Here is a 57671-nt window from a genome sequence, read left to right on the forward strand (position 1 = left end):
TTCCTGAAAAACTCGATCACCTGGGACCAGGGCAGCGAAATGGCGGACCACGCGAAGTTCACCGTCACCACCGGGATACCCGTCTACTTCTGCGACCCACATTCGCCCTGGCAGCGCGGAACCAACGAGAACACCAACGGACTCCTGCGCCAATACTTCCCCAAAGGCACCGACCTGTCGGTCCACTCCCAAGCCCACCTCGACCACGTCGCCCGCCAACTCAACGGACGACCCCGCATGACCCTCGACTGGGCATCGCCCACCGAGAAGATGAACGAACTACTGATCAACCACGGTGGCGCACCCATCACCTGAAACCAAGGCCCCGCACAAAACAAGTTCGCCCCATCGAGCAAAGCTCGAAACTCGCGCCCGGGCCAATGCCGAAGGCGAGGCGTTTAACGTCGACGGCGAATCCGAGCACGAGAGCCGCATCTCAAGATCAAACCCGCCAGAGCACCCCCCGATATACAGCTTACCGAGCAGCACCGACAAACCGCGCCGAACGAGCAGCGCCCCTGTGGACAACCCCCTCACCGCACCACATCACCACCCCCTCCCCGTCCCCGCATACACAGTCGCCACCTCCCCCACCCGCCCAGCCGACAACTCGAACACCTCATGCAACGCCCGCACAGCCCGATCCAACTCCCCTTCCCCGCACAGCACCGAGATTCTCAACTCCGACGTAGTCAACAACCGAATCCGCGCAGGCAATGCCGCGAACGTCTCGCACACCGTCGCAGTCACGTCAGCGCACAACCCCGCCCCCACCACAGACACCGTCCCAACATGGTGGTCACTCGTGACAGCAGCGAACCCGATCTCCTCAGCAGCAGCATGCAACGCGCCAACAGCCGTAGACGCCGCCCCGCGCGCGACCGCGAAAGACAGATCCACCCGCCCTCGCGAAGACTTGTGCACAGGCATGTCCACCTCCACCCCCGCGTCGGCCAACACGCGGAACACCCGCGCGGAACGAGCCGGGTCCTCGTCGGGGACGCCGGTGACCGACACCAGGGCCACAGACCGGTCGTGGGCTATCGCGGTGACGGCGGGTTTCTCCATCTCGGGCTCCTGGGTGGTGACGAGCGTGCCCGGCCGGTCGGTGAAGGAGGAGCGGACGTGGATTGTCACGTCTTGGCGGCGGGCGTACTCGACTGAGCGGGGCATGAGGACTTTGGCGCCGTGGGCGGCTAGTTCGAGCATCTGGGCGTAAGAGACGCGGTCTAGCAACCGGGCCGTGGGGACTACCCGGGGGTCGGCGGTGCAGACGCCGTCTACGTCGGTGTAGATCTCGCAGACGTCGGCGTGGAGGGCGCCTGCTAGGGCTACCGCGGTGGTGTCGGAGCCGCCGCGGCCGAGGGTGGTTACGTCGTCTGTGTCCTTGCACAGGCCCTGGAAGCCCGCGACCAGAACGACCTGGCCGCGGTCCAACTCCTGGCGGACCCGGGTCGGGAGCACGTCGACGATGCGGGCGTGGCCGTGTTCCGGCGTGGTGAAGACCCCCGCCTGCGGCCCGGACAACGAGCACGCCGGGTGCCCGAGGTCGGTCAGCGCGATGGCCAGCAGGGCGTTGGAGATCCGCTCCCCCGAGGTGAGCAGCATGTCCAGCTCGCGAGCCGGGCCGGGCCCGCGGGAGACGCGGTTGGCCATGTCGAGCAGCTCGTCGGTCGTGTCCCCCATGGCGGACGCGACGACGACCACGTCGTGCCCGGCTGCGCGGGTGGCCACGACCCGCTCGGCGACGCGCCGGATCCGCTCCGGCGACCCTATCGAGGAGCCCCCGTACTTCTGGACCACGAGTGCCATCTCAACCCCGCTCCCGGTGGGGCAGCCCGGTGATGGCCGCGATGAGGATGTCGCACGCGGTGTCGAGGACCTCCGCGGTGACGTTGAGCGGCGGCAGCAACCGGACCACGGTGTCGTCGCGGCCGCCGAGTTCGAGGATCAGGCCGTGGTTGAGCACCTCGGTGCGCACCGAGGCGGCCAGGGCGGAGGCGGGCGTGCCGTCCGGGGCGTCGAGCAGCTCGATGCCCCACATCAGGCCGACGCCGCGCACCTCGCGGACCAGCGGGTGCGCGGTGAGCGCGGCGAGCCGGTCGGCGACCTGCTCGCCGCGGGCCACGACGTTGCCCAGCACGTTGTCGCGGCGCACGATCCGCACGGCCTCGGTGCCCGCGGCGAAGGCGAGCTGGTTGCCGCGGAAGGTGCCGGTGTGCGCGCCGGGGCTCCACACGTCGAGCCGCTCGTCGTAGAAGATCACCGCGACCGGCGACCCGACCCCGCTGAGCGCCTTGGAGGCGACCACCACGTCCGGGGTGATGCCGTACTGCTCGAAGGCGAACCAGGTGCCGGTGCGGCCGCAGCCGGTCTGCACCTCGTCGACGATGAGCGGGATGTCCAGCTCGGCGGTGACCGCGCGGACCCGGCGGACGAACTCCGGCCGCGCGGGCACCACACCGCCCTCGCCCTGCACCAGCTCCATGATCACCGCGGCCGGCTTGGGCAGGCCGCCGTTCGGGTCGCGCAGCGCGTTCTCGAAGTAGGTGGCGCAGTTGGTCTCGCAGGTGTCGGGCCGCAGGCCGAGCGGGCAGCGCGCGCACGAGGAGTACGGCAGGAAGTGCACGCCGGGCATGCCGTTGGCGACGGGCTGCTTCTGCGACACGAGACCGGTGACGGCCATCGCGGCGTGGCTGGCGCCGTGGAAGCCGCCCTGGAAGGACACGATGTCGCCGCGGCCGGTGGCGGTCTTGCACAGCTTGATGGCGGCGTCGACCGCGTTGGCCCCGGTCGGCCCGCAGAAGTGGATCCTGGTGCGGGAGCGCATGGCGGGCGGCAGCATCGAGAGCTGGGCCTCGACGAAGGCGTCCTTGGCCGGGGTCGGGAAGTCCAGCGCGTGGGTCAGCGACCCGAGCTGCTCGACCATGGCGCGCACCAGTTCCGGGTGGTTGTGCCCCAGCGACAGCACCCCGGCACCGGCCAGGAAGTCGATGAACACGTTGCCGTCGACGTCGCGCACGAAGCTGCCCTGGCCGCGTTCGATGGCGATCGGCAGGCCGCGCGGGTAGCTGCGGGCGTTGGACTCGGTGCGGGCCTGGCGGGCCAGGTAGGCCGCCGATCCCGGTCCGGGTAGGGCGCCGTCGACGCGCGGCTGGGTCATCTCGGCGATCAGGTCGGTCATCGGCTCACTCCCGTGTTCTTGGCAGCGTGGTGGGTTCCGGTCGGCACGACCGAGTCAGCAGCAGTCGGCACGACCGAGTCAGCAGCAGTCGGCATGACCGGTTCGGGTCCGGTGGGCGCGTGCCTGGTCAGTTCGGTGGCGGGGTTGCCGCGCCAGCGGGACCCGGTGTCGGTCTCGCTGCCCTTCATCAGGAAGGAGTCGGCGTCGACGGTGGTGCGGTCGGCCACCCGCACCCCGTAGTGGGCGAACGCGGCGACACCGAGGGTGGTGCGGGCGCCGAGGACGATGTGGTCGGACTTGAAGGTGGCGTCTTCGAGCGAGTGCCCCTGCACGACGCTGCCGACGTTGAGCGCGGAGTCGGCGCCGATGGTCACCAGGGTCTTCTCGGGGACCGCGCAGCCGTCGTCGAACACGCGCCGCCCCATCCGGACGCCGAGCAGCCGCCACAGCAGCACCTTGACCGGGGTCCCGTTGACCAGGGCGAGGTAGCGGCCCGCGCTGAGCTTCCAGAACCGCTCGTGGCGCCAGAACGCCGGGTCGTAGATCGAGCAGAACCGGGGCTTCAAGCGGCGGAACCCGAGGGTGGCGCGTTCGACGAGTACACCGGAGAGCACCACGACCAGGTACGTCGCGAGCATGCCGAGCGCGGTGGCGACGGTGCCGAACCGGGGGTAGAGGCCCGCGGCGATCACGTTGATCACCACCACCGCCCACAGGTCGACGCAGCGGACCAGCAGGAACAGCCCGATGGTGGCGAGGTTGTGCCGGTTCTTGGCGGCGAGGCGGCGCCGGAACGTGTCGCCGGACTTGAGGTGGTCGAACGAGGTGTCGCGCCGGACCGTGCGCGGGATCTCGAAGGCGGGCGAGCCGAGCAGGCCGGTGTCGCCGCGCGGGGGTCCGTCGACCGGGACCATGACCTTGGTGGCGAGCAGGACGTTCTCGCCGGTGCGGGCGTCGGGCGGGTAGACGATGTTGTTGCCGAGGAAGTTGCGCGGGCCGATGTCGGCGCGGCGTACCCGGAACGCGGTCCCGGAGTAGTCGGCGTTGACCATGGACAGGCCGTCGGAGACCATCGTGCCGGAGCCGACGCCGCTGAGCAGCGGCGAGTCGTGCTTGAGTTCCACGCCGAAGTTCGAGCCGGTCTGCTCGACGCGGCCGAGGTCGTACCCGAGCAGCTTCAGGTAGTGGACGATGTAAGAGCTGTCGCCGAACAGGTAGAGGTTCGTGCGCGAGTTGGTGAGCCGGGTGATGGTGCGCTGCAACGTGTACTTGAGCCCGTAGAGGGGATACACCGTGCCCGGGGTAAGAGCTCGGCTGAGCAACCGCGGCAAGGTCGTCACCACGAGCAGGCCGAGGACGATGGCGCTTACGTAGAACGTGGCGGCGGCGGCCAACTGGATCGCGTAGAAGGCGATGCTGGCGGGGTTCGCCGGGACGAGGCCCGCGAACGCCTCGGCGAGCAGGTCACCGACGAGCATCACGACCGGCAAGGACCACACGATCGTGGTGAACAGTTGCAGGAAGCTGAAGCCGAACCGCCGCCATCGGGTGACGTTCGCGCTGATGTCCGACCGGAAGTCCACTGTGGTCGGTCGGGCAGGCGACCCGTGCCGGCTCTCCCCCGCCGGGACCGACGCACCCGCCGGGAGGCAGGACGCGTGCGCCAACTGGGCGCCGTCGCCGAGCGTGGTGTCGATGTCGAGCACTCCCGCCTCGCCGATGTAGGCGCCCGCGCCGATGGTGACCCGCCCCGTCGTGATCATCCCAGCCTCGGCCCGGTAGCCGACCAGCCAGGTGTCCTTGCGCACGACCGCGCCCGCGCCGATGGTCAGCAGGTCCGTGCACACCGGGATGTTCCTGGTCAGGATGATCGCGCCCGCGCCGACCCGCGCGCCCATCGCCCGCAGGTACAGCGCCAGCAGCGGGGACCCGGTGAACAACCGGATCGGGTTGAACCGGATCAGCGAGCGCACCACCCAGAACCGGAAGTAGGCCAGTCCCCAGATCCGGAACGACCGCGCCTTCCACCGGCCGACCAGCAGCCACTTGAGCGCGATCGGGACGGTGCAGGCGATCAGGAAGCCGGTGCCGCTGAAGGTCACGGCGCGCACGTACATGTCGAGCAGGCCGGCGCCCGCGAGGACCCAGCTGACGCCGACATCCAGGACGAGCGCGGCGAAGTAGACATAACCGAGCAGGAAGGCCAGTTGCGCGGCGCCGCAGAGCAGGTAGCGCCAACCCTTGATCGGGTCAGGCGTGTCCGCGGCGGCCACTGCGGCCTCTACGGGAACGGTGACGGGTAGGACTGCCGCGAGATCGTGGATGGTGGGGTGTTGGTAGACCTGTTGCATCGTCACGGTCGGGACGTCGGCGCGTTGGCGGACCTTGGCGCAGAACCGGGACATCAGCAGGGAGTCGACGGCGAGGTCGGTGAAGAAGTGGCCGCGCGCGGAGACTTGCTCGACGCCCAGTACTGCCGCCAGTTCTTCGGCCAACGCGATCTCTAGCGGTGTCTCCGGGTCGACGTGGTCCTTGGTGCTGATACGGCGGGGACCACTGGGCGCGGGAAGGCTCTTGCGGTCGGCCTTGTTGCTCGGTGTCATCGGGATCGCGTCGAGCCGTTGCAGGTAGGCCGGGACCATGTAAGAGGGCAGGTGTTCGCGTAGGTGGGCGCGCAGTTCGTCTTGGTCTAACTCGCCGCGGGAGGTGTAGTAGCCAGCCAGTTCGACCGCGCCCTCGGCGGGTTGATGAGTGTCCACAACGGCCGCGACGACACCGGGGGCGTTGAGCAGCACGGACTCGATCTCGGTCAGCTCGATGCGGTACCCGCGGACCTTGACCTGGGTGTCGATGCGGCCCAGGTACTCGATGTGCCCGTCGGCGTCGACCCGGCCCAGGTCGCCGGTGCGGTAGATGCGCCCCGACGGGTTGTTGTCGATGCCGAGGAAGTCCTCGATGAACGCCTTGCCGGTGAGGTCGTCGCGGTTGAGGTAGCCGCGCGCCAGGCCGATGCCCGCGATGCCGATCTCGCCGGTGGCCCCGCGCGGGAGGGCGGTCGTGCGGTCTGGGTCGAGGATGACCACCGAGTAGGTGGGCAGCGGCACGCCGATGGTGACCGGGCGGTCCGGGTCGACCGTGGTCCAGGTGGCGGTGACGGTGGCCTCGGTGGGGCCGTAGACGTTGAGGAAGCGGCGGTCGGGGCGGTGCCAGCGGGCGATGAGGTCGCGCGGGCAGGCCTCGCCGGAGACCAGCAGGAAGCGCAGGCCGGGCAGGTCGTCGTCCAGGGTGGCCAGCAGGGTCGGCACGCAGCACAGCGCGGTGACGGCGCGGTCGGTGAGAAACTCGGCGAGGTCGTGGCCGACCAGCGCGGCACCGCCGGGGCGGGGCACCAGCGTCGCGCCGACCACCCACGGCACCCAGATCTCCTCGACGGAGAAGTCGAAGGCGATGGTCATGCCCTGGTAGACCCGGTCGTCGGGGCGCAGCCCGTACACCTCGCCCGCGACCCGGACGAAGTTGCAGATGCTGGCGTGCTCGACCGCGACGCCCTTGGGTCGGCCGGTGGAGCCCGAGGTGTAGATGATGTAGCAGAGGTCGTCGACCGGGCCGCCGTGCTCGTCGTCGGCGAGCGGCGCGGTGTCGAGGGCGTCGATGGCGTCGGTGGCGGTGTCCACACCGAGCACGGCTGTCTCCCCGCGACCGAGCAGGGGCACCAGGTGCTGCTGGGTGAGCACGAGCGCGACGTCGGCGTCGCCCAGGATGTAGCCGATGCGGTCGGCGGGGAACCCGGGATCGAGCGGGACGTAGGCGGCGTGCACCTTGAGCACCGCCAGCATCGCGACGTAGCCGCGCCACGCCTGGTCGAACAGCAGCCCGACCCGGTCCCCCGCGCCGACGCCGCGGCTGAGCAGGTACCTGGCCAGCTGGTTGGCCCGGTCGTCGAGCTCGGCGTAGGTCAGCACCACCTCACCGCTGTCGACAGCGGCCCGGTCGGATCGCCGGAGCAGGTCCTGTAACCGCTCCCCGCTGCGCCACCGCGCCCCGTGCGCGACGCCGGTCCCGACCAGGACCCCGGCGTCGTCGACGACGGCGACGGACTCCGGTGCGCTCATAATCGAATTCCTTTCACCTCGCGCTGGCCGCGCGGATTCCACCGACCAGCGACCGGCATTCACACCAATTCACAGTTGTCGCAGATGTGGGCGACACGCAAAACGTAGCTGTTGCTAAGCAACCACATGTAGCGCCTACCGGGTGCAGGAATTCACATAGCGCTACCCGAAAGGAGCAGCATTCACACAGCTTCCCATTCTGGGAATGTGCCGCTTCTCAAGTCTTGAAGCGCGAACGACGCTATCCATAACACTTCCACATAGCGTCAACAGCGGTGCCCAATGCGGTGCCCGCCCGAGGTCCGAGCTGGTCCGAACGTCGCAGCGATATGATCCAGTCGTGGCACCCGGCCGCCCGAATGATAAGCAGAGGCGATAACTGCGCCTTCTCCCACCGCTTCCGAAATGCGACCCACATCAGCGTGTGGCAAGATGCCGCGCCCACTCATCCAACAATAGTCCGCGAGCCCATGACACGGATTCGCAGACCGGACATTCGCACCACCGGCCCCCAGTCCGGTACCTGCGAACACAAAAAACCCCACCGGCATGGGCCGATGGGGTGGAGTACTCGCCGCGAGCGGGACCTAGTAGTTGTCGCCGCCGAAGAACATCTCCTCGATCTGGTCCGCGGTGCCCGCGAGGAGTTCGAGCGGGTCGGTGAACTCGTGGATGTCGAGGTCCTTGAGCGGCAGGGAGTGCCGCAGCACGACGTGCTCGCCCATGATCGCGGCGCCGCAGGCGATGGACGAGTGGCCGATCTCGGTGAGCACCGCCTTGAGGTCCACCTTGTCGGCGAGGCCGACCGGGGAGGCGATCTGGACCCACTCGTGCTTGGCGTCGAGGACCTCCCTGGCGATGATGACGACCTGGGTGCGCTCGTCGTCCTCGTTGAAGGCCTCGAAGTTGAACAGGATGCGGACCTCGTCACCCTCGCTGGAGATGACCTCGTACTCCTCGGACACGTACTGCACCAGATCGCGCCACGTCGACATGCGCCCAGCGTAGCGGACCGGTCGCGGCGGGTCCTGGAGCATCGCGGGGTGGCCGCAACCCGCGACCACCCCGCGAAACACCCCTAGTCGAACCGGCTCTCGTCGAAAGCAGCCCTGGTCGAAAGCAGCCCTGGTCGAAGGCAGCCCTAGTCGAAAGCAGCCCTAGTCGAACGCGATCGTCGGCAGGTCCACCGCGCTCGACCCGGCGTCGGCGGTCACCACGGCGCCGCTGACGATCGCGGCGTCGCTCGAACCGAGGAAGGTGATCACCGCGGCGACCTCCTCCGAGGTGGCCGGGCGGCCCAGCGGCACGTTCTCGGTGGCGATGCCGTAGGCGCCGTCGCGGTCGGTCCCCTTGATCGCGGCGAGCTCGTCCATCTGCAGGTCGGCCATCGGCGTGCGCACCCAGCCGGGGCACACCGCGTTGGCGCGCACGCCGTGCTTGCCGTAGTCGCGGGCGATGGACCGGGTCAGGCCGATCAGCGCGTGCTTGGTGGTGACGTACCCGGCGACCGCGGGACCGGCGAACAGCCCGGCCAGCGACGACACCAGCACGATGGAGCCGCCGCGCACCGACAGCGCGGGCAGCGCCTCGCGGATGGTGACGAACGCCGTGGTCAGGTTGACCTCGATGGCCTGCGCCCAGCTGGCGTCGTCGGTGTCGAGCGCGGAGCCGAGCCCGTGCCCGCCCGCGTTGGCCACCACCACGTCCAGCCGTCCGAACCGCTCCAGGGTCGCCGCGACGACGCCCTTCATGGCCGCGCTGTCGGCGGCGTTGGCGGGCAGGACCAGCGCCGCGTCGCCCAGCGGGTCGGCCACCTCGCGCAGCGGGGCCTCGCGCCGCCCGGTCAGCACGACCTTGCCGCCCTCGGCGACCACCCGGCGGGCCGTGGCCGCACCGATCCCCGTACCAGCACCGGTGATCAGGACCACCGTGTCCGCGAACCTCATCCGCTCGTCCCTCTCGTCGTGATCGTCTGTCCACTGCGCCGCTCGCCGCCGGGCCCGAGCAGGTCGAGCACGGCGGCGGCGATGTCGTCGGGCACCAGGAAGTCCGCGCAGTCGGGGGCGACGCCGCCGACCACGATGCCCAGCGGGGCGACGTCCTTGGCGACCGCGGCGGTGAAGCCGCGCATCGCGCCGTCGACCGCGCTGTGGTGCGCCAGGTGCCCGCACCGCGCGGCGACGGTGACGATGGCCCCGCTGCCCTGGCCCTTCATCGCCCGCACCGCGGCCCTGGTGGCGTAGAAGGCGCCGTCGAGGCCCGCGGCGAGCGCGGTGTGCCACTGCTCGTCCGTTATGTCCATTGTGGAGCCGGGGCCGACCGGGGCGCACTCCCGGCCGACCGCGTTGTTCACCAGCACGTCCAGCCTGCCGAAGTGGTCGAGCACCGCGCGCACCGCGCCGTCGACCTGGACCGGGTCGGCCACGTCGGCGCGCACCACCATGCCCCGGCGCAGCACCCGCGATGCCAGCTCGGCCGCGGTGGAGTCACCGTCGAGCACGGCCACCACGGCGCCCTCGGCGTCGAGCAGCCGCGCGATCGCGGCGCCCACCCCGGAACCGGCCCCGGTGACCAGTGCCACCTTCCCGCCCATGCTGCCCATGGCGGGCACGCTAATTCCCGCCGGAGTGGTTTCCGCCACCACCAAGACCACTAGTGCGCCGCCGGACAACGAATGTTCGCCCCCGGCCAACCTCGCGGCCCAGCCCGTGGGACCGGGCCGCGAGGTTGTCGGACTAGCCTTGCTTGCCGAACTGGGCCTGCTTGCCGAACTAGCCTTGCTTGCCGACCTAGCCTTGCTTGCCGAACTGTGGGGTGTGCAGGTCGCCCACGGCCACGTGGATGGCGCGCACGTCGCTGTAGAAGTCGATGCTGTGCACACCGCCCTCCTGGCCGACGCCGCTGGCCTTGATGCCGCCGAACGGGGTCCGCAGGTCGCGCACGTTGTGCGAGTTGATCCAGACCATGCCCGACTGCACGGCGCGCGCGACGCGGTGCCCGCGCTGCAGGTCCTTGGTCCAGACGTACCCGGCGAGGCCGTACTTGGTGGCGTTGGCCAGCTCGATGGCCTCTTCCTCGGTGTCGAACGGGGTCACGCCGACGACCGGGCCGAAGATCTCCTCCTGGAAGATCCTGGCGTCCGGGCGCACGTCGGCGAACACGGTCGGCTGCAGGAAGTTGCCCGAGGTCAGGTGCGCCGGGCGGTCGCCACCGGCGACCAGGCGGGCCTCGCGCTTGCCGATCTCGACGTACTCCAGCACCCGGGCGTAGTGCTCGGGGTGGATGAGCGCGCCGACCTCGGTGGCGGCGTCGGCGGGCATGCCGACCTTGACCGCGGCGGCGCGGGCGGCCAGCGCCTCGACGAACCGGTCGTAGATCTCGCGCTGGACCAGGACCCGGGAGCTGGCGGTGCAGCGCTCGCCGTTGAGGGAGAACACGCCGAACACCGCGGCGTCGACGGCCCGGTCGAAGTCGGCGTCGGCGAAGACCACGCACGGGGACTTGCCGCCGAGCTCCATCGACACCTCCTTCAGGTTCTCCGCCGAGGTGCGCATGATGATCTGGCCGGTGCCGCTCTCGCCGGTGAAGGAGATGCGCGGGACGTCCGGGTGCGCGACGAGCGCGGCGCCCGCCTGCTCGCCGATGCCGTGCACCAGGTTGAACACGCCGTCCGGCACGCCCGCCTCGGCCATGATCTCGGGCAGCAGGCTCGCCGACAGCGGCGACCACTCGGCGGGCTTGAGCACCACGGTGCAACCGGAGGCGAGGCTGGGGGCCAGCTTCCAGGTCTCCAGCATGAACGGGGTGTTCCACGGCGTGATCAGGCCCGCGACGCCCGCCGGCTGGCGGATCGCGTAGTTGACCTGCTTGTCGCCGACGATGTACGCCTCTTCGTGCAGCGCGACGATGACGTCGGCGAAGTAGCGGAAGTTCTCGGCGGCGCGGTGCGCCTGGCCACGGGCCTGGGTGATCGGCAGGCCGGTGTCGAAGGTCTCCAGCTCGGCGAGGCGCTCGGCGCGGACCTCGATGCCGTCGGCGATCTTGTTGAGGATCTTGGCGCGCTCGCGGGCGGTGAGCCGCGGCCACGGGCCATCGGTGAACGCGCGCTTGGCGGCGGCGACGGCGAGGTCGATGTCGGCGGCGTCACCGGCGGCGACGCGGCCGTAGACCTCGTTGGTCACCGGGTCGGCGACCGGGAAGGTCGCGCCGTCCACACTGGACGCGGGCTTGCCGTCGATGAAGTGCCGCAGGTCGCTGGGCAGGTCGACGGGACGGGGAACAGCCTGCTCGGCCATGGTTGCTCCTAGGGGGGTCGGCTCGGGGCGCTTGCTAGAGGGAGGGGCGGACCAGCAGGTGCTCGGCCTGGGCGCGCAGTGCGTTGATGCGCTCGAGGCCCTTGGGGGTCGGCTCGATCAGCGGGGCGCGGACGAAGCCGCTCTCGATCAGGCCCAGGTCCTTGAGGATGTGCTTGGCGGGCGCCGGGTTCGTCTCCACGAACAGCAGCTCCACCAGCGGCGCCAGCTGGTAGTGCAGGTCGATGGCGCCGTCGTGGTCGCCGGCGACGTAGAGCTCGTACATCTTGGCCACCGCGGCCGGGGCGATGTTGGCCAGCGCGCTGACGAAGCCGATGCCGCCGATGGCCAGCAGCGGCAGGCACAGCAGCTCGATGCCCGACCACATCAGGAAGTCGCGGCCGCACTTGTGCAGCACGTGCGAGAAGTGCTCGAAGTCCTTTGTGGTCTCCTTGATGCCCACGATGTTGTCGTGGGCGCGGCGCAGGGTCGCCACGGTCTCCGGCGCGATGTCCACGGCGGTGCGGGAGGGCACGTTGTAGATCACGATCGGCTGGTCGGGGAACTCCCGCGCCACGGTGCCGTACCAGGCGATGAGGCCGTCCTGGGTGGGGCGGCTGTAGTACGGGGTGATGACCAGCGCGAGGTCGGCGCCGAGCTTGTGCGCGGCCTCGGTGATCTCCAGGGTCTCCTCGAGCTTGGTGGAGCCGGTGCCGGGCAGGAACGGCACCCGGTCGTCGATCTCCTCGGCGACGGCCCGCATCGCCGCGATCCGCTCGGCCACGCTCTGCGCGCTCGGCTCACCGGTGGACCCACCGATGGAGATGCCGTGCGAGCCGGACTCGAGCTGCCAGCGCACGAGCCTGCGCAGGCCCTCGGTGTCCACCGCGCCATCGGCGGTGAACGGGGTGACGACCGGGGCGATCGAGCCCTTGATCAGCGACGGGGTGGCGCGGAACTTCATTGCGTCTCCAACTGTAGACATTTGCAGCCGTGCGGGTGGACCATCGTCGTCGACCTCGCAAGTGCTACTTGGCGGATACGACAGCGCTGACGGTGTTGAGCTTGTGCTGGCGGGCGAAGGCCTCGACCTCGGCCGCGGGGGCGCCGGTGCGCAGCAGGCGCAGGAGCTCGTCGTGCTCCTCCACCGACTCGCGGGCCCTGCCAGGTACCAGGGCGAAAGTCGACCGGCGTAGAACGTCGAGCAGGTTCCACTCCCTGGTGACCAGGTCCCGCAGGTGCGGGTTCGGGCAGCCGCCGCACAGCAGCAGGTGGAACTCGCGGTTGAGGCGGGTGAAGCCGAGCGGGTCGAACGCGGCCAGGGTGGCGCGCATCCGCTCGTTGAGGGTCGCCGCCCTGCTCAGCGCCGCGGGGGTGAGCCGCGCGGTGGCCATGGCGTGGCCCTCCAGCAGGGCCAGGGTGTGCATGGCGTGCCGGTACTGGTCCGGGTCGACGCCCGCGACCTGGGCGCCGACGTTGCGCTCGAACACCACCCAGCCCTCGGCCTCCAGCCGCCGCACCGCCTCGCGCACCGGGACGGCGCTGACGCCGAGGTCGCGGGCGATGCGGTCGAACACCAGGCGGGTGCCGGGGCCGTACCAGCCGTCGACGATGCGCTGCTTGAGGGTCTCGTACGCGTACTGCGTCTTGGAGCGGCCCTCCAGCGCCGGTGTTGTCGGGGTGGCGGGGCTGCTCACTGGCCGTCCCAGTTGTCGTAGGCCTCGCGCCACCTCGGACCGAGCGGGTAGAGGCCGTCGACGGACTCGCCCTCGTCGACCCTGGCCAGGATGAACTTCTCCTGCCGCTCCATCTCCAGCGCGTCGGCGGCGACCTCGTCGACGATGGCGGGCGGGATGAGGATGACGCCCTCGCCGTCGCCGACCAGCACGTCGCCGGGGCGCACCAGCACACCGGCGCAGGCGACGTCGACGCCGATCTCCCACGGCACGTGCTTGCGGCCGAGCACCGCGGCGTGCGCGCCCGCGGAGTAGGTGGGGATCTCCAGCTCGCGGAACGACGGGCTGTCGCGCAGGCAACCGTCGGTGACGATGCCGACCGCGCCGCGGCGGGCCGCGCGCAGGGCGAGGATGTCGCCGATGGTGCCCGCGCCGTGCTCGTCGCGGCAGTCGATGACCAGGACCTGACCGCCGCCGATGGCCTCGACGGCGCGCTTCTGGGCGTTCATGCCGCCGCCGCGCTGGTCGAACATGTCTTCCCGCAGCGGCAGGTAGCGCAGCGTGTGCGCGGTGCCGACCATGCGCAGGTCGGGGCGGGCCGGGGCGAGTCCGTTGAGGAACGTGTGGTTCAGACCGCGCTTGCGCAGCTGGCTGGACAGGGTCGCGGTGGACACCTGCCTGAGCGCGGCCTCGGTCTCGGGCTTGATGGCGGGAACGTCGTTGCCGTACGCGATCGACCGGTCCGTCGGAGTCACCTGCGGCCGCGCGCCCGGCTTGGGGAGCTCGTTCTCGGCCTCCACGACGGTGTTGACCAGTCGCTCGGTGTCACCGACCGCGACCTCGACGACGTCACCCGGCTCGACGACGGTCGCGCCGGTGGGGGTGCCGCAGAGGATGATGTCGTCGGGCTCCAGGGTGATGGTGCGCGACAGGTCGGCGATCAGGTAGGCGAAGTCGAACAGCAGGTCGTCGACCTTGGCCTCCTGCACCAGCACGCCGTTGACCCAGGTGCGCAGGGTCAGGTCGGCGGTGCGGGGGTCGAGCAGGACCGGGCCGACCGGGGTGTAGCCGTCCGCGCCCTTGCTGCGCAGGTTGGAGCCGCGGTCGGCGTAGCGCAGGTCGTGCACGCCGAAGTCGTTGGCCGCGGCGACGCCCTTGACGTGGTCCAGCGCCTGCGCGCGGCTGACGTTCTTGGCCCGCTTGCCGATCACGACGGCGATCTCGCCCTCGAACGCGGACAGGACGGTGCCCTTGGGTCGGACCAGGTCGGCGCCGGTGTGCGACAGCGACGACGGCGGCTTGACGAAGTAGGACGGCTCCTCGGGGAAGCGGCCCCGCTCGGCGGCGCGGCTGCGGTAGTTCAGGTGCACCGCGATGATCTTCGACGGCTGGAGACCCAGCGGGTGCGCGCTCACGCCGGGACCGGGAAGTCGACGATGACCTGGCCGGTGCCGCTGCTCGGGAAGTAGTCGCAGAGCTGCTCGCCTCTACCGCTGTAGTCCTTCCAGCCGAGCAGGCCGAACATCATGGCGGTGTCGGCCATCGCGGCCTCGCCGGTGCAGCGCTCGTTGTAGGTCGGCAGCGTCTCCAGGAAGTCCGCGATGCGGCCCTCGCGCCACTGGTCGAGCACGACCCGGTCGGCCTGCTCGTTGAACGGGTTGGAGATCTTGTTCAGGTACTGCGAGGAGATCTCGTTGGTGGGGAACTGGTGCGAGAGGCTGCCGCTGGCCAGGAAGGCGACCTTGCGGTCGGAGCGCTTGATGGCGCGCAGCATGGCCTCGCCGACGCGGCGGTTCTCGTCGATGGTGGAGTAGATGTTGCAGCCGATCGGCAGCACCTTGAGCGGCTGGGCGCCGCCGGTGTTCTCCGGGCGGTTCATGAAGTGCATCGGCACCAGGGTCGCGTACTCCAGGCCCAGGTCCTTGACGTCGTGGACCATGGCTTTCTGTCCACCGGCGTTGATCTCCTCGCCGATGAGCCGCGCCAGGTCGGGTGCGCCGTCGTAGTCGTACTCCAGGTCGGCGATGAAGTGCGGCAGCTCGTGCGACGCGTAGCTGCCCGAGTGCCTGGCCTTCCCGTTGACGTGGAAGGACATGCTGTTCATCCAGTGCGAGTCGGCCACCAGGAAGGTGTCGGCACCGCGCTCACGGGCACGGCGACCGACCTCGGCCAGCCCCTCTTCCGCGGGTTTGCGGATGCCGTGGTTCTTGCCGGGCTGGATGGACAGCCAGATAGACGGAACGTGCGTGATCTTGGCTGCCAGGACCAGCTCACCCATGGTGACCTCCTCCATCGGACTTCGTCGTCGAAATCATGTAGCGGATCGCATATGATTCCCACTCCGGCGGCGGCGCGTGCCGCCGATGGGAACAGGTCTACCCACTTCCGGCGTTGTGCGGTTGGCAAGGGGTGCACAGCGGTTGTCCGCCAGCGCATCGCGGTCGGTCCGTGTTGCGGGTCGGACTCGGTGCGCGGCGGCCCCTTGACGGGACCGGGGCGCGGGGCAGAGTGTTCCCAGTCACGCAGTGTCACTTGCGGCAAGGAGGTCAGCGTTGACGTACTCGGTGACGACGGCGGGCGCGCCAGCGGCGCAGCAGTTCGACCTGTGGGAGTCCGCGGTCTCGCAGACGTTCGTCCCACTGGAGGCGGCGCCCGGTGAGCGGGCGGCCTTCCGGGGGCGGCTGCGCGGGCAGAACCTGGGCAGCGTCGCCGTCTACGAGGCCACCGCCGACGCCCACACCGTCCGCCGCACCCAGCGCGCCATCGCCAGGGCGAACCCGGAGATGTACAAGCTGGGCCTGCAGCTGCACGGCACCGCCCGGTTGTCGCAGGACGGCCGCCAGGCGGCGCTGGACCCGGGCGACTTCGCCATCTACGACACGACCCGGCCCTACACGCTGGCCTTCGACGACGTGTCGTCCACTTTGGTCCTGATGTTCCCGCGCGACATGCTGTGCCTGCCATCGGGGCACGTGGAGCAGCTGACCGCGACCCGCTTCTCCGGCGGCTCGGGCGTGTCCGGCATCGTGTCGTCGATCCTCGTGCAACTGGCCAGAAACCTCGACGACCCGCAGGTCTACGGCAGCGTCCGCCTGGCCCGCAACGTCGTCGACCTCCTCGGCACGGCCCTGGCCGACCGCGTCGACTACTCCAACGTCCCGGCGGAATCCACCCGCGGCGCGCTGCTGGTCAAAATCAAGTCCTATGTGGAGACCCACCTCAACGACCCGGCGCTGTCCCCCACCGAGATCGCCGCCGCCCACCACATCTCCACCCGCTACCTGCACAAGCTCTTCAGCGACGCAGGCGTGACCGTCTCCGGCTGGATCCGCCAACGCCGCCTCGAACGCTGCGGCCAAGACCTGGCCGACCCCGCCAAGCAGCAACTAGCCATCGGCACCATCGGCGCCCGCTGGGGCCTGGTAGACGCCTCCTACCTCAGCCGAGCCTTCAAAACCGAGTACGGCCTCTCCCCCAGCGAATACCGCCAACGCAGCGCCACCCACCGCGCCGACTGACGTTCTCCAGTTGTAGCCGAAACCCGCCGACTCGGTTCTCGTTGTCGTGACCTCGGTCACTATCACCTATTGTGACCATCTTCCCCCGTTCCGCAGTTGCCCTGACGGCACCGTTGCTATCGTCCCGCTGGACAGGAGCACGCAGGGGAGCGCACGTGGCAACGACCGACGACATCGGCAGCATCGGCGCGGCCGTGGGCGAGTTCGCCGCCCTGGCAGCCCGCGGCGGCTTCGCCGTCAACGACCACGGCGGGCAATCGCTGCTCACGGCGATCCGCAACATGGTGGCATGGGTCGATGACAACATGATGGACCTGCGCCAGCTCGACCAAACGGCCAAACTCGGCACCTCCACCAACGCCGAGGTCATGAAGCCCTACCTCCGCCAAGTCGCCAGTGACAGCGCAGGCTTCCTCACCCAGCTGGACCAACTGCGGGTATCGCTGCTGGACGCGGAGGCAGCGATCAGACAGGCGATGGCAAACTATCAGTCTGTGGACCAGCAGGTGGCGGGGCAGCTCAGCTGAGGGGGACGAAGGTCTGTGAGGCGTTCGACAAGACTGGCCTGCGTCGCGAGCGTGGTGGTCGCGCTGGCCGGGTGCACGACACAGGAGCCCGGTACCCCCAGTGCTGGAGCCGAGAGCACCAGCACGACCACCTCGACACCGGGCACGACCTCACCCGCGCCCGAAGCAGACCCGTGCGAGTGGTTGCCCAGCTCCATGATCAAGGAGTTGGGCATCAGCACCTCCGCAAGACCCAAGAAGTCCAAGGGGTACACGGCTTGCCGGTGGCGCGCGGAGAAGCCCGTCATCGCCGACAGCTTCTCGCTCGACATCACCTACTACCAGCAAGACGGCATCAAGGATCTTCAGGGCAGTCAGCCGCGCACTCCCGTCAAGGTCGGTTCGCGTGACGCCGTGCAGACCCTGGACGAGACCGCCAATGGCTGCGTGGTCGCCATCAACGTCACAGACAGAAGCCGCGTCGATGTCTACGTCCTCGGCGGGCCAGCACCAGAGCGCTGCAAGATCGCGAACGCCGTCGCTGGCCGGATCGAACCCGAACTGCCCTGACCTGGCACACCAGCCAAGCACGCGGAAGCCACCTCCGGGCGCGGCTGGTCAATTGGTATGCGCTGGTAGGCAATCACCGGGAGGGGTGCTGGGCTGAGACTTGGTGTCGCGTTGGTCCAGTGGCGGCAAGGAAGGGGAGCCGATGCGCACCGAGGGGCTTTTCATCGATGGGGAGTGGGTGCGTCCGGCCGGGGCGGGCGAGTTCGCCAGTGTTGATCCGGCCAGTGGGGAGCAGATCGCGACCCTGGTGGATGCCGGGGTGGCCGAGGTGGACGCGGCGGTGGCGGCGGCTCGGGCGGCGTTGCCGGGGTGGGGGCGGGTCCCCGCGACGGAGCGGGCGCGGATCCTGTGGCGGATCGCGGACCTGATCGAGGCGCACGGCGAGGAGATCGCGGCGCTGGAGACCGCGGACCAGGGGCAGCCGCTCGGGGTCGCGAAGGCGGTCAGCGTGGCCGGGGCGGTGGAGCACTTCCGCTACTTCGCCGGGTTCACCACCAAGATCGACGGGGCGGTGCGGCAGGTCTCGTTCCCGGACACCCTCCAGTTCGACCAGCGGGTCCCGGTGGGCGTGTGCGCGCTGATCGCCCCGTGGAACTTCCCGCTGATGATCATGACGTGGAAGCTGGCACCGGCGCTGGCCTGCGGGAACACCGTGGTGCTCAAGCCCGCCGAGCAGACCTCGCTCACCGCGGCCTTCCTGACCAGGCTGTGCGCCGAGGCCGGGGTGCCCGCTGGCGTGGTCAACCTGATCACCGGCGGCCCCGCCGCGGGCAAGGCCCTGGTCCGCCACCCCGGCGTCGACAAGGTCTCGTTCACCGGGTCCACCGAGGTCGGCAAGGACATCGTCGCCGCCTCCGCGCACGACCTGAAGCGGATCACCCTGGAGCTGGGCGGCAAGACCCCGACCGTCATCGCGCGCGACGCCGACATCGACGCCGCCGTCGCGGGTGCCGTCGCGGGCGGCCTGCTCAACAGCGGCCAGGTGTGCGCCGCGTTCGCCCGCCTGTACGTGGACTCGAAGCGGGTCGACGAGTTCGCCACCAAGCTCGGCAAGGCCGTGGACGGCCTCAAGCTCGGACCGGGCAACGCCGCCGACACCCAACTCGGCCCTCTTGTCACCGCCGAGCACCTCGCCAAGGTCGACTCCTACGTGCGAGGTGGCGTTACCGCGGGCGCCCAGCTAGTCGCCGGTGGCGCGCGCGCCGAGGGTGACTTGGCCAAGGGCAACTTCTACCGCCCGACCGTGTTCGCCGGTGTCTCCGACGACATGGCGATCGTGCGCGAGGAGATCTTCGGCCCGGTGCTGACCGTCCTCGATTACGACGACGAGGACCAACTGCTGCACCGCGTCAACGACTCCCCTTACGGCCTCGCCGCGTCAGTGTGGACCGACGACGTTCGCACTGCCCACCGCCTCGCCGCCGGTATCCGCGCGGGCGCCGTGTTCGTGAACATGCCCTGCATCCCTGACGCTGCCGCGCCGTGGGGCGGTTTCAAGTCCAGCGGCTGGGGCCGCGAGATGGGCCCCTACGCGATCGACGCCTACACCGAGATCAAGGGCGTCTGGATGCACTACGGACAGGCAGGCCAGTGAGCCAGCCAGTCCCCTACTGGGTCGCGGGCAAGCCCCGCACCTCCGACTCCCCGGTGACCGTGCGCAGCCCGTATGACGCCGCGGTCACCGGGGTCACCAGCAACGCCACCGCCGCCGACATCGAGGAGGCGGTGGCCGCCGCGGCCGCCGTCCGCGACGAGGTCGCCGCGCTGCCCGCGCACGTCCGGGCCGACGCGCTCGACCACGTGTCGCGGCGGCTGGACGAGCGGCTCGACGAGGTCGCGGCGCTGATCACCGCCGAGTCGGGCAAGCCGATCACCTGGGCGCGCACCGAGGTCACCCGCGCGGTGGCCACGTTCCGGTGGGGCGCGGAGGAGGCCCGCCGGTTCTCCGGCACCGTGCAGCGGCTGGACACCGACCCCGGCTCCGAGGGCCGCGTCGCGCTGGTCCGGCAGGTGCCGCGCGGGCCGGTGCTGGGCATCACCCCGTTCAACTTCCCGGTGAACCTGGTCGCGCACAAGCTGGCCCCGGCCATCGCCGCGGGCTGCCCGGTGATCATCAAGCCCGCGCCCGCGACGCCGCTGTCGGCGCTGCTGCTCGGCGAACTGCTGGCCGAGACCGACCTGCCCGCGGGCGCGTGGTCGGTGCTGCCGATGACCAACGAGCAGATCGCGGACCTGGTGGGCGACCCCAGGCTGCCGGTCATCTCGTTCACCGGCTCCGACGCGGTGGGCTGGCGGATCAACGACTCGCACCCGCGCAAGCACGTGCTGCTGGAACTGGGCGGCAACGCGCCGGTCATCGTCGCCCCCGACTGGGCCGACCTCGACGGCGCCGCGGCCAGGGTCGCGGCGTTCGGCACGCACCAGGCGGGCCAGTCGTGCGTGTCGGTGCAGCGGGTCTACGCGCACACCGACGTGTACGACGAGTTCGTGCCCGCGCTGGTCAAGTACGTGCGGGGCCTGCCGACCGGCGACCCGGCGCACCCGGCCACGCACGTCGGCCCGCTGATCAACGCCGACGCCGCCCGCCGGGTCTCCGACTGGGTGGCCGACGCGGTGACCAGGGGCGCGACGCTGCTCACCGGCGGCAGGACCAACGGCAACGCCATCGACCCGGTGGTCTTGGCCGACGTGCCCGCGGGGTGCGCGGTGGTCACCGAGGAGGTGTTCGGCCCGGTGATCGTGGTCGAGCGGGTGGCCTCGGTGGACGAGGCGATCGCGACGGCCAACCGGTCCCGGTACGGGTTGCAGGCCGGGGTGTTCACCCACGACCTGCGGGTCGCGGCGTACGCGACGGCGAAGCTGCAGGTCGGCGGCGTGGTGATCGGCGACGTGCCGACCTACCGCGCCGACCAGATGCCCTACGGCGGGGTCAAGGACTCCGGGGTGGGCCGCGAGGGCGTGCAGTCGGCGATGCTGGACTTCACCGAGCCGAAGGTCATGGTGCTGACCGAGTTCGTGGCCTGATGCCCGTCGACCGCGGCGGGGTCGGTGGGCCCCGCTACGGTTGACGGCATGAGGTCGATCTCGGTGCACGTGCACGGCGCGGACGAGGCGGAGGCCGACGGCCTGACCCGCCAACTGCGCTCCGAACTGCTGGAACTCGAGGTCGACTCGGTCGACTTCGACGACAAGCGCACCCCACCGGAGCACAGCAAGGGCCTGGACCCCGGCGCCGTGACCACCCTGGTGGTCGCCGTCAGCTCCTCCCCCGTGCTCGTCGAACTCGCCAGGGCGCTGCGCGACTGGATCACCCGCGCCACCGACCGCAGGATCACCCTCACCGCGCCGGACGGCCGGACCCTGGAGATCACCGGCGCCCGGACCCGCGCGGACCACCGGGTGATCGAGACCTTCCTCGACCAGCCCGAGGACCCGGACGACACCGAAGATCGACCGTAGGCGGTACGGTCTGGGGTCATGGCCAGGCACGCGCTGATCGTCGCCAACCGCGACTACCGCGACCCCGGGCTGCGCGCGCTGCGGGCACCCGAGGCCGACGCGCGGGAACTGGCCGCGGTGCTCGGCGACCCGGCGATCGGCGAGTTCGCGGTCAGCACCGAACTCGACCTGCCCGCCTCGGCCACCTCGGAGGCCGTCGAGGGCTTCTTCGCCGACCGCGACGGCGACGACCTGCTCCTGCTGTACTTCTCCGGCCACGGCGTCAAGGACCCGGCCGGTGACCTGCACTTCGCGACCGCGACGACCAGGCTGGACCGGCTGGGGTCGACGGCGGTGTCGGCCGAGTTCGTCAGCAGGCAGATGGACCGGACCAGGGCGCGGCAGGTCGTGCTGCTGCTGGACTGCTGCTACGCCGGGGCGTTCCACCGCGGCATGGTCGCCAGGGCGGGCGAGCAGGTCGGCGTCGAGGAGCGGTTCCGCGGCAGGGGCCGCGCGGTGATCACGGCGTCGAGCGCGATGGAGTACGCGTTCGAGGGCAGCGAGCTGACCGACTCGGCGGCGACCGCGCCGTCGGTGTTCACCGCCGCCCTGGTCGAGGGCCTGCGGACCGGGGACGCCGACCGCGACCAGGACGGTGTCGTCGGGCTGGACGAGCTCTACGACCACGTCTACGACCGGGTCCGCGCCGCGACCCCGAACCAGACGCCGGGCAAGTGGGTGTTCGACCTGCGCGGCGACCTGCGGGTGGCGCGCCGGGCCAGACCGGTGACGGTGCCCTCCGAACTGCCGGAACAGGTGCGCGACGCGGTCGGGCACCTGCTGGTCTCGGTGCGCGAGGGCGTCGTCAAGGACCTGGCGCGGCTGCTGACCTCGGGCCACGAGGGCAAGGCACTCGCCGCCCGACTCGCCCTGGTCGACCTCGCCGACGACGACAGCCGCCGAGTAGCCGCGGCGGCAGCGGCCGTGCTCGCGGCCCAGTCCCCCCAGCGGGAGCCAACGGACACGCTCGACAAGACGCCGGGGCAAGCAGCGGTCGGGCGAGCCGCGGTGGGTTCCGCGCGCACCGAGCATGGTGACTCCGAGCCCGACGACAACGCGCCGCAGGACGAGTTCGAACCAGCAGACCCCAGTGAGGTCCTGCCCAGCGGCATCAACCCCTTCGACGTGGTCCGGCCGCGGCTCGTGTCCGGCCCTGTCACGGTCTTGCCAGGCGCTGTCCGCCCGCTGGCCACCCCGGGGGTGGTGCCGCGGCGGCCGGCGACCGTGGTCGTCCTGGCCGTGGCGGCGGTGGTGGTGCTGGTCGCGACAGCGCCGATCCGACTCGTGGTGATCTTCGACGAGGCCGCGGCGCAGGTGACCGCCACGCCGTTCGCCGCGATCGCCACGCCCGCGGCGCAGTGGTTGCTGGTCGCCACCTTGGTCGCGGTGGTCGCGGCGCCCAGGGCTCTCCTACCCGCCGTCGGCCTACCGCTGGCAACGGCGGGAATCGCTTACTCCACGAAGGCGAGTGCGCTGGTCGCGGAGGGGCGAGCCGTCCAGTACACGATGTTCACCCCGTTCCTGGTCGGTGCCGTACTCGCGGTGGGCTGCCTTGTCCTCGAAGGCTCGGCGTCGTCTCGCCCCGGGCAGGCAGTCCGAGCGCACCTGGTGGCGTCAGCGGTGTGCGGCGCGCTGGCGGTGAGCTTGTTCGTGCCGAACGCATACGGCCACCAGCCGAAGTGGCTGATCCCGATCGGCGCCGCAGTACTGCTGCTGTCGGCGTTCGCCGTGGACGACATCATGGCCCGCCGCAAGGCAGGTAGGCCTGCCTTGGTCGATTCGCTGTTCCCACTACTTCTTGTGGGCAACCTCGGTTATGCCAGCCTGTGGGACTCCGCCATTCCCACCACGTCGATGTATATCGCCGGTGTGGTTATCGGGTTGGCGGCACAGGTAAGCCTGACGGGGAGGTCGCTGCTGATCGCTCGTCTCGGCGTTGTCACCGTCTTGCTCATCCACATCCCACCGGTGGTCAACGGGCCTCTTACCGCGACGTACGTGCACACGGCCTTCGGGCTGACCGCCGTGGCGTTGATCCTCTGGGGCCTGCGCGCGGCCGACACGGAATCAGGTGCGCGGTCGATGTAAGGGTTCGGAGAGGTGGGGTGCGATGCGGCGCGCGTTGATCGTGGCCAGTGATGCGTACGGGGATCTGGGGTTGCGGGAGCTGCGGGCGCCGAAGCACGACGCCGCGCAGTTGGCGGCGGTGTTGGGGGATCCGGAGATCGGCGGGTTCTCCGTGCGGACGCTGCACAACGCGGCGGTGGCGGAGACCAACGAGGCGATCGAGGACTTCTTCGCCGATCGGGCGCCGGACGAGCTGCTGCTGCTGTACTTCTCCGGGCACGGGGTGAAGGACGAGACCGGGGACCTGTACTTCGCGACCGCGGGGACCAAGTTGAACCGGCTCGCGGCGACCGCGGTGGCAGCGGACTTCGTGCGGCAGCGGATGAACCGGACGCGGGCGCGGCGGGTCGTGTTGTTGTTGGACTGCTGCTACGCGGGGGCGTTCGGGCGGGGCATGGTCGCGCGGGCGGGGACCGCGGTGGCGTTGGAGGAGCAGTTCCAGGGGCGCGGGCGGGCTGTGATCACGGCGTCGAGTGCGGTGGAGTACGCGTTCGAGGGCCAAGAGGTGACCGATAGCGCTACCGGTGGGCCGTCGGTGTTCACGTCCGCGCTCGTCGAGGGGTTGCGCAGCGGGGACGCGGACCGCGACCAGGACGGGCTGGTAGGGCTGGATGAGCTCTATGAGTACGTGTACGACCGGGTGCGCGCGTCTACGTCCAACCAGACACCGGGCAAGTGGGTCTTCGACCTCCAGGGTGACCTCTACATCGCGCGGCGCGGGCGGCCGGTGACCGTGCCGTCAGAGCTACCGCTGGAGTTACGGGAGGCGATCAGCCACCCGAACCGGTTGGTGCGGGTGGGCGCGGTCGACGACCTCACCCGTCTGCTGACCGGCGGCCACGAGGGCCTGGCCCTGGCCGCCCGGCTGGCCCTGGAGGCCCTGTCCGACGACGACAGCCGCTCCGTGGCCGCCGCCGCGACGAGCACCCTGGCGGCGAACCGACCGCCACTGCCGCCACCAGTGCGGCCGGAGCCCGCGCGACCGGACCCGGTGGCCTCCGTGCCATCGCCCGCCGCCCAGTCAGAACCCGATCACCCACAACCCACCCGGCCAGGCGCCCACCCGCAGTCCACCAAACCGGAACCCGCCCAGCCGCGATCCACCCAGCCAGAACCTGATCACCCACAATCCACCCGACCTGGATACGCCCGGCCACAGTCCACCCAATCTGGACTCACCCAGCCGCAATCCGCCCAATCCGGATTCGCCCGACCACAGTCCGGCCAGCCGGATGCCGCGCCACCGCCCGCGACCCAGCCGAGCGCCGCCCAGTCGAAGTCCACGCAACCGGAGTCCACCCAACTGGAGTCCGCCCAGCCGCAGCCGGCCCGGTCCGAGCTCGGCACACCCGCCCAGCCTGAGCCCGACCGACCAGGCCCGGCCCGGTCGAAGCAAGGTCGGCAACGACGCGGCTTGGCGGAGATCGTCCGGCTGAAGCTGGCCCCGCCGGAGCACGCGAGCGACACGCCGTCCCCCATCACCCAATCGCGCGAGACACCGCGGACGCTGCTGGTGTGGCGAGCCGTGAGCGCGGTCCTCGCGATCGCGGCCGCGGTGACCCTGGCGGCGACGCCCGGCGATGTCGCGCTGCAGACCACGTACGGCAGCTTCGTGAGGGGCCCGGTCCTGGTGCCTGCCTCGACTTCCGTGCTCGTGCCCCTCGTCGGGTGGCTGCTGATCGCCGCCTTGGTGGGCCTGGTCGTCGTGCACCGCGGTCGGCGGGCGATCGCCCTCGGCGCGGCGTTCGGCGCGATCGCGATCATGGCGGCGTTCGCGACCAGGCTGGCGGCCATCGGTGTGATGGGCACGCCCGTCCGCTTCTACTGCCTCGGGCTGCTCGGGGCGTTCCTCGCGGTCGTGATCGCCAACGCGGTGCGGCGGCGCGGCTGGCTGTGGGAGGTCATCACCGGTGCGGGGGCGTTGACCGTCGCCACGGTCGCGCTGGCGTTCCCCCGTTACCGGGACGACACGGGGACGGTGGTGCTGATCGGGTTGGCGGTCCTGGTCGGCGCCGCGGTCACCCACCTGGTGCGGACCGCGCGAGCGGGCAGACCGGTCGCGCGGGACATCACCTTCCACGCCCTCGTGATCGCCATCGCGTGCGTCGGACTCGCCCTGGACGACGTCGACATGACGATCCGGTTGACGGTGGCCGCCCTCTCGCTGGCCGCCCAGCCGCTGTTCACCGACCGCGGGAGCCTGCTCCCGGCCAGGGCGGGCCTGGTCGCCACCCTGGTGGTGATGGTCCCGCCCGACGTGGAAGACATCACCCAGACCCTCGTGCTGACCTCGGCGGCTGTCATCGCCGCGGTCGTCGCGATGTGGCCGGAGCCCGGGAAGACCCGGGCGCGCGCGGTCTGACGCTCAGGCGACGCCGATGTCGATGACCGGGTGGGCGGCCGGGTCGAGCCAGGTGAGGATGGTGTCCAGGGTGGGGGCGGCGACGCTGACGCAGCCCGCGGTGGGCTTGTTGGTGCTGACGTGCAGGAAGAACGCCGAGCCCGCGCCGGGGACGGCCGGGGCGCGGTTGTAGTCCAGGACGACGGCGCGGTCGTAGGCGTAGCCGACCTTGCCCAGGTTCTCGCCCGCGCCCTCGTTGAACGGGCAGGTGCCGGGGGCGCAGCGGCGCGGGGTGTTGTAGTAGGCGGAGTTCACGTCCGACACCCACCAGTCCCACGTGTCGACCTGCTTGTACGGCAGCCGGGTGCCGTTGGTGGGCTTGTGGCCGAAGGACTCGGTGAGGGTCCACACGCCCGCGGGGGTCTTGGTGGTGCTCTCGCTGGCCTGGCCGACGCCCGCCTTGCCGACGAAGGCGGTGACCGGGCCGATCTGGGCGGCCCAGCCGGTGGCGGTGCGGCGCCAGGCGGTCAGGGTGGCGGTGGTGGCCGTCGGCGAGGCCGCGACCACGGTGATCACCTGGTCGGCGGTGCCGGTGTAGGGCAGCGGCAGGCCCTGGACCTGCGCGGCGGCCAGCCCCGGTGTCAGCAGCAACAGAAGTCCGGCGAGCAGCACACCCAGTCGTCCGCGCATGAGCATCTCCCCTTGGTCGACCCGCTCGGCACCGATCCACTATGGACCGGGCGGGGTCACCCCCGCGCGCCGAGCCGCCGCCACCCCCAGTCGGTGACGATCACCGCGCCCAGGTTAGCGACATCCGATCATCCCGGCACTGCGCCGTTCGGGGGCTGTCGGCGGCGCGGGGCCGGTGTGATCATGGCGCACGTGCCCCGTGTGACCCATGTCGGTGGTCCGACGACGCTGGTGGAGGTCGACGGCTGGCGGTTGCTCACCGACCCCACGTTCGACCCGCCCGGTGCGCGCTACCGGTTCGGCTGGGGGATCTCGTCGGTGAAGCTGGCAGGCCCCGCGGTCGCCGCGGCGGACTTGCCGCCTATAGACGCGGTACTGCTCACCCACGACCACCACGGCGACAACCTTGACGCGGCCGGGCGCGCGCTACTGGCCGAGGTACCTACCGTGCTGACGACTGTGGCCGGTGCTCGCAGGCTCGGTAGCGCTACCGGGCTGGCACCGTGGTCGGAGGTCGTCTTAGAGGCAGACGGCAAACCACCTCTTCGGGTCACCGCCACCCCTTGCCGCCATGGACCGCCGCTGAGCCGTCCGGTCGTAGGCGAGGTCACCGGCTTCGCGCTGCACGCGACCACCGGCGTCACCTGGATCACCGGCGACACGGTGCTGTACCCGGCACTCCGCGAGGTCGCCACCCGCCTGACCATCGACACCACCGTCCTGCACTTGGGCGCCGTCCAATTCCCCCTGACCGGCCCGCTGCGCTACACCATGACCGGCGCCGACGCCGTCGAACTGCTCTCCCTCGTCCGCCCCCGCGCCGTGGTCCCGGTGCACTACGAGGGCTGGGCCCACTTCCACGAGGGCCGCGCGGCCGTCGAGAAGGCCCTGGCCTCGGCACCCGCGGACGTGCGCGACCTGTTCCACTGGCTGACCCCTGGCGAACCCACGGAGGTCTGACGTGGACGACCGCAGCTGGCTGCACCCGGACGTCGAGGTCGCCCCGTCACCGGTGGCCGGGCTCGGCCTGTTCGCGACCGCGCCGATCCCGGCGGGCACCGTGGTCGAACGCCTGGGCGGCGAGGTCATCGACGACGCCCGACTGGCCGCGCTGACCCCGCCGTACAGCAGCCTGACCGTCGCCGAGGGCACGCACCTGCTGATCGACCCCGACCACCCGGTCCGCTACGGCAACCACTCCTGCGACCCCAACCTGTGGCACACCGACGCGACCACCATCACCACCCGCCGCGACATCCCCCTCGGCGCGGAACTGCTCATCGACTACGCCACCCACACCGGCCAGGAAACCTGGCGGATGCACTGCACCTGCCCCTCCCCCCTGTGCCGCCGCGAAATCACCGGCACCGACTGGCGCTCCCCAACCCTGCGCACCCGCTACAGCGGCCACTGGAGCCCGGTACTGCTCGCCCGCTTCCGCTGAGAACCACCGATCCGGCCCCGATCGGCACGACGCCGACGCGAATGGGATCACCGGGTGATCCCATTCCTGCGCGATCTCCTTCAGCCTTGCCGGCTATTTCGCCGAGGTGAACGCGTCGGACTCCACATGGGAGGCCGTCACGGGTCCATCCAATGTGGACATTCGCGCGACGCGATGGCTGCCACCCGCTTCGGGTCAGGGCTCCAGAAGCCGTAACTGGTCCGCGATGAGTTCGCCCGACTCGCGCTCCCCTAGTGCTACCGCCTCCAATGCGTCCCACTTGGCGTCGTAGGCGGTGAGGACCTCGGCGTCGTCGTCGGTGAAGAAGTCGCGGTCGGCTTGTTCCTGGTAGAGCACTGTCTCGGTCCGGCCCTGGGGGTCGGCGACGTCGATGAGGATGAACGAGCCTTCCAGGCCGTAGTGCCAACCTGCGCTGAACGGGACTACACGCACGCTCATGTGGGGCTCGGTCGCGGCCTGCACTAGCCGCTGTAGTTGTTCGCGCATGACCTCGGGGCCGCCGACGAGCCTGCGGATGGCGCTCTCGTCGATCACCATCGCGGCCTCGGGGCGGTCGGTGCCCCACAGCCGCCGTTGGCGCTCTACGCGTGCCTCGATCGCTTGGCCCAGCCTCGGTTCGGCGAAGTACGGCGTGAGCTGTTCCCTGGCGTAAGCGCGCGTTTGCAGCGGACCGGGGATGTGCAGCGGGTTGACCTGCCTGATGGAGGTCGCGATCGACTCGTAGCCGAACAACCTGGTCACCTGTGTGGAGAGCACGTCGCGGAAGGCCGCGTACCAGGACTTCTCACGGCCCGCGCGGGCCTCGGCGAGGTACGACTCCTGTTCGGCGCCGGTGCCGTAGTGCGCCAGCAGCGACCGTAGGTCTGTCGTCGACACCCCGTGCGTGCCCGCCTCTATCCGCTGGAGCTTCGACAGCGACCACTCCAGTGCGGCGACGACCTCCTGCTGGGTGCGGCCGAGCCGCTCGCGCTCGCGCCTGAGCCGCCTGCCGAGGAGTTTGCGGCTGACCCACGGATCCGGTTCTCGACCCACTGTGCCCCCTGAGGTATTCACCCGATGCGGTGAGAGCAACACCCGTGACGCCATCACTGTGAAGCCTTCACAGTCCCGATCCTGGGAAGGTACCACCGTGTCCGGGGTGTGCGCCGAACACGACCGTGGCTTTGTCACTCGACCGTTGCGCTCTTCTCCACCCATGGTGACATTTGCGCGCCGCCGATTCCGGCCCACCCGGGCAGCGGATTCCGGAACCCCGCGGATCCGGGACAATCGACCCGCCTCCGCCCGGGAGGCCATTGCGAGGTGATTTCGGTGCAGGTCCCGACTTCCGTCCAGTGGCGGATTGGCAGCCGCTGCGAATCGGGCGGGTGTGTCGCGGTGAGTCCGATCGGCGTGCGGGACACGAAGAACCCGGGGCAGCGGCTGGACCTTTCCGCACCATCGCTGTCGCGGCTGGTCGCGTTCGCGCGGACGGCACCGGGAATCCCCGCGCGGTAGGCGGGGATCAGGGCCAGCGGGGTTCGGAGCCTCGGGTGAGCCGGTTGAGGTCGCCCACACCGTCGGGGTTGGGTCGGATGATGCCCGCGCGGGCGGCCACCCCGGCGGCCTCGCCCCGGGACTGGCAGTCGAGCTTGCCGAGCAGCCGCTCGACGTAGGTCTCCACGGTGCGGCGGCTGACGACCAGCCCCTCGGCGATGGCCTGGTTGCTCAGACCGGCGACGATGCCGGTCGCCACGTCGATCTCGCGGGCGGTGAGGCCCATGGCGTTGGCGTAGGGGGCGGTGGCGAGGATGACGCCGGTGCGGGAGCCCTCGGTGACGCGCAGCAGGCGGACCCGGTACCAGCCCTCGGGCCCGGGCCAGAGGAACGCGACGGTGCCGACCCCGAGTTCCCCGAACGCGGCGCCGATGGCCTGGACCTTGGGGTCGTCGGCGAGCGGGGACGGCTGCCGGTCGGCCAGCGGCAGCGGCGTGCCACCGGGGACCAGTCGGCTGGCGGTCCACTCGGGGCCGAACCAGGCCTCGAACCGCGGCGAGCGCAACGGGTCGACGCGCCGGGCGAAGGCGGTCTCCAGCTCGTTGACGAACGAGCGGGTCCGCTCCCCGAAGGACGCCTGGACCGAGGCGTTGATGTGCAGGATGCCCACCACCCGCTGCTGCCCGAGGCGCAGCGCGGCCGACAGCCCGTCCTCCAGTCCCGCGGGCCGCAGGTTCTCCTGGTAGTGCGGCGAGTCCCGGAAGTTGTGCGGCGCGTCGTCCATCAGCAGCGGGACGGCGGAGTCGAAGAGCTGGCCGCCCCAGCGGGTGCGCGGCAACTCGTGCGCGAGGTCCTGGGAGATGGTCCGCGAGTACCCGCGCTCGGCGAGGATGACGAACCCGCGGGCCACCGGATCCCACCCGGTCACCTGCGCCGCGCACACGTCCGGCACGGCCCCGGTGATCGCGTCGAACACCTCGTCCCACTCCACCTCGGCCCCACTGCCCAACGCCGCCCCGATCCGCACCGCCGACGCCACCATCGTGGGGTCCATCTCGCCGCCCTCCGCCGCAACGCCAGTTACAGAAATTTACGGTCTTTGGGCCGAACGGGGCAATACCACAACACCGAGTGACGCGCTTATCGACACAAAGTCGACCCTGTGTTGCCGCTGCGTGCCTGCTTCACCACTTTCGGTGAGTTGGCGGGGCTGTGGTTGGGGCCTGGGGTGGGGGGCAAGGGGCAGCGGGCTGGGGTTAGCGGGTTCGGTAGTGGGCGTAGATCAGGCCGCTGGCGAAAGGGGGGCGTCCGCGCCCCTGCCGGAGGCCGCCCGCCGTGGCCTCGGCGTAGCCGTCCAGTGAGGTGATCATCGAGTAGATGAGCCGTGCCACGCGCGTCCTCCCGGGTCAGGCCCGAGATCCTAGGAGCCGGTGCCGGGCCTGGGCAGGAGCGGGACGTCGAACGAACCGGGGAGGGTGCCGAGGTCCAGGTCCCGGGTGAACGCCGAGCGCAGGGAGTTGATGGCGCGTTGGTGGGCCAGGGGGGCGATGGTGAGGCGGTCGGCGAGCAGGGCGAAGAAGCCGTGGATCTGGCCGTGGTAGCGGACCAGCTCGGTGGGCACGCCCGCGTCCATCAACCGGTGCGCGTACTCCTCGCCCTCGTCGCGCAACGGGTCGTACTCGGCGGTCATGACAAGAGCCGCGGGTAGGCCTGACAGGTCGGCCGCGAGTGGGGTGAGGTACGGGTCGCTTAAGTCGGCTGCGGCGCGGGGGTACTGGGTGAAGAACCACTCCATGGCCTCGCGGGTCAGGAAGTGGTCGGTGGCGTAGTCGACGTAAGAGGGGCGGTCGCTCGGTGGGGCGATCACGGGGCAAGCCAGGACCTGCAACAGGGGCAGCCTGCCGCCGCGGTCGCGGGTCATCAGGCAGGCGACGGTAGCCAGGTTGGCGCCGGTGCTCTCCCCCGCCACGGCGAGCCGCAGGGTGTCGATGCCCAGCTCGTCGCCCTTCTCCGTGACCCAGGTGAGGGCCGCGTGGGCGTCGTCGGCCGCGGCGGGGAACCGGTCCTCGGGCGCGAGCCGGTACTCGACCGACACCACGACCGTCTCCGCCTCCCGGCACAACCGGCGGCAGGTGGCCTCGTTCTCGACGAACGAGCCGAGCACCCACCCCCCGCCGTGGAACCACACGAGCCCGGGGAACGGCCCCTCACCGGTGGGCTCGTACACCCGCACGCGCAGGTCGCCGCCTGGTCCGGGGATGGTGCGTTCGTAGACGCGGCCGACCGGTTCCAGGTCGTCGGGGACCTGCCAGCTCTCGGCGAACGCGGCCCGCATGTCGGCCGGGGACACCCCCACCGGGATGAGCCCGCCCGCGGCGTCGGTGGCCTCGATGACGGCCTTGGCCTCGGGGTGCACTGGCATCTAGTGCTCCTTTCCGTACCGGTCGGCGCCGAAGGAACGCAGGACGGCGGCGGTGAGCCGGGAGACGTCGTTGGCGTCACCGCGGTGCGACAGCGCGGCGCACCAGCCGATGGAGCCGACGGAGAACACCACGCCACCCCCGGGCGTGTCCAGGAGCGTCAGGTCGGAGCGGCGGCGGTCCACCGGGTCCGAGAGCGGGTGCGGGGTGGTGGGACCGGTGTCGGCGGACATGTACGCCTCGCCGAGCAGGGCGCGGCCGATGAGCCGGGTGTCGGGCGGGCTGCCGAGCAGTTCGTCGTAGGCGTCGGTCTCGAACGACGCGGCGCCGTCGAGCAGGGCGCCGAACCGGCCGAGCGGGGCGTCGCGGTCGATGCCGCGCAGCAGGGCGTCGACGGCCGGGTCGCCGGGCTTGGCGACGATCTCGTAGGCCCCGCCGGTGGTCAGGCCCGCCGCGGAGGTGCCGATGCCGAAGAGCCGGTGCGGGGAGCGGCCGCGCTCGGCCCACAGCCCGCCCGGTTCGCCGGTCGCGGCCAGGTGCAGCTCGCCGGGCTCGCTCTCCCACATCCGCACGCCGGAGTAGCCGCGGCGCAGTTCGGCGACGTGCCGCTTCTCCGGGTGCACGGCGGTGACCCAGTACGCGCCGTTGCCGCCGAGGTAGGCGAGCCTGCCGCCGCCGTGCAGGTGGGTGGTGGCGGCGTCGAGCATGGCGCCGGTCCAGTACTCGGGGTGGCTGCCGGTGACGACGGTGCCGTACCCGGCGAGCGCGTCGGTGCCCTCGGCGTCGAGGTCGTGGTCGGTGAGGACGTCGAAGTGGAAGCCCTGCCTGCCGAGCCAGCCGACCAGGTGCAGGTCCTCGCTGTACTGGTGCGGGCCGCTCGCGTGCCGGAACACGTGGTCGTCGCGCATGCCGAGCAGGGGGCGCAGCAGGGACGCGGTGGCGGCGCCGCTGCCGTCGCTGTGCCGGTCGTAGAGGCTGTGCAGCCGGTTGCGGCGGGCGAACGGGGCGGCGATCTCGGCGGGGTCCTCCGGCAGGAACGCCATGTGGACGTGTTCGAGCGCGTAGGCCAGGTAGCTCAGCGTGGGCACGAGCAGCGCCATCGGCGCGCGGGTGGCGTCGGCGCGGGGTCTGACGAAGAACGGGATCCGGTCGACGCCCGCGCTGGTGGCGAGTTCGACGGCGTAGCAGCCGCTGGGCAGGTCGTCGGGCAGGTCGATGGCCAGCACCTCGTCCCAGCCCGCGTCCTCGAGGTCCGAGCCGTGGAAGTGGACGGCGCCGTAGCCGGTGTCGGCGAAGCGCCAGTCGAGGACCTCGCCGGTCCAGTCGTGCGCGGTGACCCCGCGCAGGGGTCCGTTGTGGAGGGTGCCGTGGCGGCCGTCGACCAGGTCGAGCAGCCGGTCGCCGCCGATGTCCTGGGCGAGGTCCCACTGGGCGGCGGCGCCGCGGTGCCAGGCGCCGGTGGTGTCGGCGGCGAGTTCGGCGACCTGCGCGGCGTCGAGGGCCCGGTCGAACACGCAGGGGGCGCTGATCTTGCCGTCGTAGTTGTCCTCGACGACGCCGTCGACCAGCCGGGCGGCGAAGACCAGTGGGGTGTCCGCTGTGGACAGCGCGCCGCGCGCGGGGGAGACGACGACGGTCGAGAGCTTCTCCCGGCCCAGCGGGGTGGAGGGTCGCACCTCGAGGCGGGCTCCGCGCTCGGAGTAGGAGCCGGTGAGCAGGTACCAACGGCGCACCGACAGCGCGGCGGAGGCGGTCACCGTGACCGGGCCGTCGTCGGTGTGCGCGGTGAACTCGGGGCGGCCGGTCGCGTCGATGCCCAGTTCGGCGACCGATCCCTGGGTCAGCACCCCGACCCTGGACTCGCCGAGCACCGTCGGCCACACCCACACCGCGAGGGTGATCGCGCCGTCGACGGCGGGCGGGTTGGGCACCAGGCCGTAGGAGCCCTGGTCGAGGTGCTGGTGCGGCACGGTGACCCGGTCCGGGAGCCCGGCGGCGACCGGGACCCGGACCGGGGCCGTGCCGTCGTGGTCGACCAGCAGCAGCCGCACGCGCGCCTCCGGCTCGGTGGAGCTGGCGCGCACACCGATCCGCTCACCTGGCCGGGCGGAGATCCGGTCGGTGTAGCCGGTGATCGGTGCGTCGGTGTGGTCGACCGGACGACGAGTCACGCCGGTGATCCCTTCACTAGGCGGCGGGGAGTCCTTGCCTCACACGGCTTGCGCGATGACGACGCGGGGTGAGCCGGGGACCGGGCGGGTCTCGACCCAACGCCAGCCGGTGGCGTCGAGCCAGGTCCTGACCTCGTCCTCGGGGTAGACGACGGTGCCGTCGATGACGAGGTACTCCCCCGCCAGCACCGGGTCGAGGCGGCGGCCGTCGGTCGGGTCGAGCAGGAAGTCCAGCACCAGCAGCGTGGCGCCCGCGTCGACGACCTCGCGCGCGCGGGTGAGGATGGTCCTGTTCTCCTCCGGGGTGAACCGGTGCAGGACGTGTTCGAGCAGCACCGAGTCGTAGTGCCCGGGGACGGCGGTGGTCAGCGGGTCGGCCTCGTGGAACTCGGCGAAGTCGGTGAACCCGGCGGGTGCGCCGCCCCTGGCCATCCGCAGCATCATGTCGGTGCTGACGAAAGCACCGCGCAGCAACGGGTTGCGCTTGTGCGCCTCGTCGAGGAACGCCGTCGACAGGCCCGCGAGGTCGAGCAGGTTTCGGTGCGGGGTGAAGTCGTAGACCGCGGCCAGCTGCTGGGCGTGCAGGGAGTTGTAGGTCTGCACGCCGCTCATGAAGGCACCCATGCGCTCACCGCCCATGTCGAACGGCTGGGGTTCGGCGGTGCGCATGGAGTCGGTGTAGCCGAGCCAGTGCGGGTAGCTCAGGCCGTCCCAGAAGGACAGCCAGGGCCGCAGGTCGAGGCCGTCGCCGCCGGAGAGGTACGCGGCGGTGGCGTCGGTGTTGCGGTAGGAGCCATCCACGTAGGACACCAGGCCGAGGCCGACCATGGCGTCGAGCAGGATGCGGGCCGAGCGCTCCGGCACGGCCGCGGCGAAGGCCACCTCGGCCGCGGTGCCCGCGCCACCCGCGAGCGCGGCGAAGATCCCCAGCTCGCTGGCGGCGAAGAGCTGCTTGGCGGCCATGAACCCGGAGGCGACGGCGGCCAGCGGGGACGGGTCGGCGGGGTGCGCGGTCATCCGGTGATCTCCTCGAGGTCGAGCGCGGGATCGATGACGGCCTTGACCGCCACCTGGGACGCCATGTCCCGGATCGCCCGGTCCGCGCCGCCGAGGCCGACCGGGGTGCCGAACATGGCGTCCCAGTCGAAGCGGTGCCGGAACGCGGTCAGGAAGCGCAGCGAGCGGTCCAGGTCGGACACGTCGCCGTTGAGCGAGCCGATGACCTGGATCTCGCGGCCCATCACCACGTCCATCGGCACCGGCATGGCCTGCGGTCCGGCCAGGCCGACCACCACGTGCTTGCCGCGCTGTCCGCACATGAGCACGCCCTCGCGGTTGGCCGACGGCGAGCCCGCGAAGTCGAACACCAGTTCCGCGCCGCGGGCCTCGGTGAGCTCCTCGACCACGGCGACCCGCTCGTCGGGGTCGGAGGTCTCCTCGATGGAGATGGTCACGTCGGCCCCGTAGGCCTTGGCGATGGCCAGCCGGTTGGCCGGGCCGCCGATGGTGATCACCCGGCCCGCGCCCGCCGCCCTGGCCACCGCGGTGCCGACCAGGCCGAGCGGTCCGGCGCCCTGGATGACCACTGTGGACTCCGGGCGGACGCCGCCCGCGTTGGTGAAGGCGCGCAGCACGGTCTTCACCGCGCACCCCGCCGCCGCGGCCCAGGTGTCGGGGATGTCGTCGGGGACCACCAGCCGGTGCGCGCCCGGCGGCAGGTAGGTGTACTGCGAGAGGCCGCCGATGACGAACGGCCACTTGTCCGCGCGCTGGCGGAACCCGTAGCCGCGGTCGGCGCACAGGACCGGTTCGCGCAGCACGGTGCAGCCGTAGCAGTTGCCGCACACCGATTCCGACCACACGACCCTGGTGCCGATCCCGATCGGCCTGCCCAGCGCGTCGCGCTCGGCGGACTGCCCGAGCGCGACGACCTCGCCGACCATCTCGTGCCCGAGGACCAGCGGCAGCCCCACGAAGGGCAGCACGCCCTGCCACAGGTGCGCGTCGGTGCCGCACAGGGTCGTGCGGGTCACCCTGACCAGCGCGGCGCCGGGCGGGAGGTCGGCGGGTAACGCGACCTGCTCGATCTCCAGCGGCGCGTTGAACTCACGCAGCACCGCGGCCGTGGTCACTCGTGGCCTCATGCGGACTCCTCTGGATGACGGCCAGCGCGGGTGCCCTGCAAGGTCAGGGACGATGCCGGGTGGGGACGTGGGGGCGGGTGGCGGGAGGGAGTTATGCAGGCTCGTCCCAGCGGTCTCCTCTGCGCGTCCAGACCAGGACCACGAGGATGACCACGAAGGGCAGCACGCCGCGGAACTGCTGGATGGCCTGCCAGGTGCTGGCCAGGCCCTGCAGGACGCCGAGGGCGAGGCCGCCGAGCAGGGTGGCCGGGAAGCTGCGGAACGCGCCGATGAGCACGGCGGCCAGCGCCGGGGTGATCAGCGCGGCCTGCGAGCCGAAGTCGCTGGCCAGCTGCGGGGCGATGATCATGATGGCCAGCGCGCTGGCCGCGCCCGCGATGCCCCAGACGATCATCGAGAGCCGGGGCACCCGGATGCCGATGAGCTCGGCGGTGGTGGGCCGTTCGGCCTGGGCGCGCAGCAGCAGGCCGATCCTGGTCCGCTTGAGCAGCACGGCGGGCGCGGCGGCGAAGAGCACCGCCAGGACCATCGTGACGATCGCGGTCCAGGTGACCACGACGCCGCCGAGGGTGAACGCGGGGGCGTCGAACGGGCTGGGGAAGCGGTGCGGGTGCTGCGCCCCGAACAGGCGCAGCCCCACCGCGACGAGCCCGGTGTAGATCGCGATCGTCACCGCGGCCTTGACGCCCTCGCCTGCCTCGGAGAACCAGCGCACCATGATCGCCCCCAGGCCGCAGTGCAGCAGCGCGCCGACGGCCATGCCCGCGGGCACCGCCAGCACCAGCGGCAGGCCGCCCTCGTAGAGCACCACCATGGCGAAGGCGCCGAACGCGCCGACGGCGGCCTGGGCGAAGTTCACCACCGACACCAGGCGGTAGGTCAGCAGCGTGGACAGGCCCATCAGGGCGTAGGCCCCGCCGGTGACCAGTCCGGCGATGGCCGCGGACAGTTGGAGCACGGACTGCCTCCGAGTCGTTGTGGAGCGATCAGGACGAGGTCGGGACCGTGATGAAGTCGCCGAGCGGGACCCACTTGCCGTCCTTGAGCTCGACCATCTTCGAGGCCTGGTTGGGGGCGTGCCGGTCACCGGGGCCGAAGGTGAACGGGGTGCCGACCATCGGGTTGGTGATGGGCTGCATGGTGCGCAGCGCCTGGTTGACCGAGTCGCGGGTGATGTCGCCCTTGATGGACTTGAGCACGTCGACCAGGAACACCGCGGCCAGGTAGCCGCCCTGGGAGAAGGCGGTCGCCGGGGCGCCCGCGCGGGTGACGGCGTCCTTCCAGCCCTTGTTGGCGTCGCTGTCGGCGGTGAACGGCTCGAACTCACTGCCCGCGTAGACCTTCAGGCCCAGGTCGGCGACGGCCTTGGCGACGCTCTCGGTGTAGGCGGGGGCCATCAGCAGGAAGTCGACGTCGGACATGCCCTGGGTCTGGGCGGCCTTGAGGAACGGCACGACCATCTGCTCGCCGGGGTTGAACAGCACCGCGTCGCAGCCCGCCTGCTTGGCCTTGAGCAGGTACGGGGTGAGGTCGCCGCTCTGCTGCACGGTGGTGTCGTTGACGACCAGCTTCTTGCCGCTGATCTTCTCCCACTGAGCGAGCGCGCCGTTGACCGCTTCCTCGGAGCCGGGCAGCACGACGGTGAAGTTGCAGATCTTGTCGTTCTTCAGCGTCTGCGAGGCGAAGAGCAGCTCGGCGGTGATGAGGGTGAACGGGCCGACGTTGACCGGGGCGATGTTGGGGCTCTGGAAGCACTTGGGGCTGGCGCCGACGGCCATCACCGAGCTGATCTTCTGCTGCCGGTAGTAGGCGTCGTTGACGTCGCAGTCGGTGAAGCTGCCGGAGGCGGCCATGGCGACCACGTCGTCGTCGGCGAGCTCGCGGGCGACCTGGGCGGTGCGCTGCGGGTTGCCCGCGTCGTCCTTGACCAGGAAGTCGATCTTCTTGCCGTTGATGCCGCCGTGCTCGTTGACGTCGTCGAAGACGCGCTTGGCCGTCTTGACGACCTCCTCGGTGATGAAGCTACCGGTGAGGCCCGCGATGGCGCCGATCTTGATCGTGCCGTCGTCGCTGGCGCCGCAGCCCGCCACCAGGGAGGAGGCGATGACCGCGGCGCCGACTATGCCGCCGACCTTGACTAACGCTGTGCGCATGGTTGTTGACTCCTGGGACACAGAGGGACTTGCCTGGGTACTGGGTGGTGCTTCGTTCAGTGCTCTGCGGTGCTCGATGTCTGTGAGTCGACTAGCGGGTCGAGTCGCCCAGGTAGGCGGCGATGACGGTGGGGTCGTTGAGGACCTGCTGGGGCGGTCCGGAGGCGATGACGCGGCCGAAGTCGAGCACGACGACCTGGTCGCAGGTGGCCCTGACCAGCTCGATGTCGTGCTCCACCAGCAGCAGCGAGGTGTCGAACCGCTCGGGGATCTCGGCGAGGCGCTCGACCAGCAGCCGGGTCTCGTCGCTGGAGTGGCCAGCGGCGGGTTCGTCGAGCAGCAGGACCGGGGGGCGGCCGACGGCCAGGCCCGCGACCTCCAGCAGCCGCCGGGTGGCGACGTCGACGGCCTCCATCGGGGTGTCGGCCGGGGGGCAGGCGAAGAGCGCGAGCTGCTCGTCGATCTCCTTGCCCGTCAGCGTCTTCCCGGCGGCGACCTGCAGGAACATGCCGACCGAGATGGAGGTGGGCACGCGCAGCTGCTGGAAGGAGCGCCGCACGCCCGCCCTGGCCCGGTGGTGGGCGGAGAGCGCGTCGATGGGCTTGCCGCCGAGCAGGACCTGGCCGGTGTAGCGGTTGGTGAAGCCGGTGACGGTGTTGATGAGCGTCGACTTGCCCGCGCCGTTCGGGCCGACCAGGCCGACGATCTGGCCGCGGGGCAGCACGAGGCTGACGTCGTCGACGGCGACGAGGTTGCCGAACTTGACCCGCAGGTCGCGGACCTCCAGCGCGGGGACGCCCTTGCTGGTGACGCGGACCGGGCGCTTGCGCGGGAACACCGACACCGGTGGGGGTTGCAGCGGGGCGATCGGGTTCTTGGCGAGCCTGCGGCGGCGGCGTTGGCCGCGCAGCAGGTCGGTCTGGCTCTGGCCCATCCGCAGCACCTGGATGGCGCCAAGGCCGAACAGCAGCGACGCGAGGTCCTGCGGGATGCCGATCTCGTCCATCAGCACCGGCACGAAGGCGCCCATGATGCCGCCCGCGATGGCGCCCTCGACGTTGTTGGTGCCGACGAACAGCGCGATGGCGAACAGGGCGACCGAGGCGAAGGAGGAGAAGTTGCTCGCGGTGACCACGCCGAGCTGACCGGCCATCAGGCCGCCGCCGATGCCCGCGACGAAGGCGCTGAGCGCGAACGCGGCCAGCTTGCCCTGGGTGACGCTGATGCCGTGGGCGGCGGCGGCGCGCTCGGAGTGCCGGATCTCGACCAGGGCACCGCCGAGGCGGCTGCGGTCGAGGAAGTACAGGCCGACGAAGATGAGGGCGGCGACAGCGGCGGCGAAGATGAAGTAGGCCTGGTCGGTGTCGAACAGCTCGGGGCGTTGGACGAGGTCGGAGCTGCTCTGGCCGGGGAAGTTGAGGCCACCGAAGACCACGTCGAGTGCGATGGCGAAGGCGAAGGTGCCGACGGCGAGGTTCACCCCGCGCAGCCGCAGCGCGGGCAGGCCGATGAGCAGGCCCGCGACGACCGCGGCGAGGCCGCCGAGCAGCAGCCACACGTAGAGGCCGCCGGGGACGTCGTTGACGTTGGCCCAGCCCACGGTCCAGGCGCCGATGGCGGCGAAGGAGAGCTGGCACAGCGAGATGACGCCTGCCCGGCCGGTGATCAGGCCGTAGCTCTGCATGAACACGACCGACACGGCGGCGCTGGTGAGGTTGAACAGCGTCGAGCTGTCCGACACCGCCGAGAGCACGACGACCACGACCGCGGCGACGGCGAGCGCCAGCGGGAGCGGCTTGCCCAGCGGCCCCGCCGCGGCCAGCAGCCCGCCCCGCGGCCGGGTCTTACGCACAGTGTCCACTTCGTGTGACTCCAGTCGCCGGTCTTGTCTGGGGGGTGGTGGGTGTCAGACCCGGGTGTCGCCGAGGTAAAGGGCTCGCAGCAGCGACTCGTCGGCGAGCAGGTCCCTGCCGTCGCCTGCGTAGACCACCTCGCCCCTGGCCATGACGTAGGCGCGGTCGGCGATGCCGAGGGCGAGGGTGGCGAACTGCTCGACCAGCAGCACCCCGACCCCGCTGTCGGCGAGCAGGCGCACCGCGCGGACCAGGCGTTCCACCACGATCGGCGCCAGCCCGAGCGACATCTCGTCGACCAGCAGCACCTTGGGCCTGCCCAGCAGCGCGCGGCCGACCACCAGCATCTGCTGCTCGCCGCCGGAGAGCAGCCCGGCCGGGGCGGAGATCTGCTTGCGCAGCTCGGGGAACAGGTCGAACACCTCGTCGACCGAGGCGCCCGGCCCGCAGGCGGCCCTCAGGTTGTCCTCAGTGGACAGGTCGCGGAACACGGTGCGGTTCTGCTCGACGTGAGCGAGCCCGGCGCGCGCCCTGCGCCAGGCCCGCAGCTTCTCGATCCGTGCGCCGCCGAGGGTGATCTCCCCCCTGGCGACCGGGATGGCCCCGGAGACACCCTCCAGCAGGGTCGTCTTGCCCGCCCCGTTCGCCCCGAGCAGCACGGTGACCGCGCCACTGGCGACCGCGACCGTCGCGCCGCGCACGATCGGCAGGCCCGATCGCTCGACCCAGACGTCCGCAATGGACAGAACACTCACGGGGAAACACCATCCTTGGCAACGGGGGGTGGCGGTGTGGCGAACAGCGTGCGCCTGTGGGGTGGGCCACTGTGTCCGTAGAAATACCGAAATGCGGTGGGACTCCTGGACACAGCGGTCCCAGCCTGCCCCGTACGAACGCGACCCGCCCGGGAAAGTCCAGGGCGGGTCACGTTCTGGTCGCGATTCCGCCACTGTGGGTGGAGTCAACGCCCGTATACGCAAGTTGCAGATGGGGTCTGGCGGTTCTTCAGTGGTCGCAGTGACACTGTCCGGGTGGGCAGTGCGAGCAGGACTTGGCGCCGTCGGGCAGGTCCAGCGCGGGGTTGCGGTCGCGGAAGCCGTGCGGGCGCAGGCTGAACCCGCTGTAGTCGACCGGCATGACCGGCCAGTCCTCCGGCCTGGGCACGTGCGTCGGGCCGAACACGTGCCACAGGACGAGGTCCTGGTTCTCCAGGTCGCGGTCGGCTTCGGTCCACGTCGGTAGACCTGAGCGGCCGGGGTGCTGGTTGGGGTAGTCACCGGCGGGGAAGCGCTCGGCGTCGTCGTGCTGGGTCACCCACAGGTGCTTGGTCGCGAACGCGGCGCGCGCGGCCACGGTGGACCCCGGCTGGGCGAGCAGGGTGGGGCCGGTGTGCGGCATGAGCTGGTAGGCGCGCGGCTTGCCGAGCCGGTTGGTGCTGTCGTCGTTGCGGATGACCCAGGTGCGGGCCTTGGTGGCGTCGGCGACCCGCTGCGCGCCGGACTCGCTGGTCAGGGTGGTGGTGGTCGTGGTGAACGCGTTGCCGTGGGGGTTGTCGGGGCCGATGGGGATGCCCACGACGTCGACCTCGTCGACGGTGTTGCGCTCCCCGGCGACCTCCATGTCCAGGCGGGCGCAGAACAGGTGCTGGTGCACGGGCGCCATCAGGCCGGGGGCGATCTCGGCGGCGTACGGGGAGGTGGTGCCGGGCTCGGCGGCGCCGCAGAACACGATGCCGGTGGCCTTGGCCTCGAGCTCGATGGTGCCGTCGAGGTAGAAGTACCAGAAGAAGCCGTAGTCGTAGTTGCCGATGGTGGCGAAGAAGGACACCACGAGCCTGCGGGAGCGGCGGACCTCGGTGGCGCCGGTGAGGATGTTGGTGTGCTTCCAGAGGATCCCGTAGTCCTCCTCGTGCATGCAGATGGCCTGCGGGATGGTGACGGCGTTGGCGTGGTCGTCGGCGACGACGGCGTCGAAGTAGTGGATGACGCCGAGGCAGTCGCAGCCCAGCTTGAGGCTGTTGGCGTTCTTGCCGAGCAGGTACTCGCCCGCGTCGAAGTAGGAGATCCAGTAGCGCCAGGGAGCCGGGTCGCCGTAGGGGACGACCATCTCGGCCATGGACACGCGGTGGGCGACCGAGTCGCCGTCGAACTCGACGCGGTGCAGGGTGAGGCCCTCGCGGGCGTTGAAGCCGACCCGGAACCGCCAGCCCTCCCAGGTGACCTCGTTGCCGTCGACGGTGTAGCTGACGCCCTCGGGTTGGGTGATCTCGATGGGCTTGAGGGTGGTGCGAGCCGGTCCGACGTGCTCGGCGTCGAAGTTGCCGTGCTCGGCGGGGACGGGGACGTTGCCGCTGTCCTCGACGGAGATGACCTCGCCGGTGATGAGGTCCACCTTGGCGAGCAGGCCCTCGACCGGGTGCGCCCAGGGGCTGTCCTCCTCGAAGTCGCGCAGGAAGGTCAACGCCCGGAGAACGCGTCGGTCCTTCTCGTCGGCGTAGTCGAAGAACCCGGGCGACAGCGGCGCGACGAACGCGAGCGAGAAGTCCTCCACCCCCCTGCGGCGCAGCGCGGCCTGCCACCGCTCGTCGGCGCGCACCAGGTCGGCGCTGCGGTCGTACTCCTCGAACAGCACCGCGGGCTGCCCCTCGCCCGACCCCAGGTCCCGCCACTGGGTCACTTCCCCGGCGACGAGGTCGACCACGGCCTCACTGGCCACCCCGGTCGCGATGTCGAGCACGACGACCTGCGCGCGCCTGCTGACGGGGTCGCCCTCCCGGAACGCTCTGACCTCGGCCTTCGGCGGCTCCACCAGCAGGATGCTCGGAAACCGGGTGCTCTCCCCCACCCGCCCCGCCGCGACCAGCACGGCCCGCACCCGCCCGATCTCATCCCCGGTCAACGGATCAAGAACATGCCGAACCCGCACAGTCGTCGCCGTCATACCCCCGAGTATGACCCGCGACCCCCGGTGACGGTCTTGCCGCACAAAGCACACCCCTTGACCCGCAGAGCACCACCCCCGCGTCCGTCCACACAGGCCTGCTCCATCCCCATCCCCGCTACCTGTCCACACCCGGAACCACGCCCCATGGCCCCCTCACCCCACCCCCACTACCGTCGATTCGGGGGCACTTCCGCGCCGGCTCATCCCCATCCCCGGCAGCCATCCACAGCCCGCATCTCACCCCTGGCTCGCCCAGCTCACCCGGCCCTAGGCTTGATTCGGGGGCGGCTCACGACGCCCATGCCGCCACCCGGGATGCCGCCCTGGTGCCGACCAGCCGGAAGACCCTGCCCGGCCGCGATCCCCATCCCCTCGAACCATCCACAGCTCGAACGCGGCCCTGGTTTCCCCTGGTCAGCGGCAACTAGGCTGGATTCGGGGGCGGCTCAGCACGCCCCGCCCCCAGCGGCAGCACCATCGGCGTCGCCCCCGCCGCGCGCGCCCTCACCCACAATTCGCCAAGCCCACTCGGGCGGCCGATCCGCTCCCACAGCCTCGTCTCCACCAATGCCGCCCCCCGCGGCTTCCCGAACCGAACGTCCCCCGATACCCCACCGCCGTACACCCCCGCCCCCGGGAACCGCGACGCCAGCGCGTAAAGCCGCTCGTACGCCCCCTCCACCGGGGTCCCCTCCGTGAGGAACGTGTACCCAGGCGCCATCCGGCCCGCGACGCGTACCCCCTCCGAGCGCGCCCACCCGCGCTGCCTGCGCCCCAACGCCAGCACCGCCATAAACCCGGGCAACCTGAGCCACAGAGCCGGGTTGCGCAGGACGAACCCCAAGTTCTGCCCCGCCCCAGCCGACGGGGCCTCCGGTAGCGCCGCGTTGCCGTCCCGCCAGCGGCGGACGACGTCCACCAGTTCGCGACCCTCGGGGAAGACCAGCAGGAACTCCCCCGCAACAATCCGCTCCCGGAACTGCATCCGCACCCACGCGTCGTCCGCCACCACGTCGGGGAACCGCGGGACCAGCGCGCGCCCGGCGGCATTGATCGCGTAGCACCCCGCGCCCACGACGTCCCCGGTCACCGCGGGCAGCCGCGTCCACACCGCGGAGAAGCTGCGCGCCAGCCACCCGGTCGGGCGCACCACCAGCGGTCGCGGTCCGACCAACCGCGGCTCCGGCGCGTCCATCGCCGCGGCCATCCGCGCGAGGGTTCCCGGCAGCAGCACCGTGTCCGCGTCGAGGAACACGACCGCGCCGTCCCGGCACCGCGCCAGCCCCACGTTCAGGGCCGCCGCCTTGCCCTCCCCCGCGACCTCGACGACCGTCGCCCCGGCCTCCCGCGCCCGCTCCGCCGTGTCATCGGTGCACCCGTTCGCGACCACGATCACGCGGACGTCCAGCCCCGCGCTGCCCGCGAAGACCGACCGCACGCCTGCCCCCACCAACGCGCCCTCGTCCCGCGCGGGCACCACCACGTCCACCCTCACGCGACCGCTCCATCAACAACCCCCGGAGTTGTCCACAGCCGAGAACTCCTCCACCCCGACACCTTGCGAACCCCACACACTGGTGCCATGACGAAGAACAACCCAGCCCTCACTTCGCCGACCACCGGTCCAACACCGCCGCGGCGACGTGCACACCGAGGAACACCGCGGCCGCCGCAGGCTGCCGGATCAGCGTCGCGACCACTCCCCTGTTGCGGTCCGCGCCGTCGCCGTGGGCCAGGGGGAGCTGGGCCAGCTCCTCGTTGCCGCGCTGGTAGCGGCGGCGGGCGCGCACCAACTCCCGGGGACCACGCGGGACGATCACCTCATAGGTGGCCGTCGTGACGACCGCGCGCTCGTCGGGGGCGAAGTGCCAGCGCACCCACTTGTCATCCGAGCGCACGGGGGCGAAGGCGCCCCAGCGGGTGCGGCCGAGGGCGGACACGGCGTACGCGCCCATGGTGGCCGGGGACTGTCGGACATACGGAAGGGAACGCCACGTGCGGTAGTAAGCGCGGGAGACGACGCTGTCGGTGTCGGCGATGCGCACAGCGGGGACGGCGAAGTGCAGGCCGCTCCCGGGGGCGAGCGCGCGGGTCAGGGCGGTGAGGCTGTCGGGTGAGAGGACGGCGTCCTGGTCCAGGTAGAGGCGCGCGCCCGCGGGCAGCACGGACTCGGCCGCGTTGATCGCGGGCACCCGACCGGGCGGCGCGGCCAGCACCACGCACCGGGCGCCCACCTCGCGCAGCACCGGCGCGAGGTGCCGCGCGGCGCGCAGGGTCCGGGGGTCGCCGTCGTTGACGGCCACGGCCACGTGCAGGTCGCCGGTGAAGTCCTGGGCGGCCAGGGAGTGCACGGCGCGGTGCAGCACGTCCGCGCCCCGGTACACCGGGATCACCACGCCGAACGCGGGTCGCACCCGGATCGGCCCGGGGGCCAACTCGGGCCACCGGGCGGCCAGGCGCGCGCCGGACATGGCCATGTTGGCCGGGCGTTCGGCGCCACCGAGCAGGTCGCGGCGGGAGATGGCCCGCAGCCGCGGCGTGACCCCGAGGCCCTCGGCGATCCGGACGACCACGTCGCGCGGGGTCAGCACCTCGGGTCCGGCGACGTGCACGAGGCCGCGCACCCGGCGCTCGCCGAGCCCGACCACGACCCGCGCCGCGTCGGCGAGGGCGACCGGGGTGCGGTACTCGTCGGTGCACACGGGCAGTTCGCGCCCGGCCCGGAGCGCGGCGGCGACCCGGGTCCAGGTGGTCTGCCTGGGGCACACCGGGTCGCCGTGCAGCAGGGACAGGCGCGCGACCGTGCCCGCGCCGTGGTCGAGCACGGCCCGTTCGCCCGCGAGCTTGGTCCAGGCGTAGGCGCTGCGCTGCACCGGCGCGTCGCCCTCGCGGTAGCGGCGGCGGGCCGACCCGTCCCAGACGAAGTCGCTGGACGGGTAGAACACCCACGCGCCCTCGTCGCGGGCGTACCGGGCGAACCGCTCGGTGACCCCGGTGTTCAGCGCCCACCCGGTCGCGGGCTCGTCCGCCACCGCGGCGGGCGACGACACGGCGGCGAGGTGCACCACGTGGGTGGGCCGATACCGCCGCAGCAGGGCGTCGAGGTCACCGCCCCGCCGCAGGTCCAACGAGAGCACGTCGCCGTGCCCCCCGGGGCACTCGCGCCGCCCCACCCCGACCACCGCGGCCCCGCGCCGCACGAGCAGATCGGTCACGTGCCCCCCGAGCTGCCCGCACGCCCCCGTCACCAACCACCGCCCCCACACCAACCCATCCGCCGCGACCCCAAGCCCCACCGCAACCATCCCCCCACACCACACCACGACAACCCGACCCGACCGCGAGACCACCAGTGCCCGCCCCGCCCACACCGCGAGCCACCCTCACGCCCACGCCACAACCCCTTGCCTCACAACCCGCACCTCGCCGCCCATCCAGCAGGATCCGCAAGTCCTTGCCCAGGTGTTGGCCGTTACCAACCGGCGCCGCAACAACACCACCCATCCCCGACCACGAAACGCCCTGACACCAACGGCCCCAGGCCGCGCACACGGCCGAATGCCTGCCACCAAACAGATCAAGGCTCGACGAGGAAGGGAGCCCAGCAGAAGCACGCTCGACCGAGCGAATCCCGGTGGCAGAAGCGTGTCCCACCAGATGAACGGCGAACGGAGGGCACGGAGTTGAGCCGGCCAGCCCCGTAGAAGTGTTCTCCGCCAAAGGGATGTTGGCGGGGAGGTGGGGTCTCGGGTGGATGGCGACTGGTGCGTCTTGATAGCGGTGAATGGTCGTGGGCACAGCGCGGCTCCCCCCGGGGTGGTCCCGTGGAGAGGATCGCGCGGGTGGGGGTGGTCGATACTGCGCCGAACGGGTCGATCTTGCTGCAACCGGTCACGGGGGGTGGGTATTCCGGGGTTCCCACATCGCGGAATAGCCCCGACCGGGCGGTAGCGTCGGGAGCGGCTCGGGTGATCGAGGAAGGGGAGCCATGTCTGTCCCTCTGTCTATTTTGGACTTGGCACCGGTCGCGTCCGGGCGCGGGCCCGCGGCCGCGCTGCGGGAGACCGTCGAGCTCGCGCAGCGGGCGGAGCAGTTCGGGTACCGGCGGTTCTGGGTGGCCGAGCACCACTTCGCCTCGGGGGTCGCCTCGTCGTCGCCCGCCGTGCTCAGTGCGATCATCGCGGGGGCCACGAGCACGATCCGGGTCGGGTCGGGCGCGGTCCTGCTCGGGTACTACACGCCGGTGTCGGTGGCCGAGCAGTTCGGCACCGTCGCGCTGGCGCACCCGGGTCGGGTCGACCTCGGGCTCGGCCGGTCCGGGCTGGTGCGCGCCAAGGACCTGGCCAAGCTGTTCGGGTCCACCACCGCCCCCCAGGTGCCCTCGCGGAACGTGGACGGGCTGGTGATCCCCGGCAGGCCGAAGGGGGCGCTGGACCGGCCCGAGGTGCAGCGGCGGTTCGAGGCCAGCCACCGGCTGCTCGGCGCCCGGGAGGACGAGGTCGACTACGGGGTCCAGGTGCGCCAGATCCTCGCGTTCCTCACCACCGGGCACACCGACGACGACGGCCACCTGTTCCAGGCGCCGTCCGCGCAGGGCACCGACACCCAGCTGTGGGTGCTCGGCTCCAGCGCGGGCCCCAGCGCCAAGGCCGCCGGGGAACTGGGGCTGCCGTTCACCGCCAACTACCACGTGAGCCCCTCGTCGGTGCTGGAGGCGGTGGAGGCCTACCGGGCGGCGTTCGTGCCGTCAGAGGCGTTCCCCGAGCCGTACGTGATGGTCTCCGCCGACGTGGTGGTCGCCGAGGACACCGCCACGGCGAGGGAGCTGGCCCGCCCCTACGGCCAGTGGGTGCTCAGCATCCGCTCGGGCGAGGGCGCGATCCCGTTCCCGACCGCCGAGGAGGCCGCCGCCTTCGAGTGGACCGACCAGCTGCGCTCCCTGGTCGCCGACCGCGTCGAGACCCAGTTCGTCGGCACCTCCGGTGAGGTCGCCGAGAAGCTGGACACGCTGCGCCGGGTCACCGGGGCCGACGAGCTGATGGTCACCACCATCACCCACGGGCACGCCGCCAGGATCCGCTCCTTCGAGCTGCTCGCCAAGGAGTGGATCAACTAGTCGACCGGGGAGCACGACAGCGGGGCGGGACCACGACGGTCCCGCCCCGCTGTGTTCGAGGACGACGAGCGGGGCGGGACCTGGTGGTCCCGCCCCGCTGCTGTTCAGTTGTCAGAGCACGAGATCAGCTGGTCTGCAGCGCCACATCGTCGATGAGGAAGCTGGTCTGCAGGCTCGCGTCCTCGACACCGTTGAACTTCACGGTGACCGACTGGCCCGCGAACTGACCCACGTTGATGGTCCGCTGCTCGTACGAGGTGCCCGCGTCCAGGTTCGAGTAGCTGGCGACCGTGGTGCCACCGACGGTGACGGTCAGCGTGTCGTACTGGACGTTCTCGGTCTCGTTGGTGTTGATGCGCAGCCAGTAGGTCAGCGTGGAGTTGGTGCAACCCGCCGGGATGGTGACGGTCTGCGCCGCGCTGTCGGTCCGGGTCGAGCCCCAGCCGTTCAGCCACGCCTTGTACGAGCCACCGTGCGGGGCCTCCTGCGCCGAGTTGTCGACGACACCGGAGGTGGTGGTCCACGGGGTGGTGCCGGACTCGAAGCCACCGTTGGCGATGACGTTCGAGCCGGAGCAGTTGCCCGGGTTGGTGTTGCCCACGGTCAGGTTGTACGTCGCCGAGCGAGTCGCGCTACCCACACCGGAGATGGTGATCTGGTAGTTGCCCGCGGCCGTCGAGGAACCGACGTTGATGGTCGCGGTGGACGACGAGCCGGTCTGCACCGAGCTCGGGCTGAAGGACACGGTCACGCCCGAGGGAGCGCCGGTGGCCGACAGGGTGACGTTCTGCGCCGAGCCCGAGGTGGTCTGGGTCGACACCGTGGTGGTGGCCGAACCGCCCTGCTGGACGGTGCCCGAGGTCGGGTTCAACGACACCGAGAAGTCGTTGGTCGGCGTGGTGGTGCCCACGGCCTGCTTCCAGATCGTGTACGCGACACCGTCAGCGCTGCGGTCGAGAGCCGTGGCGTTGATGTTCGAGGTGGTGTCGCAGGAGCTGTGGTAGCAGGAGTCGTAGGCGGCGTTCGCGGTGCCGCCCCACTTGGTGGCCTCAGCGGAGGTCTTGCGCGCCGAGGCACCGGTGGCGTAGCCCGAGGACGGGATGCCCGCGTTCTGGAACGAGTAGTCGTCCGAACGGCCCGCACCCTCGACGTTCTCCTGCGGGGACAGGTTCAGCGAGTCCCAGTAGGCCTTGAGCGGCGCGGCGGCGGTGGTGGTGATGTTGTTGATGAAGTAGCCGCCGTTGCGGGAGGCCACCATGTCGAAGTTGTAGTACGCCTTGATCTGCGACCGGGCGGTCGAGCTCAGCTGGTTGACGTAGAACTTCGAGCCGTTGAGGCCCTGCTCCTCGTCGGTCCACCAGGCGAACCGGACGTGCTTGAGCATGGTCGGGTTCTTGGCGGCGAGCTGCAGGGCGTTCTCCAGCAGCGTGGCCGAGCCCGAGCCGTTGTCGTTGATGCCGGGGCCCGCGGAGACGCTGTCCAGGTGCGAACCGAACATGATCGTCTGGGCGGTGTCGCCACCGGGCCAGTCGGCGATCAGGTTGTTCGACACGTAGGTGCAGCTGGTGCAGCTCTGCTCGGCGACGGTGAAGCCCGCCTGCTGCAGCTTGCCCTTGACGTAGGCGACGGACTGGGTGTAGCCGGAGCTACCCGCGCGGCGGTTGCCGCCCGCGTTCGTCGCGATGGTGTTGAGCTGGGTCAGGTGGCCCTGGACGGCCGCCACGTCGATGTTCGGCGCGGTCGGGTCCGGGTTGCCGCCACCGGTGACGGTCAGCGAGTAGGTCGCGGTGTGGCTGGTGGCGCCCGCCGCGGTCACGGTAATCGTGTAGGTGCCGTTGGCCACCGACGAACCGACAGCGACGGTCGCGGTGGAGGAGGAACCGGTCTGCACCGAGGTCGGGGAGAACGACACGGTCACGCCGGAGGGCTGGCCCGAGGCGGACAGGGTCACGTTCTGCGCCGAACCCGAGGTGGTCTGGGTCGCGACCGAGAAGGTGGCGGAGTTGCCCTTGACGACCGAGCCCGAGGACGGGTTCAGCGACACGGAGAACTCGTTGCCCGGGGTACCGGTGCAGGTGGGCTCACCGGACTGCGCGGGCAGGGTGATGGCGTCCCACGCGGCCTTGGTCTTGTTGAACAGGTTGCAGGTCGAGTCCAGGGACTTCGCCGCGCTCAGGGTGGCGACGCGGTACTTCTTGTAGGTCATGCCGCTGGTCTTGAGCAGCATGCCGCCGTAGAAGACGCGACCGGCGTCCTTGATGCCGATGCCGGTGATCGAGGACGGACCACCCGAGCAGATCGGGCTGGTGGGCTTGCCGCCGCCGGGGTTGTTGCCCTCGGCGAGCAGGTAGAACCAGTGGTTGAGCGGGCCCGCTGCGGCGTGGACCTCGGTGTTGGGGATCGAGGCGCTGTAGCAGTTCGGGTTGTTGCTCACCAGGGACGGGTTGTACATGTTGCGGATCGGACCGTTGCCGACGAGGTTGATCGTCTCGCCGACCAGGTAGTCCGGGACGTCCTTGGCGTTGTTGGCGTACGCCTCGGTCAGGGCGCCGAAGATGTCACCGGTGCCCTCGCCGAGGCCCGCCTCGGAGGAGGTGCCACCGGGGGTGTTCTGGTCCAGGCCGTGGCCGTACTCGTGGCCGACGACGTCCATCGACGCGATCCACTTGCCCGCGGAGTTCTTGCCGATGGTGATCTGGGAACCGTCCCAGTAGGCGTTCTGCTCGTTCAGGCCGACCTTGGCGGGCCAGCTGCGGCCGGAGCCGTTGTGGCTGGTGCGGCCGAGCCAGTCGCGGAGCATGTTCCACTCCTGCTGGGCGGCGTACATCAGCTCGCCACAGCCGGTCTCCTTGCTCGTCTCCGAGCCGGTGCCCCAGGAGTCCGAGGACTTCGAGAAGACGGTGCCCCCGCTGTAGTCCGCGCACTGCAGACCCGGGCGGTTCGGGTCCACGAGGCGGTAGGTGCCACCGGAGTTGGTGGTGTCGATGTTGACGTTGCCGTTCCACTCACCGTTGACGGTGCCGTGGGCGGCGTCCTCGACCTTGTCCAGCACGGCGCCGGAGTTGGCGTCGACCCAGACGTTGAGGTGGCTCGGGCCACCGTCCTTGGTCGTGCCGACGAGAACGTGCTCCCAGGCCAGCCTCGGCGCGTCGTTGGTGACCTTGACGACCAGGCGGGAGGACTCGACCTTGGTGGTCTTGCCCTGCAGGCCCCGGGAGGTCTGCTCGGCGGCCGACTTGCCGACCACGGCGGTGGTGGACGGGACGGCCACCTTCGACTTCGTGGCGGCCGCGATGGCCTGGACGCGGCCCTGGCCGTCGGCCAGGACGGTGGCGTCGCCGCCGACGACCGCGAGGCCGCGGTAGCTGCGCTGGTAGGAGACCGAGTAGAGGTCGTTGACGTACGGGGTGACCAGGTCACGCGAGTACGCCTCGTCCGGACCCTTGGCGAGGGCGTCCAGGCCGCTCACGGCCGCGCGGTCGGCGGCGGAGACGGCCAGCGCCTGGTGGTCCTGGGCTTGGGCCTGCTGCTCCTGGCTGGCGAACACCGGGCTGACGGTCAACGCGACCGCCGTCCCGGCGAAGACAGCCAGGGCGACCCCGGCCGTCATCGTTCTGCGCTTCATCGAATACTCCTTGTGGGCAGGGTTGCGCTCGGTGCGCCCTGCTCCGGCCTCGTGGGCTGTGCACCGCCGGGTGGAACGCGGACGTCACCGAGCGCAGCGAAGCATTCAGATATCGCCATGTGACAGTCAATGGAATCCAACGTGGGAACGCCTGATTGTCAAACACCGGCAAATTCGCCCACCAGGCGCTACTCCGGCGATTTCCCCATAAGACCTGGTGAATGCCGCAACCGCTTTGTCCGATTCGCCAGAACGGGGTTTTCGCTATGGCCGGATCGTATGCCCGCCCGCTCCGGGGACCCGGTCGGCGAACTCGCGGACCGCGGCGACCGCGCCCCAGCGCCTGCCGAGCCTGGCGCGCAGCCCGGCCAGTTCCGCGGTGATGGTCGTGCGGCCCGCCGCCTCGGCCTCCACCCGGACCTGTTCGGCGATCGCCACCGCGGCGTCCGGCTCCCCGGCGCAGGCGTGCGCGTCGGCCAGCCGGACCGACAGCAGCAGCGCCGCCGGTCGCATCCGCTCGGGGACCAGGGCGACGGACTGGCCGGTCACCAGCACGGCCTGCCTGGCCAGGGCCCGGTTCTCGGTCACCACCGCCAGGTCGCGCAGCGCCGCCCCCGCGGCGGCGTCCAGGCGCAGCCTGCCCTGGTCACCGCCCAGCCAGGGCGCCTCGAGGTGGTCGCGTTCGTCGAACAGGCCGAAGGCGGTCTCGGCGGCGGCCACCGCGCGCAGCGCCTCGGCGTCGTCCCCGGCGGCGGCGTGGCCCCTGGCCAGGGACATGTTGGCCAGGACGGTGGTCCACGGGCGGTCGGGGTCGGCGGCGGCCATCGCGCGCCCGCAGGCCAGCGCGGTGTCGGCGTCGCCGTCGAGCCTGGCCAGGGTGCTGACCTCGGCCAACAGCCGGACCCGGACGCCGACGTCGCCGACCAGGTCGGCCCGGGCGAGGCCGTGGCCGAACCAGGCCATGCTGAGCGTGGTCTGCCCCCGGTGCATCCGCAGCCTGCCCGCGATGGCGGCGAGGTTCGCGGCCAGCCGCTGGTGGGCGGGGTGCGGGTCGTCCCCGGTGTCGCCGAGGCGGGCCAGTGCGTGCAGGAGCCACTCGACCGCGGGCAGGACGGTCGCGGAGCCGCTCTCCAGGCTCTGCCGGGAGTACTCCACGAGCAGCGCGGTGAGCACGTGCGTGAGGTCGGGCTCGAGTCCCCTCGGCGGGGTCTTACCGGGTCCGACCAGGGATAACACGTCGCGGGCCGTGTCGAGGTCGGGCACGGCGCAGCCGACGTGGCCGTGCAGCGGGCAGCCGATCCCGTCCTCGGGCAGGGTCGCGGGCCAGAACCGCACCGCGACCGGCACCTGCTCCGCCCCCGCGCCCGGGATCAGGGACAACAGGGTGCGCTGGGGCGGGTCGGGCTCCCGCGCGGGCTCCCGGCACAGCGCGATCAGCTCGCCGTCGGCGCCCAGGATCTGGTCGAGGCAGTCGACCAGGCCCGCCGGGGGCACCCGGACGCCGCTCTCCAGCTTGGAGATGAGGCTGTGGTGGTAGCCGACCCGCAGGCCGAGCTGGGCCTGGGTGAGCCCGGCCCGCCTGCGCCACTCGCGCATCCGGCGGCCGAACTCCGGCCAGTGCGCGGACTGCCCGCTCGCGTGGCCAGCCATGCCGCCTCCCGCTCGCCCGCCCCGCCCAGGGCCGTGGAAATCCGGGGAGCGTAGCACCGGCATAAAGAACGCGGTGTGTTCTGCGGCACACTCCGAACATGGGAATTAAACACACCGGATGGGGCTCGCGACCGGCGTGTCTTTTCGGCAGTCGGGTCGTCGGCATTCGACCGCCCGGCTACCCTTTCTTTCGGGCCAACCGGACAATAGCGACCAATGAGAATCAGGGCAATTGTTCCGCATGGGTCAATTGTCGGTATTGACCCTGGGTCACGACAGGCGGGACAAGGCGCTCAGGCCTTCGGCACGTCGTAGCGGTAGCCCATGCCGCGGGCGGCCTTGATGGGCGAGTCGTCCGCCGACCAGCCCAGCTTGCGGCGCAGCCGCAGCACCGCGAACTTGACCCGGTCGGCGCCGATGCCGGTCGGGTCGTTCCACACCAGGTTGAGCAGCTGGCGCGGGGACAGCACCGCGCCCTTGTGCTGCACGAACGTGGAGAGCAACCGGTACTCGGTGGCGTTGACCTCGGCCTCCACCCCGTTGACGAACACCCGGCGGGACCGGTGGTCCATCCGGACCACGCCGTCGTCGTAGACCTCGGTCTGGCTGCTGCCGCCTGCCTGCTCGGTGCGCCGCAGGATGGCCTCGATCCTGGCCAGCAGCTCGCTGGTGGAGAACGGCTTGGTCAGGTAGTCGTCAGCGCCGCCGCGCAGGCCGCGGACCTTGTCGGCCTCCATGCCGTGCGCGGTCAGCAGCAGCACCGGCACCTCACTGACGTCGCGGATGCGCTCGAGCACCATCCAGCCGTCGATCACCGGCAGCCCGATGTCGAGCAGCACCAGCGTCGGGTGCGACTCGTGCAGCACCCGCAGGCCCTGGCGCCCGTCCGGGGCGACCACCACCTCGTGCCCGGCGCGCTCCAGGATCACCCGCAACGCCAGCGCGATGTCCGGTTCGTCCTCCACCACCAGCACCGTGCTCATCGCCGCCCCATCCCGCCCGTGCCGATCCCCTCACCGATACCGTTCCCGCCGTCCGCCTGTCTGCCCGTGTCGACCTCCGCATCGTCCGCGCCCGGCCCGGCGGGCAGCGTGACCCGCACCGTCGTGCCGACGCCCTCCGTGCTCTCGATGGTCATCGCGCCCTGGTGCACCGCCACGATCTGCTTGCAGATCGACAGGCCCAGCCCGCTGCCGGGGATGCCCGCCGCGCCCGCGTTGGACGCCCTGGTGAACGCCTCGAACAGGCCGGGCAGGTCGGCGGCGGGCACGCCGATGCCCGTGTCGGAGATCGCGATGGTCCAGCTGGCCTGGTCGGCCTTGGCCGAGACCCGCACCGCGCCGCCGGTCGTGGTGAACTTCAGCGCGTTGGTCAGCACGTTGTCGAGCACCTGGGTCAGCCGCGCCGGGTCGCCGTGGATGCGCGGGCCGGTGCCGACCGAGGCGGTGACCGAGATGCCCGCGCGGGCGCCGATCGGCACGTGGTTCTCGGTGGCCTTGGCGACCAGGTCGGCCACGTCGATGTCGGTGAACGACATGGACAGCTGGTTGGTCTCCAGCCGGGAGAGCAGCAGCAGGTCGTCGACCAGGCGCAGCAGCCGGTTGGCGTTGCGGCTGATGACCGCCAGGTGCGCGGCCTGCTGGGCGGAGAGCGGGTCGGGGCAGTCCTCCAGCATCTCGGCGAAGGCCAGCACCGCGGTCAGCGGCGTGCGCAGCTCGTGGGAGACGGTGGCCACGAACCGGCTCTTGAGGTTCGCCGCCTCCTCCAGCGCCCGGTTGGTCTCCTCCAGCTCCGAGCGGGCCACCGACTCGCGGGTGATGTCGCGGAAGTACCAGAGGGTGCCCATCGAGGAGCTGGCCCGCAGCGGCACCAGGTCGCAGGTCGCCACCCGGCCGCCTGCCAGCGCCAGCCGCACCGCGCGGTGCACGGTCCCGGAGCGGACCATCCGGTCGAGGGTCTCCCAGGCCAGCACCGGGTCGGCGCACTCGCTGGCGATGAGGTCGAGCAGTTCGGCGACGGTGGCGCCGGTGACCGCGCGGCCGGGCCGGAAGATCCGGTCGAACGCGGTGTTGTCCAGCAGCACCCGGTAGCCGTCGTCGACCACCACCCCACCGGCCAGGTGCAGCACCAGCTCGCGCAGCCTGGCCCGCTCCACCGCGAGCGCCCGGTCGGCCGCCCGCTTCTCGGTGACGTTGTGCCCGTGCGCGACGACGGCGTTGATGCCGGTGGTCTCCAGCAGGTTGACCATGCTGATCGCGAGCACCAGCCAGCGGCCGTCGGCGTGCCGGACCCTGGCGTCCACCTGGACCTGCGAGCCGGGGGCGGCGGCCAGGGAGGCGAAGGCGCGCTGCAGCGCGGGGCGGTCGTGCGGGTGCACCAGGTCGCCGATGCTGCGCGGGGGGACGGCCGAGACCGGGTAGCCCAGGACGTCGTGCAGGGCGTCCGGCGCGATGGCGATGGTGCCGTCCTGGTTGACGGTGACCACCAGGGCCCGGTCGGCGACCGGTTGCAGGCCCGAGCGCGGCAGCGGGACCGCGCCGTCCTCGACCGAGCTGTCGTTGAGGGCGCGCACCAGGCCGATGACCGAGCGCAGCACGGTGGTGTCGTCCGGGTCGAGTCCACCCAGGACCGCCTCGTGCAGCAGGTCGGCCACCCGCGCCGGGTCGTCGCCGCCGAGCAGGCGGGTGGCCTCGTCGAGCAGCCCCGCGAGCGCGGGTCGAGCTCGGTGGCCTGCCTGGTCCGACGACATAGGTTCACTCCAGTGGCGGTACGGGGCGTCCCCGGGGCAACACTACGAGCGCGACCGGTTCGGGCGGCGGTTTCGAGTCCACGATGGACGTTTTTCACCGGATCGGGTGGACACCGGTAGCGAATCCGGTGCGGAACGGTTGTCACCACCGCGGTCTTGGGGTGCGGGTTCGCCACACTGATCACGACAAGGAGGGCACATGGCGGACACCTCCGCGGGGAGCTCCCCGTGGGACTGCGCTGCGGTGGTGCGCGCGGTCACCTGGGCCGACCGGTCCGGCCGGGCCGTCCACGCGGCACTGGGTGTGCTGCGTGCGCTGCCTGGCGTGGTCGACGCCCACATCGGCACCCCCGTGCCCGACGCGACGATCACCGTGCAGCTCACCTCCGGCGGGGCGGTGTCGGTGCGCTGCGGCGGTGAGCCGGACCCCAGGCTGGCGCCGCTGGTGGACACCGTCGCGGCCACCCTGGACGGGGTGCGCACCGACGGCGGGGTCATCGACTTCCGGGACGCGGTGATCGCGCAGATGCCCAGCATCGTGGCGCTGTTCACGCCGGAGGGCCTGCTGCGGTGGAGCAACATGGTGCACTGGCCCGACGGCACCCCGGTCCGCTACGGCGAGACGACGCTGTCGGCGATCACCTCGCTGGTGCACCCGGACGACCAGCCGCAGCTGGCGAACCTGATCGAGACCCTGCACGCCGACAACCGCGGCGGGCAGATCCGGCACTCGGCGCGGGTGCGCACCCCGGTGGGCTGGCGGGTGCTCGACATCGACTTCCTGGACCGGATCGACGACCCGGCCATCGGCGGGCTGGTCGCCTTCGCGCACGACATCACCGCGCTGCAGGAGGCGCAGCGGGCCAAGGAGGTGACCGCGACCCGGCTGCGGCAGCTGGTGGACTCGCTGGAGGTCGGCGTGCTGCTGCAGGACGACGACCGGGTGGTGCTGACCATCAACACCGCGGCGGCGGCGATGCTGGACCTGCGCGGGGACGCCGCCGAGCTCAGCGGGCAGCGCGCCGAGGTGGTGCGCGGGCTGCGGGGGCTGCCGCCCGGGCACTACTCCGGGCTCGACGAGCTGGCCCGGCAGTGCATGGCCGAGGGGCTGGTGGTGCGGCGGGCGGTGGTGCCGTTCGGGCCGGACCGGGTGCTGGAGGTGGACTTCCTGCCGATCAAGGACGACCGGGAGCGGCTGGGGAACCTGTGGGTGCTGCGCGACGTCACCGAGCAGGTCGAGTCGCAGCGCTCGTTGCAGCGGCGCAACGCCGAGCTGTCGCGGCTGGCGTCGCTGAAGACCGAGTTCATCGCGACGGTGTCGCACGAGCTGCGCACGCCGCTGACGACGCTGACGTCGTTGACCCCGCTGCTGACCGACGGCCAGGGCGACCG

General features: G+C 71.2%; 44 protein-coding genes (1 of these 44 running past the window's edge). 14 read left to right on the forward strand and 30 right to left on the reverse strand.

The window, feature by feature from the left end; genetic code table 11:
* Positions 1 to 315: IS30 family transposase (locus BMY07_RS25490; RefSeq protein WP_143073638.1), on the forward strand; the 315-nt coding region annotated here is incomplete at its 5' end.
* A 231-nt stretch (positions 316 to 546) separates the two neighbouring features.
* Here the strand turns inward: BMY07_RS25490 and BMY07_RS25495 are convergent.
* The 11 genes from BMY07_RS25495 to hpaD all read right to left on the reverse strand — a co-directional run bounded on the left by BMY07_RS25495 (position 547) and on the right by hpaD (position 15542).
* Positions 547 to 1812: an aspartate kinase gene (locus BMY07_RS25495; RefSeq protein ID WP_092783852.1), complete on the reverse strand. Its 1266-nt coding sequence runs from the start codon at positions 1810 to 1812 to the stop codon at positions 547 to 549.
* Position 1813: 1 nt separating this feature from the next.
* On the reverse strand, positions 1814 to 3184 hold the full coding sequence (locus tag BMY07_RS25500) for a diaminobutyrate--2-oxoglutarate transaminase family protein (protein ID WP_092783855.1): 1371 nt from the start codon (positions 3182 to 3184) through the stop codon (positions 1814 to 1816).
* On the reverse strand, positions 3181 to 7296 hold the full coding sequence (locus BMY07_RS25505; protein ID WP_092783858.1) for a Pls/PosA family non-ribosomal peptide synthetase: 4116 nt from the start codon (positions 7294 to 7296) through the stop codon (positions 3181 to 3183). Before BMY07_RS25505 ends, BMY07_RS25500 begins: the two co-directional genes overlap by 4 nt.
* A gap of 587 nt (positions 7297 to 7883) precedes the next feature.
* Entirely contained in the window at positions 7884 to 8291 is a 408-nt protein-coding gene (locus BMY07_RS25510) for a type III secretion system chaperone family protein (protein WP_092784485.1), read from the reverse strand.
* Between the two features lie 162 nt (positions 8292 to 8453).
* The gene (locus tag BMY07_RS25515) at positions 8454 to 9242 is read right to left on the reverse strand and encodes an SDR family NAD(P)-dependent oxidoreductase (RefSeq protein ID WP_092783861.1); all 789 of its coding nucleotides are present in this window, start codon (positions 9240 to 9242) and stop codon (positions 8454 to 8456) included.
* Positions 9239 to 9898 (reverse strand): SDR family NAD(P)-dependent oxidoreductase, encoded by a 660-nt coding sequence (locus tag BMY07_RS25520; RefSeq protein ID WP_092783864.1) that lies wholly within the window; start codon positions 9896 to 9898, stop codon positions 9239 to 9241. The genes BMY07_RS25515 and BMY07_RS25520 overlap by 4 nt, the downstream gene beginning before the upstream one ends.
* A gap of 187 nt (positions 9899 to 10085) precedes the next feature.
* Positions 10086 to 11591, reverse strand: coding sequence for a 5-carboxymethyl-2-hydroxymuconate semialdehyde dehydrogenase (hpaE, locus tag BMY07_RS25525; RefSeq protein ID WP_092783867.1), 1506 nt, complete (start codon positions 11589 to 11591; stop codon positions 10086 to 10088).
* Positions 11592 to 11625: 34 nt separating this feature from the next.
* Positions 11626 to 12552, reverse strand: a complete 927-nt coding sequence (dapA, locus tag BMY07_RS25530; protein ID WP_092783870.1) for a 4-hydroxy-tetrahydrodipicolinate synthase — start codon at positions 12550 to 12552, stop codon at positions 11626 to 11628.
* Between the two features lie 64 nt (positions 12553 to 12616).
* The gene (locus BMY07_RS25535) at positions 12617 to 13285 is read right to left on the reverse strand and encodes a GntR family transcriptional regulator (protein WP_092783873.1); all 669 of its coding nucleotides are present in this window, start codon (positions 13283 to 13285) and stop codon (positions 12617 to 12619) included.
* Positions 13282 to 14679 carry a fumarylacetoacetate hydrolase family protein gene (locus BMY07_RS25540; protein WP_092783876.1) on the reverse strand — a complete coding sequence of 466 codons (1398 nt, stop codon included), beginning with the start codon at positions 14677 to 14679 and terminating at the stop codon, positions 13282 to 13284. The genes BMY07_RS25535 and BMY07_RS25540 overlap by 4 nt, the downstream gene beginning before the upstream one ends.
* On the reverse strand, positions 14676 to 15542 hold the full coding sequence (gene hpaD / locus BMY07_RS25545) for a 3,4-dihydroxyphenylacetate 2,3-dioxygenase (RefSeq protein ID WP_092784488.1): 867 nt from the start codon (positions 15540 to 15542) through the stop codon (positions 14676 to 14678). The genes BMY07_RS25540 and hpaD overlap by 4 nt, the downstream gene beginning before the upstream one ends.
* Before the next feature lie 274 nt (positions 15543 to 15816).
* On the opposite strand from hpaD, the gene BMY07_RS25550 reads away from it, so the two are divergent.
* The 8 genes from BMY07_RS25550 (at position 15817) to BMY07_RS25585 (ending at position 25845) form a co-directional block, all read left to right on the forward strand.
* Positions 15817 to 16782, forward strand: coding sequence for an AraC-like ligand-binding domain-containing protein (locus BMY07_RS25550; protein ID WP_092783879.1), 966 nt, complete (start codon positions 15817 to 15819; stop codon positions 16780 to 16782).
* Between the two features lie 155 nt (positions 16783 to 16937).
* Positions 16938 to 17309, forward strand: a complete 372-nt coding sequence (locus BMY07_RS25555) for a hypothetical protein (protein ID WP_245782656.1) — start codon at positions 16938 to 16940, stop codon at positions 17307 to 17309.
* A 54-nt stretch (positions 17310 to 17363) separates the two neighbouring features.
* Positions 17364 to 17858, forward strand: coding sequence for a DUF3558 domain-containing protein (locus tag BMY07_RS25560; protein ID WP_245782686.1), 495 nt, complete (start codon positions 17364 to 17366; stop codon positions 17856 to 17858).
* Positions 17859 to 18000: 142 nt separating this feature from the next.
* On the forward strand, positions 18001 to 19452 hold the full coding sequence (locus tag BMY07_RS25565) for an aldehyde dehydrogenase family protein (RefSeq protein ID WP_092783885.1): 1452 nt from the start codon (positions 18001 to 18003) through the stop codon (positions 19450 to 19452).
* Entirely contained in the window at positions 19449 to 20882 is a 1434-nt protein-coding gene (locus BMY07_RS25570) for an aldehyde dehydrogenase family protein (RefSeq protein ID WP_092783888.1), read from the forward strand. The genes BMY07_RS25565 and BMY07_RS25570 overlap by 4 nt, the downstream gene beginning before the upstream one ends.
* Positions 20883 to 20930: 48 nt before the next feature.
* Positions 20931 to 21317, forward strand: coding sequence for an effector-associated constant component EACC1 (locus BMY07_RS25575; protein ID WP_092783891.1), 387 nt, complete (start codon positions 20931 to 20933; stop codon positions 21315 to 21317).
* An 18-nt stretch (positions 21318 to 21335) separates the two neighbouring features.
* On the forward strand, positions 21336 to 23444 hold the full coding sequence (locus tag BMY07_RS25580; RefSeq protein WP_092783894.1) for a caspase family protein: 2109 nt from the start codon (positions 21336 to 21338) through the stop codon (positions 23442 to 23444).
* 22 nt (positions 23445 to 23466) lie between these two features.
* Complete coding sequence (locus tag BMY07_RS25585; protein WP_092783897.1) at positions 23467 to 25845, forward strand: caspase, EACC1-associated type; 2379 nt, start codon at positions 23467 to 23469, stop codon at positions 25843 to 25845.
* A 3-nt stretch (positions 25846 to 25848) separates the two neighbouring features.
* Here BMY07_RS25585 and BMY07_RS25590 read toward each other — a convergent pair whose 3' ends face one another.
* Positions 25849 to 26514, reverse strand: coding sequence for a L,D-transpeptidase family protein (locus tag BMY07_RS25590; protein ID WP_092784494.1), 666 nt, complete (start codon positions 26512 to 26514; stop codon positions 25849 to 25851).
* A gap of 192 nt (positions 26515 to 26706) precedes the next feature.
* Between BMY07_RS25590 and BMY07_RS25595 the strand changes: the two genes are divergently transcribed.
* Positions 26707 to 27474 carry an MBL fold metallo-hydrolase gene (locus tag BMY07_RS25595; RefSeq protein ID WP_245782657.1) on the forward strand — a complete coding sequence of 256 codons (768 nt, stop codon included), beginning with the start codon at positions 26707 to 26709 and terminating at the stop codon, positions 27472 to 27474.
* A 1-nt stretch (position 27475) separates the two neighbouring features.
* Complete coding sequence (locus BMY07_RS25600) at positions 27476 to 27958, forward strand: SET domain-containing protein (protein WP_177215766.1); 483 nt, start codon at positions 27476 to 27478, stop codon at positions 27956 to 27958.
* A gap of 195 nt (positions 27959 to 28153) precedes the next feature.
* Here BMY07_RS25600 and BMY07_RS25605 read toward each other — a convergent pair whose 3' ends face one another.
* Positions 28154 to 29011, reverse strand: a complete 858-nt coding sequence (locus tag BMY07_RS25605) for a DUF5753 domain-containing protein (RefSeq protein WP_177215767.1) — start codon at positions 29009 to 29011, stop codon at positions 28154 to 28156.
* 279 nt (positions 29012 to 29290) lie between these two features.
* On the opposite strand from BMY07_RS25605, the gene BMY07_RS36255 reads away from it, so the two are divergent.
* Complete coding sequence (locus BMY07_RS36255; protein WP_177215768.1) at positions 29291 to 29476, forward strand: DUF397 domain-containing protein; 186 nt, start codon at positions 29291 to 29293, stop codon at positions 29474 to 29476.
* Positions 29477 to 29483: 7 nt separating this feature from the next.
* On the opposite strand, the gene BMY07_RS25615 is transcribed toward BMY07_RS36255, so the two are convergent.
* The 13 genes from BMY07_RS25615 to BMY07_RS25670 all read right to left on the reverse strand — a co-directional run bounded on the left by BMY07_RS25615 (position 29484) and on the right by BMY07_RS25670 (position 46444).
* Positions 29484 to 30509 (reverse strand): helix-turn-helix domain-containing protein, encoded by a 1026-nt coding sequence (locus BMY07_RS25615; RefSeq protein ID WP_092783912.1) that lies wholly within the window; start codon positions 30507 to 30509, stop codon positions 29484 to 29486.
* Positions 30510 to 30711: 202 nt separating this feature from the next.
* Positions 30712 to 30846, reverse strand: coding sequence for a hypothetical protein (locus BMY07_RS35955; protein WP_281245091.1), 135 nt, complete (start codon positions 30844 to 30846; stop codon positions 30712 to 30714).
* A gap of 29 nt (positions 30847 to 30875) precedes the next feature.
* A complete protein-coding gene (locus tag BMY07_RS25620; RefSeq protein WP_092783915.1) occupies positions 30876 to 31877 on the reverse strand; it encodes an alpha/beta hydrolase in 1002 nt (333 codons plus the stop codon).
* Positions 31878 to 34046 (reverse strand): N,N-dimethylformamidase beta subunit family domain-containing protein, encoded by a 2169-nt coding sequence (locus BMY07_RS25625; protein ID WP_092783918.1) that lies wholly within the window; start codon positions 34044 to 34046, stop codon positions 31878 to 31880.
* 39 nt (positions 34047 to 34085) lie between these two features.
* Positions 34086 to 35063, reverse strand: a complete 978-nt coding sequence (locus BMY07_RS25630) for a methyltransferase (RefSeq protein WP_092783921.1) — start codon at positions 35061 to 35063, stop codon at positions 34086 to 34088.
* Complete coding sequence (locus BMY07_RS25635) at positions 35060 to 36190, reverse strand: zinc-binding dehydrogenase (protein WP_092783924.1); 1131 nt, start codon at positions 36188 to 36190, stop codon at positions 35060 to 35062. The genes BMY07_RS25630 and BMY07_RS25635 overlap by 4 nt, the downstream gene beginning before the upstream one ends.
* A gap of 91 nt (positions 36191 to 36281) precedes the next feature.
* Positions 36282 to 37148: a branched-chain amino acid ABC transporter permease gene (locus BMY07_RS25640; protein WP_092783927.1), complete on the reverse strand. Its 867-nt coding sequence runs from the start codon at positions 37146 to 37148 to the stop codon at positions 36282 to 36284.
* Positions 37149 to 37176: 28 nt separating this feature from the next.
* On the reverse strand, positions 37177 to 38343 hold the full coding sequence (locus BMY07_RS25645) for an ABC transporter substrate-binding protein (RefSeq protein WP_092783930.1): 1167 nt from the start codon (positions 38341 to 38343) through the stop codon (positions 37177 to 37179).
* A gap of 91 nt (positions 38344 to 38434) precedes the next feature.
* The gene (locus BMY07_RS25650; RefSeq protein WP_092783933.1) at positions 38435 to 40204 is read right to left on the reverse strand and encodes a branched-chain amino acid ABC transporter ATP-binding protein/permease; all 1770 of its coding nucleotides are present in this window, start codon (positions 40202 to 40204) and stop codon (positions 38435 to 38437) included.
* A 45-nt stretch (positions 40205 to 40249) separates the two neighbouring features.
* Positions 40250 to 40951 carry an ABC transporter ATP-binding protein gene (locus tag BMY07_RS25655; RefSeq protein ID WP_092783938.1) on the reverse strand — a complete coding sequence of 234 codons (702 nt, stop codon included), beginning with the start codon at positions 40949 to 40951 and terminating at the stop codon, positions 40250 to 40252.
* 250 nt (positions 40952 to 41201) lie between these two features.
* Entirely contained in the window at positions 41202 to 43136 is a 1935-nt protein-coding gene (locus BMY07_RS25660) for a primary-amine oxidase (protein WP_177215769.1), read from the reverse strand.
* Positions 43137 to 43563: 427 nt separating this feature from the next.
* Entirely contained in the window at positions 43564 to 44634 is a 1071-nt protein-coding gene (locus BMY07_RS25665; protein WP_092783944.1) for a glycosyltransferase family 2 protein, read from the reverse strand.
* A 109-nt stretch (positions 44635 to 44743) separates the two neighbouring features.
* Entirely contained in the window at positions 44744 to 46444 is a 1701-nt protein-coding gene (locus BMY07_RS25670) for a sugar nucleotide-binding protein (protein WP_092783947.1), read from the reverse strand.
* 710 nt (positions 46445 to 47154) lie between these two features.
* Here BMY07_RS25670 and BMY07_RS25675 point away from each other — a divergent pair.
* Positions 47155 to 48255 (forward strand): LLM class flavin-dependent oxidoreductase, encoded by a 1101-nt coding sequence (locus BMY07_RS25675; RefSeq protein WP_245782659.1) that lies wholly within the window; start codon positions 47155 to 47157, stop codon positions 48253 to 48255.
* Between the two features lie 124 nt (positions 48256 to 48379).
* Here the strand turns inward: BMY07_RS25675 and BMY07_RS25680 are convergent, their stop codons facing one another.
* From BMY07_RS25680 to BMY07_RS25695, 4 genes are all read right to left on the reverse strand, one after another.
* On the reverse strand, positions 48380 to 51880 hold the full coding sequence (locus tag BMY07_RS25680; protein WP_245782660.1) for a M28 family peptidase: 3501 nt from the start codon (positions 51878 to 51880) through the stop codon (positions 48380 to 48382).
* Between the two features lie 264 nt (positions 51881 to 52144).
* On the reverse strand, positions 52145 to 53530 hold the full coding sequence (locus BMY07_RS25685; RefSeq protein ID WP_092783953.1) for a helix-turn-helix domain-containing protein: 1386 nt from the start codon (positions 53528 to 53530) through the stop codon (positions 52145 to 52147).
* Positions 53531 to 53823: 293 nt separating this feature from the next.
* Positions 53824 to 54513, reverse strand: a complete 690-nt coding sequence (locus tag BMY07_RS25690) for a response regulator transcription factor (protein WP_092783956.1) — start codon at positions 54511 to 54513, stop codon at positions 53824 to 53826.
* Positions 54510 to 56279: a sensor histidine kinase gene (locus BMY07_RS25695; protein WP_092783959.1), complete on the reverse strand. Its 1770-nt coding sequence runs from the start codon at positions 56277 to 56279 to the stop codon at positions 54510 to 54512. Before BMY07_RS25695 ends, BMY07_RS25690 begins: the two co-directional genes overlap by 4 nt.
* 199 nt (positions 56280 to 56478) lie before the next feature.
* Between BMY07_RS25695 and BMY07_RS25700 the strand changes: the two genes are divergently transcribed.
* Positions 56479 to 57671, forward strand: partial view of a sensor histidine kinase gene (locus BMY07_RS25700; protein WP_092783962.1) — the 5' portion only. 571 nt of this gene lie beyond the right edge of the window; 1193 of the gene's 1764 nt are visible here — the first part of the coding sequence; its start codon is at positions 56479 to 56481; its stop codon lies off the right edge, out of view.

This window comes from Actinokineospora terrae, assembly GCF_900111175.1.
In the GTDB taxonomy this organism is placed as follows: domain Bacteria; phylum Actinomycetota; class Actinomycetes; order Mycobacteriales; family Pseudonocardiaceae; genus Actinokineospora; species Actinokineospora terrae.

Bases quoted from the DNA above. Each gene is read 5' to 3' on its own strand.
- BMY07_RS25495 (WP_092783852.1), bottom strand. From the start codon at position 1,812: ATGGCACTCGTGGTCCAGAAGTACGGGGGCTCCTCGATAGGGTCGCCG.
- BMY07_RS25500 (WP_092783855.1), bottom strand. From the start codon at position 3,184: ATGACCGACCTGATCGCCGAGATGACCCAGCCGCGCGTCGACGGCGCC.
- BMY07_RS25505 (WP_092783858.1), bottom strand. From the start codon at position 7,296: ATGAGCGCACCGGAGTCCGTCGCCGTCGTCGACGACGCCGGGGTCCTG.
- BMY07_RS25510 (WP_092784485.1), bottom strand. From the start codon at position 8,291: ATGTCGACGTGGCGCGATCTGGTGCAGTACGTGTCCGAGGAGTACGAG.
- BMY07_RS25515 (WP_092783861.1), bottom strand. From the start codon at position 9,242: ATGAGGTTCGCGGACACGGTGGTCCTGATCACCGGTGCTGGTACGGGG.
- BMY07_RS25520 (WP_092783864.1), bottom strand. From the start codon at position 9,898: ATGGGCAGCATGGGCGGGAAGGTGGCACTGGTCACCGGGGCCGGTTCC.
- hpaE (WP_092783867.1), bottom strand. From the start codon at position 11,591: ATGGCCGAGCAGGCTGTTCCCCGTCCCGTCGACCTGCCCAGCGACCTG.
- dapA (WP_092783870.1), bottom strand. From the start codon at position 12,552: ATGAAGTTCCGCGCCACCCCGTCGCTGATCAAGGGCTCGATCGCCCCG.
- hpaD (WP_092784488.1), bottom strand. From the start codon at position 15,542: ATGGGTGAGCTGGTCCTGGCAGCCAAGATCACGCACGTTCCGTCTATC.
- BMY07_RS25565 (WP_092783885.1), top strand. From the start codon at position 18,001: ATGCGCACCGAGGGGCTTTTCATCGATGGGGAGTGGGTGCGTCCGGCC.
- BMY07_RS25575 (WP_092783891.1), top strand. From the start codon at position 20,931: ATGAGGTCGATCTCGGTGCACGTGCACGGCGCGGACGAGGCGGAGGCC.
- BMY07_RS25580 (WP_092783894.1), top strand. From the start codon at position 21,336: ATGGCCAGGCACGCGCTGATCGTCGCCAACCGCGACTACCGCGACCCC.
- BMY07_RS25585 (WP_092783897.1), top strand. From the start codon at position 23,467: ATGCGGCGCGCGTTGATCGTGGCCAGTGATGCGTACGGGGATCTGGGG.
- BMY07_RS25590 (WP_092784494.1), bottom strand. From the start codon at position 26,514: ATGCGCGGACGACTGGGTGTGCTGCTCGCCGGACTTCTGTTGCTGCTG.
- BMY07_RS25615 (WP_092783912.1), bottom strand. From the start codon at position 30,509: ATGGACCCCACGATGGTGGCGTCGGCGGTGCGGATCGGGGCGGCGTTG.
- BMY07_RS25620 (WP_092783915.1), bottom strand. From the start codon at position 31,877: ATGCCAGTGCACCCCGAGGCCAAGGCCGTCATCGAGGCCACCGACGCC.
- BMY07_RS25630 (WP_092783921.1), bottom strand. From the start codon at position 35,063: ATGACCGCGCACCCCGCCGACCCGTCCCCGCTGGCCGCCGTCGCCTCC.
- BMY07_RS25635 (WP_092783924.1), bottom strand. From the start codon at position 36,190: ATGAGGCCACGAGTGACCACGGCCGCGGTGCTGCGTGAGTTCAACGCG.
- BMY07_RS25645 (WP_092783930.1), bottom strand. From the start codon at position 38,343: ATGCGCACAGCGTTAGTCAAGGTCGGCGGCATAGTCGGCGCCGCGGTC.
- BMY07_RS25660 (WP_177215769.1), bottom strand. From the start codon at position 43,136: ATGACGGCGACGACTGTGCGGGTTCGGCATGTTCTTGATCCGTTGACC.
- BMY07_RS25670 (WP_092783947.1), bottom strand. From the start codon at position 46,444: ATGGTTGCGGTGGGGCTTGGGGTCGCGGCGGATGGGTTGGTGTGGGGG.
- BMY07_RS25680 (WP_245782660.1), bottom strand. From the start codon at position 51,880: ATGAAGCGCAGAACGATGACGGCCGGGGTCGCCCTGGCTGTCTTCGCC.
- BMY07_RS25685 (WP_092783953.1), bottom strand. From the start codon at position 53,530: ATGGCTGGCCACGCGAGCGGGCAGTCCGCGCACTGGCCGGAGTTCGGC.
- BMY07_RS25690 (WP_092783956.1), bottom strand. From the start codon at position 54,513: ATGAGCACGGTGCTGGTGGTGGAGGACGAACCGGACATCGCGCTGGCG.
- BMY07_RS25695 (WP_092783959.1), bottom strand. From the start codon at position 56,279: ATGTCGTCGGACCAGGCAGGCCACCGAGCTCGACCCGCGCTCGCGGGG.